The sequence below is a fragment of the Terriglobus roseus genome, from assembly GCF_900102185.1.
GTDB lineage: Bacteria > Acidobacteriota > Terriglobia > Terriglobales > Acidobacteriaceae > Terriglobus > Terriglobus roseus_A.
The window spans coordinates 574178-631092 of sequence record NZ_LT629690.1; the positions used below are offsets into that span (position 1 = coordinate 574178).

Annotated in this window: 56 protein-coding genes and 1 tRNA gene (2 of these 57 running past the window's edge); 36 read left to right on the plus strand and 21 right to left on the minus strand. The window is 54.0% G+C overall.

All coding sequences use genetic code 11. From position 1 onward, the window contains the following. A protein-coding gene (locus BLT38_RS02650; protein ID WP_083346884.1) for an anti-sigma factor crosses the window boundary here: on the plus strand, positions 1 to 724 show its 3' portion. It extends 62 nt beyond the left edge of the window; the window shows 724 of its 786 coding nt (coding positions 63-786); its start codon lies off the left edge, out of view; the stop codon is at positions 722 to 724. On the opposite strand, the gene BLT38_RS20645 is transcribed toward BLT38_RS02650, so the two are convergent. Further along, entirely contained in the window at positions 721 to 930 is a 210-nt protein-coding gene (locus BLT38_RS20645) for a phage integrase central domain-containing protein (protein WP_419865767.1), read from the minus strand. The genes BLT38_RS02650 and BLT38_RS20645 overlap by 4 nt on opposite strands. 602 nt (positions 931 to 1532) lie before the next feature. Here BLT38_RS20645 and BLT38_RS02660 point away from each other — a divergent pair. The 9 genes from BLT38_RS02660 to BLT38_RS02715 all read left to right on the plus strand — a co-directional run bounded on the left by BLT38_RS02660 (position 1533) and on the right by BLT38_RS02715 (position 12703). Then, positions 1533 to 2564 carry a hypothetical protein gene (locus BLT38_RS02660; RefSeq protein ID WP_083343785.1) on the plus strand — a complete coding sequence of 344 codons (1032 nt, stop codon included), beginning with the start codon at positions 1533 to 1535 and terminating at the stop codon, positions 2562 to 2564. Further along, the gene (locus BLT38_RS02665) at positions 2554 to 3270 is read left to right on the plus strand and encodes a TetR/AcrR family transcriptional regulator (RefSeq protein WP_083343786.1); all 717 of its coding nucleotides are present in this window, start codon (positions 2554 to 2556) and stop codon (positions 3268 to 3270) included. Before BLT38_RS02660 ends, BLT38_RS02665 begins: the two co-directional genes overlap by 11 nt. Before the next feature lie 146 nt (positions 3271 to 3416). Continuing rightward, positions 3417 to 4682, plus strand: a complete 1266-nt coding sequence (locus BLT38_RS02670; RefSeq protein WP_156784986.1) for a DUF3500 domain-containing protein — start codon at positions 3417 to 3419, stop codon at positions 4680 to 4682. After that, the gene (locus BLT38_RS02675; RefSeq protein WP_083343788.1) at positions 4679 to 5809 is read left to right on the plus strand and encodes a DUF3500 domain-containing protein; all 1131 of its coding nucleotides are present in this window, start codon (positions 4679 to 4681) and stop codon (positions 5807 to 5809) included. The genes BLT38_RS02670 and BLT38_RS02675 overlap by 4 nt, the downstream gene beginning before the upstream one ends. Further along, positions 5806 to 7131 (plus strand): HupE/UreJ family protein, encoded by a 1326-nt coding sequence (locus BLT38_RS02680; RefSeq protein WP_083343789.1) that lies wholly within the window; start codon positions 5806 to 5808, stop codon positions 7129 to 7131. Before BLT38_RS02675 ends, BLT38_RS02680 begins: the two co-directional genes overlap by 4 nt. A 678-nt stretch (positions 7132 to 7809) precedes the next feature. Then, positions 7810 to 8916, plus strand: coding sequence for a tyrosine-type recombinase/integrase (locus BLT38_RS02685; protein WP_172838118.1), 1107 nt, complete (start codon positions 7810 to 7812; stop codon positions 8914 to 8916). 10 nt (positions 8917 to 8926) lie between these two features. Continuing rightward, positions 8927 to 9163, plus strand: a complete 237-nt coding sequence (locus BLT38_RS02690; protein WP_083343791.1) for a hypothetical protein — start codon at positions 8927 to 8929, stop codon at positions 9161 to 9163. A 956-nt stretch (positions 9164 to 10119) separates the two neighbouring features. Next, complete coding sequence (locus tag BLT38_RS02700) at positions 10120 to 11559, plus strand: DUF1254 domain-containing protein (RefSeq protein WP_231966701.1); 1440 nt, start codon at positions 10120 to 10122, stop codon at positions 11557 to 11559. 799 nt (positions 11560 to 12358) lie between these two features. Then, a complete protein-coding gene (locus tag BLT38_RS02715; RefSeq protein WP_083343796.1) occupies positions 12359 to 12703 on the plus strand; it encodes a hypothetical protein in 345 nt (114 codons plus the stop codon). A gap of 127 nt (positions 12704 to 12830) precedes the next feature. Here BLT38_RS02715 and BLT38_RS02720 read toward each other — a convergent pair whose 3' ends face one another. Then, positions 12831 to 13355 (minus strand): HNH endonuclease, encoded by a 525-nt coding sequence (locus tag BLT38_RS02720; protein WP_083343797.1) that lies wholly within the window; start codon positions 13353 to 13355, stop codon positions 12831 to 12833. 91 nt (positions 13356 to 13446) lie between these two features. Between BLT38_RS02720 and BLT38_RS02725 the strand changes: the two genes are divergently transcribed. From BLT38_RS02725 to BLT38_RS02745, 4 genes are all read left to right on the plus strand, one after another. Then, complete coding sequence (locus tag BLT38_RS02725) at positions 13447 to 13899, plus strand: hypothetical protein (protein ID WP_083343798.1); 453 nt, start codon at positions 13447 to 13449, stop codon at positions 13897 to 13899. Positions 13900 to 14188: 289 nt separating this feature from the next. After that, positions 14189 to 14431 carry a hypothetical protein gene (locus tag BLT38_RS02735; protein WP_083343800.1) on the plus strand — a complete coding sequence of 81 codons (243 nt, stop codon included), beginning with the start codon at positions 14189 to 14191 and terminating at the stop codon, positions 14429 to 14431. Then, complete coding sequence (locus BLT38_RS02740) at positions 14424 to 14867, plus strand: RNA polymerase sigma factor (protein ID WP_083343801.1); 444 nt, start codon at positions 14424 to 14426, stop codon at positions 14865 to 14867. The genes BLT38_RS02735 and BLT38_RS02740 overlap by 8 nt, the downstream gene beginning before the upstream one ends. A gap of 179 nt (positions 14868 to 15046) precedes the next feature. Beyond that, positions 15047 to 15349, plus strand: a complete 303-nt coding sequence (locus BLT38_RS02745; protein ID WP_083343802.1) for a phage holin, LLH family — start codon at positions 15047 to 15049, stop codon at positions 15347 to 15349. 9 nt (positions 15350 to 15358) lie between these two features. On the opposite strand, the gene BLT38_RS02750 is transcribed toward BLT38_RS02745, so the two are convergent. Further along, positions 15359 to 15688, minus strand: coding sequence for a hypothetical protein (locus tag BLT38_RS02750; RefSeq protein ID WP_172838119.1), 330 nt, complete (start codon positions 15686 to 15688; stop codon positions 15359 to 15361). 340 nt (positions 15689 to 16028) lie between these two features. On the opposite strand from BLT38_RS02750, the gene BLT38_RS21075 reads away from it, so the two are divergent. Then, the gene (locus BLT38_RS21075) at positions 16029 to 16205 is read left to right on the plus strand and encodes an HNH endonuclease signature motif containing protein (protein ID WP_172838120.1); all 177 of its coding nucleotides are present in this window, start codon (positions 16029 to 16031) and stop codon (positions 16203 to 16205) included. Here the strand turns inward: BLT38_RS21075 and BLT38_RS02760 are convergent. Then, a complete protein-coding gene (locus tag BLT38_RS02760) occupies positions 16165 to 17079 on the minus strand; it encodes a DUF2971 domain-containing protein (protein WP_083343805.1) in 915 nt (304 codons plus the stop codon). The genes BLT38_RS21075 and BLT38_RS02760 overlap by 41 nt on opposite strands. 128 nt (positions 17080 to 17207) lie before the next feature. Here BLT38_RS02760 and BLT38_RS02765 point away from each other — a divergent pair, with 128 nt between their 5' ends. The 6 genes from BLT38_RS02765 to BLT38_RS02790 are packed head-to-tail and all read left to right on the plus strand — an operon-like array spanning position 17208 to position 22404. Next, complete coding sequence (locus BLT38_RS02765; RefSeq protein ID WP_083343806.1) at positions 17208 to 17711, plus strand: phage terminase small subunit P27 family; 504 nt, start codon at positions 17208 to 17210, stop codon at positions 17709 to 17711. Then, positions 17686 to 19356: a terminase large subunit gene (locus BLT38_RS02770; RefSeq protein ID WP_083343807.1), complete on the plus strand. Its 1671-nt coding sequence runs from the start codon at positions 17686 to 17688 to the stop codon at positions 19354 to 19356. Before BLT38_RS02765 ends, BLT38_RS02770 begins: the two co-directional genes overlap by 26 nt. Before the next feature lie 19 nt (positions 19357 to 19375). Then, positions 19376 to 20698, plus strand: coding sequence for a phage portal protein (locus BLT38_RS02775; protein WP_083343808.1), 1323 nt, complete (start codon positions 19376 to 19378; stop codon positions 20696 to 20698). Next, complete coding sequence (locus tag BLT38_RS02780; protein ID WP_083343809.1) at positions 20682 to 21128, plus strand: HK97 family phage prohead protease; 447 nt, start codon at positions 20682 to 20684, stop codon at positions 21126 to 21128. Before BLT38_RS02775 ends, BLT38_RS02780 begins: the two co-directional genes overlap by 17 nt. Before the next feature lie 28 nt (positions 21129 to 21156). Continuing rightward, positions 21157 to 21567, plus strand: coding sequence for a hypothetical protein (locus BLT38_RS02785; protein ID WP_083343810.1), 411 nt, complete (start codon positions 21157 to 21159; stop codon positions 21565 to 21567). A gap of 27 nt (positions 21568 to 21594) precedes the next feature. Continuing rightward, positions 21595 to 22404, plus strand: a complete 810-nt coding sequence (locus tag BLT38_RS02790) for a hypothetical protein (RefSeq protein WP_083343811.1) — start codon at positions 21595 to 21597, stop codon at positions 22402 to 22404. A 30-nt stretch (positions 22405 to 22434) separates the two neighbouring features. On the opposite strand, the gene BLT38_RS02795 is transcribed toward BLT38_RS02790, so the two are convergent. Beyond that, a complete protein-coding gene (locus tag BLT38_RS02795; protein ID WP_083343812.1) occupies positions 22435 to 23046 on the minus strand; it encodes a hypothetical protein in 612 nt (203 codons plus the stop codon). 325 nt (positions 23047 to 23371) lie between these two features. Between BLT38_RS02795 and BLT38_RS02800 the strand changes: the two genes are divergently transcribed. Further along, positions 23372 to 24271, plus strand: a complete 900-nt coding sequence (locus BLT38_RS02800) for a DUF2971 domain-containing protein (protein WP_083343813.1) — start codon at positions 23372 to 23374, stop codon at positions 24269 to 24271. Positions 24272 to 24439: 168 nt separating this feature from the next. On the opposite strand, the gene BLT38_RS20410 is transcribed toward BLT38_RS02800, so the two are convergent. Both BLT38_RS20410 and BLT38_RS02805 read right to left on the minus strand, forming a co-directional pair. Further along, positions 24440 to 24817, minus strand: a complete 378-nt coding sequence (locus BLT38_RS20410) for a hypothetical protein (protein ID WP_156784988.1) — start codon at positions 24815 to 24817, stop codon at positions 24440 to 24442. A 1-nt stretch (position 24818) separates the two neighbouring features. Beyond that, on the minus strand, positions 24819 to 25418 hold the full coding sequence (locus BLT38_RS02805) for a hypothetical protein (protein WP_083343814.1): 600 nt from the start codon (positions 25416 to 25418) through the stop codon (positions 24819 to 24821). Between the two features lie 844 nt (positions 25419 to 26262). On the opposite strand from BLT38_RS02805, the gene BLT38_RS02810 reads away from it, so the two are divergent. Then, positions 26263 to 26496 carry a helix-turn-helix domain-containing protein gene (locus BLT38_RS02810; protein WP_083343815.1) on the plus strand — a complete coding sequence of 78 codons (234 nt, stop codon included), beginning with the start codon at positions 26263 to 26265 and terminating at the stop codon, positions 26494 to 26496. Between the two features lie 172 nt (positions 26497 to 26668). On the opposite strand, the gene BLT38_RS02815 is transcribed toward BLT38_RS02810, so the two are convergent. From BLT38_RS02815 to BLT38_RS02835, 4 genes are all read right to left on the minus strand, one after another. Next, on the minus strand, positions 26669 to 26944 hold the full coding sequence (locus BLT38_RS02815) for a hypothetical protein (protein WP_172838121.1): 276 nt from the start codon (positions 26942 to 26944) through the stop codon (positions 26669 to 26671). A 592-nt stretch (positions 26945 to 27536) separates the two neighbouring features. Next, entirely contained in the window at positions 27537 to 28304 is a 768-nt protein-coding gene (locus tag BLT38_RS02825) for a hypothetical protein (protein ID WP_083343818.1), read from the minus strand. 119 nt (positions 28305 to 28423) lie between these two features. Beyond that, the gene (locus BLT38_RS02830; RefSeq protein WP_083343819.1) at positions 28424 to 28927 is read right to left on the minus strand and encodes a hypothetical protein; all 504 of its coding nucleotides are present in this window, start codon (positions 28925 to 28927) and stop codon (positions 28424 to 28426) included. Between the two features lie 277 nt (positions 28928 to 29204). Beyond that, positions 29205 to 29294 (minus strand) — tRNA-Ser (locus BLT38_RS02835). Between the two features lie 97 nt (positions 29295 to 29391). Here BLT38_RS02835 and BLT38_RS02840 point away from each other — a divergent pair. Continuing rightward, a complete protein-coding gene (locus BLT38_RS02840) occupies positions 29392 to 30660 on the plus strand; it encodes an ABC transporter permease (RefSeq protein WP_083343820.1) in 1269 nt (422 codons plus the stop codon). A 28-nt stretch (positions 30661 to 30688) separates the two neighbouring features. Here BLT38_RS02840 and BLT38_RS02845 read toward each other — a convergent pair whose 3' ends face one another. After that, positions 30689 to 30931 (minus strand): hypothetical protein, encoded by a 243-nt coding sequence (locus BLT38_RS02845; protein WP_083343821.1) that lies wholly within the window; start codon positions 30929 to 30931, stop codon positions 30689 to 30691. A gap of 160 nt (positions 30932 to 31091) precedes the next feature. On the opposite strand from BLT38_RS02845, the gene folD reads away from it, so the two are divergent. From folD to BLT38_RS02860, 3 genes are read left to right on the plus strand one after another with little or no spacing between them, the layout of a single operon-like run. Then, positions 31092 to 32003 carry a bifunctional methylenetetrahydrofolate dehydrogenase/methenyltetrahydrofolate cyclohydrolase FolD gene (gene folD / locus BLT38_RS02850; RefSeq protein ID WP_083343822.1) on the plus strand — a complete coding sequence of 304 codons (912 nt, stop codon included), beginning with the start codon at positions 31092 to 31094 and terminating at the stop codon, positions 32001 to 32003. 5 nt (positions 32004 to 32008) lie between these two features. Next, positions 32009 to 32677, plus strand: coding sequence for a dephospho-CoA kinase (gene coaE, locus BLT38_RS02855; protein ID WP_083343823.1), 669 nt, complete (start codon positions 32009 to 32011; stop codon positions 32675 to 32677). A gap of 54 nt (positions 32678 to 32731) precedes the next feature. Next, complete coding sequence (locus BLT38_RS02860) at positions 32732 to 33931, plus strand: S1C family serine protease (RefSeq protein ID WP_083343824.1); 1200 nt, start codon at positions 32732 to 32734, stop codon at positions 33929 to 33931. A gap of 51 nt (positions 33932 to 33982) precedes the next feature. Here BLT38_RS02860 and BLT38_RS02865 read toward each other — a convergent pair whose 3' ends face one another. From BLT38_RS02865 to purM, 3 genes are all read right to left on the minus strand, one after another. Beyond that, entirely contained in the window at positions 33983 to 35467 is a 1485-nt protein-coding gene (locus BLT38_RS02865; RefSeq protein WP_231966702.1) for a PAS domain-containing sensor histidine kinase, read from the minus strand. A 111-nt stretch (positions 35468 to 35578) separates the two neighbouring features. Further along, entirely contained in the window at positions 35579 to 36196 is a 618-nt protein-coding gene (gene purN / locus BLT38_RS02870) for a phosphoribosylglycinamide formyltransferase (protein WP_083343825.1), read from the minus strand. Next, the gene (gene purM, locus BLT38_RS02875; RefSeq protein WP_083343826.1) at positions 36193 to 37275 is read right to left on the minus strand and encodes a phosphoribosylformylglycinamidine cyclo-ligase; all 1083 of its coding nucleotides are present in this window, start codon (positions 37273 to 37275) and stop codon (positions 36193 to 36195) included. The genes purN and purM overlap by 4 nt, the downstream gene beginning before the upstream one ends. Positions 37276 to 37425: 150 nt before the next feature. Between purM and hemL the strand changes: the two genes are divergently transcribed. After that, entirely contained in the window at positions 37426 to 38721 is a 1296-nt protein-coding gene (gene hemL / locus BLT38_RS02880; RefSeq protein ID WP_083343827.1) for a glutamate-1-semialdehyde 2,1-aminomutase, read from the plus strand. Here the strand turns inward: hemL and BLT38_RS02885 are convergent. Then, entirely contained in the window at positions 38718 to 39410 is a 693-nt protein-coding gene (locus tag BLT38_RS02885; protein WP_083343828.1) for a GNAT family N-acetyltransferase, read from the minus strand. The two genes, hemL and BLT38_RS02885, sit on opposite strands and share 4 nt — an antisense overlap. Positions 39411 to 39491: 81 nt before the next feature. After that, positions 39492 to 40106 carry a superoxide dismutase gene (locus BLT38_RS02890; protein ID WP_197674919.1) on the minus strand — a complete coding sequence of 205 codons (615 nt, stop codon included), beginning with the start codon at positions 40104 to 40106 and terminating at the stop codon, positions 39492 to 39494. Positions 40107 to 40344: 238 nt separating this feature from the next. Here BLT38_RS02890 and BLT38_RS02895 point away from each other — a divergent pair, with 238 nt between their 5' ends. The 7 genes from BLT38_RS02895 (at position 40345) to BLT38_RS02925 (ending at position 53305) form a co-directional block, all read left to right on the plus strand. Next, entirely contained in the window at positions 40345 to 42774 is a 2430-nt protein-coding gene (locus BLT38_RS02895) for a glycoside hydrolase family 15 protein (RefSeq protein ID WP_083343830.1), read from the plus strand. A 160-nt stretch (positions 42775 to 42934) separates the two neighbouring features. Beyond that, complete coding sequence (tkt, locus tag BLT38_RS02900) at positions 42935 to 44920, plus strand: transketolase (RefSeq protein WP_083343831.1); 1986 nt, start codon at positions 42935 to 42937, stop codon at positions 44918 to 44920. A 96-nt stretch (positions 44921 to 45016) separates the two neighbouring features. Beyond that, the gene (gene gnd, locus BLT38_RS02905) at positions 45017 to 45922 is read left to right on the plus strand and encodes a phosphogluconate dehydrogenase (NAD(+)-dependent, decarboxylating) (protein ID WP_083343832.1); all 906 of its coding nucleotides are present in this window, start codon (positions 45017 to 45019) and stop codon (positions 45920 to 45922) included. Positions 45923 to 46044: 122 nt separating this feature from the next. Further along, positions 46045 to 47577, plus strand: a complete 1533-nt coding sequence (gene zwf, locus BLT38_RS02910; protein WP_083343833.1) for a glucose-6-phosphate dehydrogenase — start codon at positions 46045 to 46047, stop codon at positions 47575 to 47577. A 158-nt stretch (positions 47578 to 47735) separates the two neighbouring features. Next, on the plus strand, positions 47736 to 48536 hold the full coding sequence (gene pgl / locus BLT38_RS02915; RefSeq protein ID WP_083343834.1) for a 6-phosphogluconolactonase: 801 nt from the start codon (positions 47736 to 47738) through the stop codon (positions 48534 to 48536). Then, entirely contained in the window at positions 48533 to 49579 is a 1047-nt protein-coding gene (gene glk, locus BLT38_RS02920; RefSeq protein WP_083343835.1) for a glucokinase, read from the plus strand. The genes pgl and glk overlap by 4 nt, the downstream gene beginning before the upstream one ends. A gap of 177 nt (positions 49580 to 49756) precedes the next feature. Then, on the plus strand, positions 49757 to 53305 hold the full coding sequence (locus BLT38_RS02925) for a TonB-dependent receptor (RefSeq protein ID WP_083343836.1): 3549 nt from the start codon (positions 49757 to 49759) through the stop codon (positions 53303 to 53305). A 134-nt stretch (positions 53306 to 53439) separates the two neighbouring features. On the opposite strand, the gene BLT38_RS02930 is transcribed toward BLT38_RS02925, so the two are convergent. The 4 genes from BLT38_RS02930 to BLT38_RS02945 form a co-directional block, all read right to left on the minus strand. After that, positions 53440 to 53757 (minus strand): hypothetical protein, encoded by a 318-nt coding sequence (locus tag BLT38_RS02930; protein WP_083343837.1) that lies wholly within the window; start codon positions 53755 to 53757, stop codon positions 53440 to 53442. A 144-nt stretch (positions 53758 to 53901) separates the two neighbouring features. Further along, positions 53902 to 55347 carry an Asp-tRNA(Asn)/Glu-tRNA(Gln) amidotransferase subunit GatA gene (gene gatA / locus BLT38_RS02935; protein WP_083343838.1) on the minus strand — a complete coding sequence of 482 codons (1446 nt, stop codon included), beginning with the start codon at positions 55345 to 55347 and terminating at the stop codon, positions 53902 to 53904. Between the two features lie 103 nt (positions 55348 to 55450). After that, positions 55451 to 55822: an Asp-tRNA(Asn)/Glu-tRNA(Gln) amidotransferase subunit GatC gene (gatC, locus tag BLT38_RS02940; RefSeq protein ID WP_083343839.1), complete on the minus strand. Its 372-nt coding sequence runs from the start codon at positions 55820 to 55822 to the stop codon at positions 55451 to 55453. Then, positions 55819 to 56151: a DciA family protein gene (locus tag BLT38_RS02945; RefSeq protein ID WP_083343840.1), complete on the minus strand. Its 333-nt coding sequence runs from the start codon at positions 56149 to 56151 to the stop codon at positions 55819 to 55821. The genes gatC and BLT38_RS02945 overlap by 4 nt, the downstream gene beginning before the upstream one ends. 14 nt (positions 56152 to 56165) lie before the next feature. On the opposite strand from BLT38_RS02945, the gene tilS reads away from it, so the two are divergent. Continuing rightward, positions 56166 to 56915, plus strand: partial view of a tRNA lysidine(34) synthetase TilS gene (gene tilS, locus BLT38_RS02950; RefSeq protein WP_231966703.1) — the 5' portion only. Its footprint extends 360 nt past the window's final position; the window shows 750 of its 1110 coding nt (coding positions 1-750); the start codon lies at positions 56166 to 56168; its stop codon lies beyond the right edge, outside the window.

Consider the following 56915-nt stretch of genomic DNA (forward strand, 5'->3'; position numbering starts at 1 on the left):
AGACGAGCGAGACGCGTTTGAAACGCATCTCGCCACGTGCTCGATCTGCAAGGAGCGGCTTGCACAGGCGCAGCAACGGGTAGGCTTTTGGGGAACCAACGTTGAGCAGATGCAGCCCTCGGCGCACGTAAAGCAATCGCTCATGGAACGTGTTCGCCTGGAATCGTCCCACCGAGTGGTGTCTCAGCACTCATCCGAGCGGCGGTCTTTTTGGTCATTCTTCTCGCAGCCCATGCTTGCATGGGGCTGTGCGGCAGTTGTTGCGGTCGTTGCGGTTATTCTGGCTAGCCAGACACAAACATTAAAGAATCGTTTGAACTCATTGCAGGCGGAGATGCAGACCCAAGAGGACGCTGCAGCGAAAGACCGCAGAGTTGCCGAGCTTCTAACCTCGCCCCAAACACAGCGCGTGGCCCTGAAACAGCCGACCGATGCGGCGCGTCCTGAAGGCAGAGTGTATTACCAGCCGCAGCAGGGCTTGCTGTTCTACGCAGCCAATCTACCTGCAGCGCCAGCTGACCACGTGTACCAGTTGTGGCTTGTCCCCGCGGAAGGCGCACCCATCTCTGCTGGCATCTTTCAGGCAAATGAAAAAGGAGAAGCATCCGTGCTTCTACCCACACTTCCCGCAGGTGCTGTGGCAAAGGCGTTCGCTGTAACGGTGGAACCGGCAGGTGGCGTACCGCAGCCCACCGGGCCTAAAGTTTTAGTTGGCTTGGTTTAGGGCATTGAGAGAGCGTAGTTCTTCTCCCGAGCGGGCTTCAGAGTGTCGGCATGCTTGAAATCGGCAGACGGGTTGCGAGTGACGTAACCATGCGCAATGGCATATCGGAAGACCCGCCCCGTCGTTTCTAAAGCACGCTTGGCGATATCGTGTGCACCACGCTCTTCAATAGCTTTGACCATCGCAACAATCGTCGGTGCCTCGATCTACGCAATTGCCTTGGTCCCGATAGCAGGGAAGACATCAGCCTGCAGCCGACGCAGTACGGTATCTGCCTGACGCTCGCTTTTCCGAGCTTCCAATGCTTGTGCCACTGCTCTGCGATCTTCTGGAAGGCGTGCTTCTCGGCGGCGATCTCGGCCATGCGGTGTTTGTGTTTCATGCGGTTTCAGCGCTGGCTGCGCGGTTTGCCTAGTCACTCGGCTTCTGAAGATCCATTTCTTGGCGAACTGGATCAGGATGTGCAGACGCTGGGCTTGAGTAGCTGACTTCCCCGGTCGGTGGGTACCCCTCCCCCCTGTTTTTGCAAAATCGTCTTTCTATTGGAGTTACGGCGCGAGTGTCTGTAAAATCGTCTGCCCATTGGAGTTAGGGTCAAAATCGTCTTTCTAAAGGGGTTAGGTTTCACAATTCAGCCAGTCATTGGTTACGAATCCGCCCCTGTTTCTATTGTAGAGAGGCTGCCAGGAAAACATGCCAACTGTATTTCTATTGGAATGAGTGGGTTAAGTGGTTTGGGGGCTTGACAAGATCGTCGGTTGAGAAAATTCATATTGAATACGTACCAGTTGGTATGTGAATTGAATCTATGAATTCTCATATTTCTCCCTCCTCGCCGGGTCTTGCTGCAATCCTTTCGCGCTTTCTTTTTGCGTTTCTTCTTACCGGTACCGGGGGAATGTTGCCCGCGCAACGGGTGGAGAAGATCCCCGCTGTGGCTCCTGCTGCGGCTACGGTCCAGTGGCAGTCGCTGAGTGCGCAGCATGCCTATGGCTTTCCTGAGGTGAAGCCGAATAAGAAGGGCACGCTGACGCTGGATGAGGCGGGACTGACCTTTACCGGCAAGACGTTCAACACGACGCTGCCGCGTGAATCCATTACGGCGGTGAATGCAGGGAACGATCGTGTGGAGTTGTGGGGAACGGGGGGACGCCTCCTGAGGATGGCCATTCCGCAGGGTGGTGGGTTGGCTGCGGCGGCTGTGATGCACCACCGGGTGGATATGTTGACGGTGGAGTTCCGTGACACGCATGGAGGGGCGCACTCCGCAGTGTTTTATCTGCCTGCGACTGAGGCAGACAAGGCGTTGACGCACTTCACAGTGACACCTGTTACTGACACGACAACGGCAGTGCGAGGATGCGACCAGAACCCGGTCGATCCGCATAGCGTGCTGGTGAAGATGCCGGAGTGGAAGAGTTCGGAAGTGCCTGCTGCGTATCGCGCGCTGGTGTATGAGCACATCATTGACCGGATGAAGGCAGTGAAGGATGTCGGCTCTGTGTATCGCGAGGGTGAGCTGGTACATGGCATGGCCTGCCCGCATTACACCGTTGCGGTGGCGATTGAGGGATACAAGAAGGGCAACCAGGTGGTGCGTGCGGCAACCGGACCCCTTGGCATGTTTATGAGTCCCACCCAGATGCGTTTCGCTGTGAGTTATAGCGATGCGATGAGTGGTTCCGTGAAGACGGAAGAGGTCAAGGCGACGGTTCGTTCGGAGTCAGAGAGTACGACGGTTGCAGATATGGCGGCGAAGAAGCTGGCGAAGCAGTATGACCATCTGCTGAAGGAGCAGGCGAAGGTGGCGACAGCCTCAGCGAGTCCGCATGTCCAGTAGTGTGATGGAGCTTCCTGCGAGTGTGTGGGAGCTGGAACGGGACAGGTCGCTGACGTCATCCACTAGGATGGAATGCGACCTGATGATAGCCAAGAAGCCGAATCGCCACGAACAGAAGACCCGCGAAACGCGCGAGCAGTTGCTGCTGGCCGCTGAAACGGTGTTTGTGCGCGATGGCTATGAGAAGGCCGACCTGCTGGAGATTGCCAAGCTGGCAGGTCGGACGAAGGGCGCGATCTATGCGCAGTTCAAGAGCAAGGAAGAGGTATTCCTTGCTCTGGTAGAGAAGCATGCACTGCAGCGTCGGGCATTGATGCGGGAGCGCCTGGCTGAGTCCTCCACGGTGGAGGGCAATCTGGCTGCGCTGCGTGCGTACTATGTTGGCCTGGCGGAAGATGATGTGTTCGGCATGCTGATGCTGGAGTTTCGGCTGTATACGATTCGTCATCCGGATGTGCGGGAACGGTTGGCTGAACTGTACAAGTCCCTTGTTCCGGCGAACGAGGAAGAGGTGTATACCGCGCTGCTGGGACCTGCTGTTAAAGGCAGCGATGGGATTTCGCGTGCGACCGCAATCCATACCGCGTTCATGATGCAGTATGCGCTACAGGTACAGATGAAATTTGAGCCTGAGGTGTTTCAGTCGACGTCGCCGAAGGTGATTGCGGGACGGATCTTCGATTCGCTGTTTGCGCTGCCTAAGTAAGGCATCCAATCAAGAGGCGATGTCTAAGTAAGGCTTATCAAAACTAGATGTCGATACCTATAGTGAAACTCTTCCACTAAGAGGTCGTCATTATGTTTACAGGTTTGTCGTTGATTCACGTGCGCACCCTGTGTAGCAGGAGAATGATGAGACGACTGATTGTGCTGGGCTCCGCAGTTGCACTTACGTTTGCACCGCTGTACCTGGGAACCATTCGGGTGCAGGGGAAGACGATCGAGAAACCATCTGCTGACGGCCAGACGGTTGCCGTGGTGAAGGCTACATCTGACTTTCTGGTTTCGCTAAGCGCGGATCAGCGGCAGAAGGTGCAGTTTGCTTTCACTCCGCAGCCGCTGGGCAGCAAGGCTCCGTTTCACAGAACTGCCGATGGTGGCGTGGCACCGGGTGCACCCGCAGGTGGACAACAAGGAACTGCAGGTGGGCCTGGTCGCGGTCCGGGCGGCGGCCCAGGGGGACCCGGGCGTGGGCCGGGTGGGCCCGGTGGTGGACCAGGTGGCGGAGTTGGTATGGGACCTCCGGGTGGATTCATCGGCGAACAATATGGGCAGGCCGTTTGGTCGAACTATCCGGTGAGTGATGTGTTGCGACCGGGGCTTCGACTTGGAACGTTGACGGCACCTCAGCGCGCCGCTGCTATGCATCTGTTGCAGACGGTGCTTAGTCCCATGGGTTATCAGAAAGTGCTGGATGTCATGGGCTCCGATCAAGCTTTGACGGATGCTGGTACAAACTTTGCTTCGGGAGAGGCGGTTTACACCATCGGCATCTTTGGCGAGCCAAGCGTGACTAAGCCATGGATGCTGGAGTTTGGTGGGCACCATCTGGGATTGAATATTGTGATCGCGGGTGCAGGCGGAACCATGACACCAACGCTGACCGGCGCGCAGCCATCGGTGTACAAGCGCGGCGATAAGGTTGTGCGTGTGCTGGCGCAGGAGAACGACACGGCGTTTGTGTTGCTGGATACCTTGACTGCGACACAGAAGAAGCAGGCCATTCTGAACTATGAGGTGAATGACCTGGTGCTTGGGCCGGGGATGGCGGGCAAGCAGATTCAGCCTGAGGGGTTGAAGGCTTCCGAGTTGAATGCGCAGCAGCGCGTGTTGCTGCTGCATGTGATTGCGCAGTGGGCTGGCATTGTGAATGACGCGTATGCGAAGGTTCGCATGGCGGAGATTGAAGCGGACTTAAACGAAACATACTTTGCATGGAGCGGGCCCACCACGCACGAGGTGGGTAAGAATGGCAGCTCGTATTACCGCATACAAGGCCCGCGGTTGGTGATTGAGTTTTCGCCGCAAGGCGTGGGTGGTGATCCCACGATGCACGTTCACACGATTTATCGCGATCCCACCAACGACTATGGTGTGAAGCTTACGGGGGCGAAATGAAGCGACTCTTTGTTCTTGCGACTGCAGCAGCGCTATCGCTTAGTTCATTTGTTTATGCGCAGGCGAATCGTTCCACCGAAGCCGTGGTGCAAGCTGCTGATAGTTTTCTCGCCACGCTGACTGCGGATCAAAAGCAGAAGGTGGTGTATGCGTTTGACGATGCAGCGCAGCGGGCGCGGTGGTCGAACTTTCCAACGGGTGTGGTTGCGCGCGGTGGCATAAATCTGAAGTCGATGAGTGCTGCGCAACAGCAGGCTGCGATGAAGCTGATGAGCACCGTGCTAAGTCCCATGGGCATGGAGAAGGTGAACGAGATCCGCCAGGCGGATGATGATTTCAAGGCCAATGGATCGAAGCGTGGGCCGGGTGGTGGCGGGCGTCCGCAGGGGCCTCCTCCGGGTGGGCAGGGGGGGCCTCCGCCACAGTTTGGTGGTGGCCGTGGTCCCGGTGGGCCGGGTGGTCGTCCTCCGAGTGGCGATCTGTTTGGTAGTGATCTCTATTTCATCTCGTTCCTGGGGAAGCCTTCTCTTACGCAGCCGTGGATGTTGCAGTTCGGTGGTCATCACCTGGCGTTGAACATCACGATTGCCGGCAGCAGAGGTGTGTTGACGCCAACGCTGACGGGCGCGCAACCGGCGATGTTTACGCTGAACGGAAAGACGATTCGTCCTGTGGGGCGTGAAAGCGATAAGGCGCTGGCGTTGTTGCAGGCGTTGGATGATTCGCAGCGCAAGCAGGCGGTGTTGAGTTATCAGGTGGCGGATCTTGTGCTGGGGCCGGGGCAGGATGGGAAGAAGATTGCGCCGGAGGGGCTGAAGGCGTCGAGCATGAATGCGCAGCAGCAGGCGATGTTGCTGGATGTGGTTGCGGAGTGGTCCGGCATTCTGACAGAGCCGTATGCCGCCGCGCGCATGGCGCAGATGAAGGCGGACCTGAAGGACACGTACTTTGCGTGGAGTGGAGCTACGGATGGGAAGGCTGGGACGAACATTACGGCGTACTACCGCATCCAGGGGCCGCACCTTGTGATTGAGTATGCTCCGCAGAGTGACGAGCCCGGCAATCATGTCCACACTATGTATCGCGATCCAACCAATGACTATGGAAGTGCGCTGCTGAAGCCATGAAGTGGAAGCTGGCGGCAGTAATCGTTATGTGCATGCTGCTGTGTGGGAATACAGCGTGGGCACATCGGATCGATGAGTATCTGCAGGCGACGATCCTGTCGGTGGAAGCGAACCGTGTGCATGCATCGATGCGGTTGATTCCTGGTGTGCTAGTTGCGCCTGCTGTGATTGCCGCTATCGACAGCGATCACGATGGCGCGTTCTCTGAGGCTGAGAAGCGCGCTTATGCAGAGCGTGTTGTGCGGGACCTTTCCATCACGGTGAATGGCAAGGCCGCGCATCCGGAACTGGATGCTTGGACGTTGCCGGAAGCGACGCAACTGCGTGATGGTCTGGGTGAAATCCATATCGAATATCACGTCGATGTTCCGTCGAGCACAGGTGCGAATCGCAGCCTGGTGATTGCTAATCATCACTTGAATGATGCTTCGGTTTACCTGGTGAATGTGGAAGTGCCGCAGGATCGTGCGCTTCGCGTTGTGGATCAGAAACGAAATGCGAAGCAGTCAGTTTATGAGCTTGATTATGAGCAGGTGGGTGGTGGGGATACGCCTGCGGGGGCTCGGCGTGGGATGCGCGCATGGTGGGATGGCGTGCAGGTGGCGAGTCTGTTCCGGCTTGGGATGCGGCACATTGCGGAGGGTACGGATCACCTGCTGTTTCTGCTGGTGTTGCTATTGCCTTCGCCGCTGCTGGCTGTGGATGGACGATGGGCGGCGACGGGTGGAGTTCGGCATAGTCTGCTTCACATCGTTGGCATTGTTACCGCGTTTACTGTGGGACATTCGCTTACGTTGACGCTGGCGGCGATGAACGTTGTCCATGTGGCGAGTCGTCCGGTGGAGGTATTGATCGCAGTGTCCATCCTGCTGTCTGCGATCCATGCTCTGCGGCCCATCTTTCCCGGACGTGAGGCATGGATTGCCGCCTTCTTCGGGCTGATTCATGGTCTGGCGTTCGCGTCGACGCTGGATCGGTTGGGTCTCTCACGCTGGGATCGCGTTGCAGGGATACTGTCATTCAACCTGGGCATTGAAACAATGCAAATGCTTGTTGTGGCTCTCGTTTTACCTTCATTGCTGCTTCTCAGTCGAACGCGCGCTTACTTCGTCTTTCGGATAGTGGGCGCAGGGTTTGCCTGCGCAGCATCCTGCATGTGGATTGCGGAACGCCTGTGGCGAGTGCAAACGCCCGTTGATTCGGTTGTAAATGTCATCGCAAGGCACGGCCAATTCTGCGCAGTTGCTCTGTTTGCCGTGAGCCTGATCTGCTTTGCACTCGCGAATCGTGACTCATCAGGAACGATTCGTCAGTCCGGATAAGTCGGCTTATCGGAATCGATCTGACACTAGTCTGCTCCATGAGCGACATCGATGGATTCATTGATGCAATTGATTTCATGCGCTTAAAAGAAGGAAGGCATCTGTTGCTTTGGCATCTGGGATTGCGGTCGAAGTGGACGAGGACCAGGACCAGATGTCGTTTCTCGGCCCCGCTGCAGTAGCGCTTGTAATGGCGCTAAAGGCCGAGGGTATACCCGCAGATTCGCATAGGACGCCTAAGGGTATTTGGAGCAACAGAATCCACATAATCATTGGCACGAGATAGGGAGGCAGCGTTCTGTTGCGGTGATTCATTCCTCGCATCGTTCTGGACGTGGAATGCTTACCACCGGCAGGAGTCAAGAGGAGATAAAGACGGCCGCCGTCGGCAAGACGGGTGTTCTTCGACGGAAGCATTTTGTTGGGTATTGTGCTGTGTCCGGCGACTGTATTGGATTTGCATGGAACAACCGTGAACGGGTTGATGGCGGAGAGGGAGGGATTCTCACGCTAGAGGCACTAAAAGCTTGATTTACATGAGAATATGATTTCGCTTTACCGCGTTGTACGGCGATTGTACGATTATTGAAGAGGAGAAAATCGTACATGGCCAATAGGACAGTGAAGCTTTACAGGAATTGCAAGACCCCGGAGGGATGGAAACGATATCCCGCCGTGATGTCTGCCAATGGCAAAGTGAAGCCCGATACAGTCCTAGTTAAGGGTGTCGAAGTGGTCTACCCTACTGGACGGTATGAGTTGCGATCCTATGCAGGGACTCGAACCGTCTGGACTCCAGTAGATGGCAATGCAACTGTGGCACTGGCAGAACAGAAGACGGCGCAAAAGAAAGCCGCTGCAAAAGCTGTGGCAAAGAATGCCGGTGTCGCAGTCGTCGAAGATTCATCCCGCAAGGTGCTTAAAACGTGGGCCGATAAATGGGTGAATGCTGCACTGGATCGTGGATCGCTGGAAGCTGCTGAACTGTACCGTAGAACCGCCGATGCATTCCTGCTTGTGTGCAGCAAAACCTATGCCGACGACCTGACCCATGATGATGTATTGGCATTCCAACGTTCCATGCGTTCACAGGGCTATGCGGACAGAACGATTGCGAATCGTCACAGTCACATTCGAACATTCTTCATCTACATGGACTTGGACAAGCGTATTGCTGGCGCAAATCCACGATATGAGAACAAATTGCCGGAAGTTTATGAACCCGGTGAACTGAAGAAGTTCTTCAAATCTCTGACCGTTCCCAAGGATGAGTTGCTGTTCGACATTCTGCTGACAACTGGCCTGAGAGAACAAGAAGCATCACACCTTGAATGGACGGATATCCATTGGTCTAGAGGAACCCTGAAAGTCCAATCCAAGCCCAAATGGGGATATCGAATCAAGGATGCAGAAGAACGAGAGATGCCACTTTCCGATGATCTTCTGAAGAGACTGAAGTCAATGAAAGATGGAAACAACCTGATATTTGGTTTAAAGGGTGACGTTCCTGATGGTCATTTATTGCGGAAATTGAAGAAGCTCGTTCGGGATGCGCGTCTCAACTGTGGCAAGTGCGACTCATGCGAGAAGCACAATGAATGTGAGAACTGGTTCCTGCACAAGTTCCGTGCGACCTACATCACAACACTGTTGAGGAATGGTCTGGACTTGCGCACTGTGATGACACTATCGGGCCATTCTGACCTCGAAAGCGTTATGCGCTACCTCCGTCCTGCTGAAGGTGTGGCCGTCAAGAATGCCGTGAACTCGATTAAATGGCGATAGAATTCGAATTATGAACACCAATGAGATTCTTTCAGCCATTGACGGAGAGATTGCCAAGCTTCAAGAGGTTCGTTCCCTTCTTACCGGCTATTCCGATCCCACAGGAACTCCCAAGCGTGGGAGAGGCAGACCAAAGAAGACTGTATCGGCCCATCCCGTTAAGCGTGTATTGAGTGAAGATGCGAAGGCACGCATCGCGGCTGCACAGAAGAAGCGGTGGGCAGCACAGAAGAAGGCCACGAAGTAAACATGTTTCCTCAGGAGCTAGAAACTTCGCAACAAGTCCACATCAGAATGTCGATGGTATGCCTTTCGCGCCAAAGAACACATTAGCGCACCCATTGAGGGTCAGGATTGCAGCAGTCGTTTGACCGGGATTTATTCCCAAGGCGTTATGGTCATAGGGCTTTCCGTCATCAATTCCTGCCGAGGCACCATAGTGGATATCAACCTTGACGCCATGGCGGTTAGTCATCTCGAATCGCCAATCGCACGTGCCGTCACTGAATCGAGTCTCAAGCCTGTATCTGTATTGGACGAATACGTCTCCTGCGCTGTTTCGCCAATCTGTCCATGGCCCGGGATCAGCAACGAGTGGAGTTGTAAAGCCAGCAATCAGAACAAGAGCTACAGCCAGTCTCCCCATCACACCCTCACAAAGAACTAATAAATTAGGGGAGGACTGAAATTATCAACTCAACCTATCTTCACGTCCAGAGAAATTATCTGATTGCGCCGAGAGCCTGCGTTTCGCAACTTTCGTATGAAATGCATCTGGCAATCTTTGAGAAACGTGAAATCCCTCCTCGCTGAAACCGCCTCAGCATACTGATCCTCATAATGCGTTGACAGTTCACGCGATTCAGAACTCTACTGACGCCTCACGTGAGTGGTCACTTCGCCACAATGCGAGACGCTGTAAGAACTAACAGCATTATTGCGACGCATGTCCTCATAGGATGTCGGCTAAGTTCCTCTGCGGAGAGATGCGTGCGCGGAAATTGTCGAAAGCCAACCGAAAAGACAACTTCTTCCTTTACATCCGGATCGATCCTCCCGCAAAGAGGGCTCGGAAATGTAAAGAGGACTTCGGCTTCGTCAGGACTGCATTCTGAACGCACGTCCTAGCCTCTTCCACACAAATAGGAGCCACGCTACTTCGAACATAGACACAGCCCCCCGGAAGGGTCTCAGGAGTATGCAATGACGAAGAGAATTTTCTCAGCAGCAGCCGCCCTTATGCTTTTGCTTACAGGATGTGATCAGAAGAAGCAGCAAACAGTGGTGGACACATCACGCCAGAGCCCGCAGAACAGCGTCAACGACTCTCTGCTCCATGCCCGCGCTGTACAGGCTGTTATTTGGGGCATGCCTGCTGTGAACTATGACCTGATGCTTCAGGAGATGCTGAGTAAGACCTCCTCAAAGCAAAACGAGATCGTCTACTGGTCCCGTCCGGTGGACTGGAAGAATCAGACCCTAACGCCCAATCCCGACGCGCTGTATTTCATGGTGTTCTTCAACACCAAAGATGTCGGCCCCATCGTGATTGAGGTTCCACCCGCCGACAACGGCGTCTTCGCAGCAAACATCGACACGGTCTGGCAGATGCCGCTCGAGGATGCGGGCCTGATCGGCGCGGATAAAGGCAAAGGCGGAAAATACCTGATCCTCCCGCCGGGCTTTAAAGGCAAAACACCCACTGGATACTTCGCCGTTCAATCAGACACTTCGGGCGGCTACGCTCTCCTCCGCTCGAACTTGGCCAGTCACAGCGATGCCGACATCGCGAAGGCTCTAGCCTACGGGAAGCGCCTCAAAGTCTATCCGCTTTCGCAGGCCGCCCAACCGCCTGAGACCAAGTACACCGATGCTAACGGTGTTTCCTACGACTCCACTATCCCTTATGACCTTCGCTTCTTCCAGTCTCTCGATCGCATCATCCAAGCGGAGCCCTGGCTAACACGCGATAAGGCCATGATCGATCAACTCAAATCGATCGGCATCGAAAAGGGCAAGCCCTTCAACCCCGATACAAAGAACACCGAGATCTTCAAGAGTGCTGCCATTGATGCCCGCGACTATATCGATGGCCTCTACCAGGCGGGGTTCCCGCCTTTCTTCCCCGGCTCCCGTTGGGCCGTGCCGGCGATGCCTGAACTTGTTAAGGAAGGCTCCTCAGGGTATGCCGATCCTGACACCTATCCTGTCGATGCCCGCGCCTTGACCTATTCAATAGGCTATGTCGGGATCAAACGCCTCGGCACAGCTCAGTTCTATCTCATCGAGAGTAAGGACAAGAATGGAAACGCCTTTGATGGCAACGCTACCTACCGCCTTCGCGTTCCCGCCAATGCTCCCACCTCGCAGTACTGGTCTGCAACCGTTTATGACCGCGTAACGCACGCTCTCGTCAAGAATCTCGATCGCGCCAGCCGCGCATCGAATGACGCCTCACTGCAAAAGAATTCTGACGGCGCAGTCGATATCTACTTCGGCCCTAAGGCTCCCGCTGGTAAAGACTCCAACTGGGTTCCGACTGACCCCAATCGACAATTTGAGGTTCTCTACCGCATCTACGGACCCACGAAGGCGCTTTTCGACAAAACTTGGACGCTGCCGGACATTGAAAGGCTCCAGTAGAGCTACGCATGCAAGGCGAACTATTCTTATGTTCGATACTGCACAGATCGCGATATCACGCGGTGCTAGGCTGTTGCGATGGAAGTCGTCTCAGCGATTTTCGACGTCATGAATGATCCTCGCGGAGGTCTGATACTTCGTATCAATCAGCAGACTGTCTGGCCGTTCGGCATGAGGCCGACTCGTCCAATGGTGATTACCAAAGGTAACGACGCAGAGCTAGCGAAGGCGTTTGCTAAGGCGGCCATCATTCTCCCCCGGTACAGGACTCGGCCAACATGGGGAGCACGATATAAGGTGACAGTTGAACAGCTCCGAACGCTCGGTTTCGACATCTGATCGACGATCTCAACATGAACGCGGAGACTTCAATCGAGAAGTTTGCGGTAGACGTTCGAGGCTTTCTATACCGCATTGCACAAGACCAAAGAGCATGTTTCTTCCGTCAAAACCGATGCGCAGATTATGCTTACGTCGGTTTGTAGCGGTGCTACGCTGGCTTGATGGCGCAGAGATACACCGTACTGATCCAACGAGAAGACAGTGATCGATACCACGCGACAGCGTCCACGACTGACGCCCGCGTTGTTCGATTTCGCTGGCGTGGGAATTTGAAGGCGCTACACACGCTCGTTGACGATCTGTACTACGTTCCCGGCGTGCCTTCCCTCACTCAGTACCAACGCGTGATGGCATCCCTGAGCAAACACAGCCAGTACAGTAGCCCGGCCACATTCGATGAAGATGCACTGAGGCAGGCCGAATTCTTAGAGATTGAGCATTAGCGCTGCACGAGAGCATGGAGAAGATCGCATCCGTAGAAGCCTCGGCGGAGATTGGCGCTGACCTTGAGCCGTCGGGATGTCAGTGGTACGCTGCCTCAATGATTCTCATGGTTAGGTTTGAATTGCGGCACGCCGACGGAAAAACGATCCTCATCTGCCGTGACAGCACCGAGGATGTCGTTAGTCCTCGCTTCACGATTGAAACCGAGTTCGAAGACGAGGCCGACCTCCGTGAGAGGCTTCACGCCGCTTGGCTTCCAGCAGACATTGCCATTGATCCGATCAAACTGAGCGAAATTCCGGTAACCGATCTTCAGTTGAAGACACTTGGGTTCGTGTTGCCTTGGCCGGAACAATAACGCGTCCTCAAGAAGCCACTCTGCGTTGCATCTGTGGAAGCCAATGCCGACATTGTTGCTTACCTTGGTCTGTAAGGATGTGATACACAAAAGCCCCCGATTATTGGGGGCTTTTTATTGCCTGTCATTAAGCCGTTGGAATGGCCAGCATCCACTTAATCATTTCCAGAATGATGGCATGCTGCTTCGCCTGATTGTATTTCTTACGAATCTGATGCATGTGAGACTCACTCTTCCCACACATTTTGCAAATCTGATAGTTGCTGAATCCCCTATCCATTAGGCGATGGAATACGGCAAGCTGTCTTCTAGTAAGGTTTGGCCCTCTAAACTTGCGATTCGGATTGCATCTTTTCTTCGCTTTTTTGTCTGCCATATTCAGGGCTTGGTTCGCAAGTAGAAGACAATCGCGGCTTACGCAAAGACGGTTATCGCATTTGTGCATGATGACGGAAGGCTTCTCTTCATATGTATCGGGAATTGGCCCATTGTGCATTTCATAGGCGAATCGATGCGCATAGACTGTCTTACCTGTTACTGGATCGCGGTATAGTCCATATCCATTACGTGATACATTGCCGTTCCAAATATGTGTACATGCATTGGTTGCTGTTGTTTTTGACTGAAAGTTTTCAATTGATTTAGTGGCCATTTTCCTTTCTCCACATGTATTTAGGGAGAACTCGAAAAATGACCAGATAAGGCTTCAAAAGTGCCTGTTTTGGAATTGCCTAAATACCTGCATGGATACAGGTCACTGGCAGCACCCTTGGAAATCGTTCGATATTGACGATTGGACAGGGTTCGTCTACGTGATTACATGCACTGCCAACAATCGGAAATATATTGGCAAGAAGTTCTTTCACTCGACCACTCGCAAACAAGTAGCGGGGAAGACGCGACGAAAGAAAGTTGTGAAGGAATCGGACTGGAAGAAGTACACCGGAAGTTCCAAAGCACTGAATGATGACATCCAGCTATACGGCAAGAATGCTTTCAGATTTGAGATTGTCTCTTTGCACGAAACTAGATCGTCTCTTTCGTGGGAAGAAGCAAGACAGATTGTTCTGCATGATGCCTTGAGAGCTAAGAATGCCAATGGGGAAAAGCTCTTCTATAACGGCATTCTTGGGCCAGTGAAGTTCTCAATCACCGACGAGACGGAACTAGAGAGACAGTATCGGCATCATGTTTAAACGTTCCCGACAACGTTTCGGAATGATTGCTAAATACGTTCAATGATTACCCACATCCGCGTATTCCTGGCCCTTCTCGCACTCACACTAGCCATTGCCACCAATTCACTTGCACTATGTGGCGCATTCCTCTTCATAGCCACCGATATCTATCTGTCACTCGTTCAGAAGATTTCCCCGGATGAACCACAAGAACCCATTGTCACAAATGCCTATGGATTCCGACCCAGCAACGAAGACGTTGAGCAGTAAATAAATACGATTGTCCAGCAACATCAGGAGTCCAATTTTGACCAAGAAAGAAGCAATCAACACCGATGAAATAGAGATTGAGAAGATCCAATTCAAATCCCTTTGGAAAACTGCACCATCATTGAAACCAAGTGTTGGCATGATGGACGCTTGTGCACGTGGAGATAAACACGCAAAGGCAATACGTGATGCTTGGAGGTTCAAAGCACCAGTTGTCACACTATCCCACGAAGAATATGCGGAATTGATTGAACGATGCACGGTGACGTTCAATGGCTAATCTGGGTCAGCTTCATCAACAGTATTCAGCTTCGATGAATGACCTTCTAAAAGAAGTTCGTCATATTGCGACGAAGTCCCATCCCCAATATGGCGAAGACATAGCCCAACAGGTCATGTTGTTTGTCTGGGAGAATCTTCCGCAGTTCAACCCCGATGGCAAACCAAAAGCGTTTGAGAGATGGTGTTCAACCGTCATTCGTCGCAAACGGTTCGAAGCACTGGAAGCGAGGCTTCAACACACATCATCGGAGGGAATGATGGAAACAGCCATTGAAGACGATTCCGTCCACATTGATATTTCGGGATTGCCGGAAGACATTCGAGAGGTGGCCCAATCCTTTTTGGATGGATATTCCATTCGAGAGACTGCGGCCAGACTGAACCTCAAAGAAGGAACATTGAGAAAAAGGCTTCACGCTTTTCGAAATCGGTAACGAAATCGTCTTCCCAAACCATTTACATAAAGAGGGGAAATTTTCCCCAAGAGATTGTGGTTAGGCTTTCCCCTGTGTGGAACTGAACTATTGCTGCATTAAAAAAGCCCAAGTCTCTCCTGCACGTATCCTCAAGGGCCAGCATCAGTCTGGCCCTGTACGTGTCTCAAAGGAACCAAATGAACATCATCGTCAAATATCTCGCAACCATTGGTCTCGCCCTCATCGGCAAGCTTGTGCCATCCCTGAAATCTTTTCTCGTCAACTTTATTAAGAGTGATGTCGGCACATTGGCCAAAGATGCTGTTGCATATGCGGAAACTCTCACTGGCGCAACAGGTGTGGAGAAACGTGATGCTGCCGTTGCCAAGCTGAAGGAAGACCTAGCCTCTGCGGGACACGATGTCTCAGAGTTCTCTGCCAGTCTGTTGAACATGCTGATCGAATCAGCATTGCAGGCGGTTGTTCTCAAACTGTCGTGACAAGCACCGTCATTGCCTGATAGCCCTCAATGTGTCTTCCACTTCATGAAACCATCCGTGGACGAGATCAGCGACGTATTCGGGATCACTCGCTAGTAGAGGAACAATCTCCGGGCCAATTTCAGCAGCGTATGGACGGATGAGATCAGCATCATCAGGAAGAGGCTTAAGCCGGATGACTGCGCCGTCTTTGTCCGTAGATTTTGCATTTGGATGGAATCCCTGAAGCTCTCCGTCCTGCCACTGGAACTTGACCACACCAAGAGTGCGTGCGAATCCGAGAATATATTCGGTACGATCCGAGACTACGTAGGGGAATTTGACGCCATACACGTTCATCAGAATTGTCTCCATTGGACTGCTTGCTCAATAACAATCTAGCGAAGTGGCAGATCAACCCTGAAGCAAAATTGCAAAATATTTCCGTTCGTACACCCCTGCATGTAAATAGCCCTCCCAAGCGACAAGCCAAACTAACGTGCAGACATGTTTCGCCATGCCATCCATTCCTAACAAGCCGTGTAGTCACGTCGGATGCAGCAACCTGAACTGCACATTGCATATCAGGCATTCAGACAAGAGCTACAACAGATATAGAGGAACGAGTCATTCACGTGGATATGACAACGAATGGAAGAAGCTTCGTCTATCAGTCCTTAGACAAGAGCCACTATGCAAGATGTGTCTCGATGAACAACGAGTAACACCTGCTACGGAAGTTCACCACATCATCCCCATCCGCACTGATCCCACAAAGAGATTGGATCGTTCAAACCTGATGTCCCTTTGCAAGCCATGCCATAGCAGGATCACTGCTACCAGTCTCGATAAGGCACTTTCGAGCCTTCAACGTTGACACTCATCCCCAAGCCTGAGAAATAGGAACGAAGCGCACCTGTCGACAGAGACATATTAGGTGTCGGCCCCACGATCACCCGATGGATAAAATCTCTTGATCGAAGTTCAGATATTGATTCATATAAGGGAATCGATTCGATGGCTTTCTTTGGCAGGTTCAGCTTGATATACGGAACTAGAGTTGTACGTGAGGCGCGATAGCGCACAAGGTTTTCGCTGTTATCGAGCAATCCGTCGACTACTATGCGGTATTCCGCCTCGGGTTTGAACGCAGGATGCTTTTGGGCAGAAGCGCGAAAGCCGAGTATCGACTGGAAGATCACATCTAAACCGAGTTTGTTCTTAATCTGGTTGTCGAAGTCCGCTGCTGCGCTCAAGAACTCTCTGAGTTCTTCATCCAGCCGACGGTCGTCAGACACCCCGTAAACAACCTGCTTGAACCGAACGTCGTGGAACGGTCGATTCAATTCGCGAACAACCTCGTTGTCTGAGAAGCAGGCCCGAACAAGACAATTTGTTCTAAAGCCTATGCAGACACCGTTGCCGTTCGGACAGTAGGAACGCCATTGCGGGAGAAAATCCGGTTCGGCTGAAAACGAGGCGACAAATGGACGGCGTCGGATAATGCCCGAACCCATGCCAGTCCGTCCCTTGAGATAGCTTTCGAAAAATGCCGACTGTGAATCTCCGTTCTTCACGAATTCGCGAAGTCTTCTATCGACCTGCTCAAGATAGAAAGAGTATTCCGTCACATCGTTCAAGTAGTCGATGCATGTTGCCCAAATAGAACGGCTCTCGACAATCTTCAACAATGTCTCCATCGATGTGTAGTGGTACACCACCTCTGGCAGAGACGTCGCTTCTTCGTCCATGTTGCCTGTCACTCCTCAAGGGGTAGGGTATCCCAATCTCTAGCAACTACGAGAGCGAAAGACCGACGCTTGGTCAAATTTACGCATGGTCGAAATCAGAAGTTGGGGTTATTTGCAAAAGGAATTGAATGGTAGGACGTAAACCAAAGCCAGCGGCGATGCATGAACTAGAAGGAACCCGGAATCGCCACAAGAATAAAGGCAGAGAGCCACAGTTCTCCGGTGTTCCAACCTGTCCAGACCATCTCGACGATATTGCCAAAGAAGAGTGGGAACGTGTTGCACCAGAATTGTTAGCTGCGGGACTACTCACAGAGGCCGATGGTTCAGCTCTTGCGGCATATTGCGCGGCATACTCTCGCTGGATTAATGCAGAACTCCAGCTTCAACAGAATGGCATGGTGTTCCATTCCCCGAAGTCTGGATACCCCGTGCAAAGCCCATACATTGGCATTGCCAACACTTCCTTGACCCTCATGCGCCAATTCCTAACCGAATTCGGCATGACTCCTGCCAGCAGATCGCGGATAACCGTGATGGAAAGTGACACACAGGATAAAGACCCCTTTACGGCATTCATGAATGAAATCGGAGCAATAGAACCCGATGACGAACAAAAGAACCTACAGTGAAAAGGCTCATGACTATGCACGCGATGTAGTATCCGGCACGATCATTGCCTCAAAGTGGATCAAGATTGCTTGCCAGCGTCATTTAGACGATTTGGACAAGACCGATTCACGTTGGTTCTTCAATGCAAACAAATGCAATCAAGTTTGCACTTTCATCGAGAGTCTGACTCTCTCCGATGGCTCTCCATTCGCGCTCCAGCCGTTTCAAGTATGGCTAGTGGCTTCCCTGATGGGATGGATGGATAGAGATGGAACTCGCAAACACATTGAAGCACTCATCCTGATTCCAAAAGGCAACGGCAAGTCACCATTGGCCGCTGCACTCGGTTTGTGGTTCGCATTCTTCGATGGAAGACGTAAGGCAGAAGTCTATTGTGGTGCATTGTCCATTGCGCAAGCGATGGAAGTATTCTCACCCGCACGCGACTTCATTGAATCTCAGAAGGCGTTCACAAAAGCAGGAATTGCTGCGCAAAAGAAGTCCATCTTCTCTGCATCCGGCTCAAAATTTATGCCGGTCATTGGGCGTGGTCGTCACGGTGCAAGGCCATATCTGGCGATCCTTGATGAATTGCATCAAGCCAATGACTTCGACCTTTATGGCACCTTCAAGACAGGGTGCAACAAGACTCCAAATAGCCTGATGCTGACGATTTCAACAGCTGGTGTTGCATCGACTCAATCGCCTTGCTACCAGATTCAGGAGCGCGCACAGAAAGCTCTAGATGGATCGTTACCGGATGAACGATTTTTCGCAGCGATCTATTGTGCCGATGACACTGTCGAATGGTCGTCCAATGAAGCCCTGATAATGGCGAATCCCAATCTCGGCATCTCCAATGACGCTGAGAAATTGAAGTTGGCCATCCAATCGGCTTTACGTAATCCCGGCGAACAGAACAACACCAAGGCCATGCACCTGAACATCTGGTCTACAGCCACATCCGCATGGATGAATATGGTTGATTTCGCCAAATCCTCCGATCCATCCCTGAAGATTGAAGACTTCTCTCAAGATGAATGCATTCTTGCGCTCGATAGCGCATCGAAACTCGATCTTGCATCTATTGCGATCCTGTTCACACGATTGATTGACGGAAAGAAGCACTATTACGCATTCAGCCGGAACTACAACCCCGAAGGACAGGTTTCAAAAGCTGAAAATGTCCACTATCAGAAGTGGGTGAAACAAGGTCATCTCATCGCCACTGATGGCAATGCTATTGATTTTCTTCGTTTGGAAAATGACCTGATTCATTTGGTCAAGACGAACAACGTTCAATCACTGTGTTTCGATCCTGCACACGGCGGATATGGAACAGTGCAGAAGGTCGTTTCAGAAACGAATGTGACCTCTGTTGAAGTCATGCAGCGTCCGATCCACATTTCCCCTGCAATGAAAGAACTTGAAGCTGCTGTTGCAGATGGTCGATTCCACTACGATGGCGATCCCATCCTCGCATGGTGCTTCTCAAACATCGTCACACGCGAATCCTCCAACAGCCTTTACAAAATGCCGGAAAGAGAACGTGCCGAAAACAAGATTGACGCGGCTATGGCTCTGTTCTTCGCACTCTCACGCGGAATGGTCATTGAAGTCAAGCCATCGGCGTCCAAGTGGGCTTTTGAGCCATTCGTGCTGTAGCTCCCCAAAGGATTAAGAAATGAATTTTAGAAAAATGCTGGAAGCTTTTGGGGATAGTGAATCGAATATCACTTCACTGGAACTTCGAACAAGTTTGGAATCACCCTCTGTACCACTTTCAAGTGCTGCTGCTTTCAATTTTGTGTTCTCAGGCGATCCAACAGAAGCTGGAGAATTCATTGGTGAAAGCAATGCACTTCAGATTCCCACCGTATATGCATGTGTTCGTCTGATCGCCGAAAATATCGCCACATTCCCAGTCAAGGTTTATTCAAATGCCGGTATCGGCAAGAAAGAAGCATTGGATCATTCCCTTTCATACCTTCTTTCCTATGCACCAAACCACGAAATGACATCCAGTACATTTTTCGAGGCACTCGCGGGAAGTCTTGCTTTAACCGGCAATTGTTATGCCGAGATTGAGAGGGATAAGAAGGGCAATGCCATTGCATTATGGCCGCTTCATCCTCTTAAAACAGCTCCACAACGCGACGAAAAGGGTGTCCTGTCCTATAAAACGACCGATGGAACGGAACGTGTCATTACTGCGAAAGATATGATCCACGTTCCCCTAGTGTCTTTCGATGGATTACGCGGCCTTAGTCCCGTGGGCCAAGCTCGCCAAGCCCTTGGCCTTGCAATGGCAACTATTAAGAGTGGCGCGAGATTTTTCGGTAATGGAAGCCGTCCCGGTGGAATTCTAACGCCCAAAACAGCTTCCAATGTGTCACCTGAGCAAGGCCAGCAAATGAAAGCGGCTTTTGAAGGCATGACTGCTGGATTGAACGCCGGACGTATTGCAGTGATTCCAAGTGACTGGTCATATACACAAATTGGTCTAAGTCTTGAAGATTCCCAATACCTCGAATCCCGTGCATTCAGCCGCAACGAAATCGCTGGATTGTTCAGGATTGATCCCCATTACCTTGGTGATACCACCCGACAGAGCAATGCAAATTCCGAACATTCTGCTTTGTCATTGGTGCAGGATACCCTCCAGCCCTATATCACCAAAATCCAGCAAGAACTCAATCGCAAGCTTCTACCACCCACAGGCCGTGTGAGAAGCACGTTCCATATTGCCTTCGATTATTCCGAACGACTGAAGACAGATTTCAAGTCCACATTGGAAGCAATCGCTGTTGCGAGACAGTGGGGAATCTTCACTGCTAACGAGGGACGCGAGAAGCTAGGACTCGATCCAGTTGGTGACGAAGGAAACATTCTGATGAACCCCACAAACATGATGAATTCGGCATTGTTCCCTGATTGGTATCCGAACAAGGCACAAGAGACGAAGTCCACCCGGACAAGGAAAAAGAAGAATGAACCAGAACTTTGAGAAACGAACATCCCGCGATAGTTCTTTGGGATTGTCCGAAGAGAATGGAAACACACTGACTGGTTATATTGCCTTGTTCAACACGTCATCCGTGGATATGGGCTTCACTGAAATCCTGGCCCCCGGCTGTTTCACATCATCGCTTGAGAATCCCGATGAAGACGTGGTTTGCCTAGTGAATCACGATGACGATGCACCCATCGGCAGAGTATCCGCAGGAACACTGAAGCTCGCGCAGGATGAACAGGGTTTGGCATTCAGCGTCGATCTACCCGATAATCACTGTCGCCAGAGAGATGGTGGAAAGCATTCTCAATCGCGCGATCTATACCCAATCATGGCGAATGACAATGGATTCATTCCCATATCCAACATGTTTCGCAACGATCACACCAAGCGAAAGAAATCCATACTCTTACATTCTCGATAGATTTTCCATTTCAGTTCCTCTTGGTGGTGTGAAGGAAATCACAAGTGTCAATTACACGGATTCATCGGGATCTCATACCATCGATCCTTCCACGTATCGTGTGGATACAAATTCTCAACCTTCCTTTGTCTCAGGATCGAAGTATGGATTTGAGTTTACGGATGGTTCGGGAACGCCTCCAGCGATCACCGCAATCAACGTCATTGGCCCAACCACATTGGAGATGATTCTTTCGGCGGCTCCAGCAGTTGGAACACGCTATCTGAATTACGCCTATACGGGTGCTAGTGGTGCGCTTGCAGGCCCAACAACTGGCCCACGTGGAAACCTTCGTGACAGCGATACCTACAAGTCCCTTACAGGTGGCGGCATCACGATCAATGGAACTGCAAACTGTCTGCCGAACTGGTGTTTGCACCAGCACTTCCAAATCAGCTAACGACAGAAAATATTGGAGATTTGATTTATGACAACAGGCATTGGTATCAAGCTGGCAAATGCCAGCTTTCCATTAAACTTTCCCACAGTCCAATGGACTCCAACACAGCTTGGAAGCTCTGTCCTAGCGTGGTTCGATCCAGCAATTGGAATCACTCAGACAAGTGACCGCGTCACACAGTTGAATGACCGAAGCATAAATGGTCTGAATCTCACCCAGACAGGTTCAGGTGCACAACCTCTCTTGATTGAGTCAGCAGTCAACGGAAGGCCCGGTATTCAGTGCGACTCAATTTCCGATCCTAGCCGTGGAATTTGGGGGCCGACAACTGATGGGAAGACGAATTTCTCGACTACCACTCCATTTAGCTTCGGCATTGTGCTAAAGAAAGTTTCGAACACGACAAACAATGGAAAGTCATGTTTCGGCAATTTCGACGGCGCAGGTTCCGGTTGGTGCATTGAGACATCGCAGAACGGTGGCGGCAAGCTGAATTTCATGCTTATCAACTCCGCGTGGACACATGCGTTAGTCGTAACCTCAACAACAACCCCATTGGTCGTTGGAGGAACGTATGTAATTGTCGTTACCTATGATGGTTCAGCCACACCGGGTGGTATTACAGTCACCATCAATGGCGTCTCGCAGACTCTTTCTACATGGGTAACCAAGCTGGAGACCGAAGTCTATTCGATTTTGGGGAATGGAAAGCCCGGACGATTGGGAGAGGCTGAAAGCGCGATTGATTCTTTGAAACAATGGCGCTGGAGAATGGCAGGCATCACAACGGCCATCTCCTCCTTCGTTTCAATTCTGGCGTGGCTCTTCAAACATTGATCCCGATGCAGGCTTTCTACACAGTCCAAGCTAGTCGAGTGCGCTCTTAGCAGGGTTCGATTTCTTCTCGTCAATGTACTTCTTGTCAGTAATCGTGAAGCGAATGAACTGACTCGGAGTGGCTTTGGGGTCTACATCCTCGTACAGCAGAACAGTGTATTTGGAAGCAATCCAAACAGTGTTCCGTAGTTCCCACCTGGCTCCAAAGAGGTTCTGTTTGACCTCAACATGAGTCTCAGTAGGCTGGCCGAACTTCTTCACCGTGTCTTCGAGGGCAGACTCCCATGGAGTGTTGGTGATCTTCAAGTTCAGAACAACAAGTTCATTCTTCGAGAACCCAGCAACACCTTCGAAGTCCCTACACATATCCATGTTGTAGCGCGGGTTACTACACACGATGACTCCGTTCCCACCTGAGGATGCCACAGTCTGGAAGTTCCGACAGTCAATACTGACTTTCTCTTTGGTTCCGGCCTTGGCAGCGCATCCCTGAAATCTCGCTCTGCTTTCTGCCCCAAGCTTCTGCACGAACTCCGCGACTGACTCTCCAATCGTATGTCCCTTGACGGGCGGTGCGGTTGATTGGGCAGGGGTTCCGGCTGCTGACGAGAGCAGCAACCCCAAGACAGTAAGAGCAAGCATTTCAAATCTCCAAGAAAGCAACCGCAACAGATTATCAGAAACAGAATATGGCATAGTACGGCCACCGGATGCAGGTCGAGGACGCTTAGGTGGGGCGGAAGCGGCCATCGATACTTTTGAACAGTGGCTATGGAGAATCGCTGGAATAACAACGGCCATCTCCTCCGTTGTTTCAATTCTTTCTTGACTCATGAAGCACTCAGCTATGCGAACAATTTGGTGCTTAATCGCCTATGACAGAAAGAGCAGCCTGAGAAAGTATCTATTGCAACGTCGTCTCGCTGAGTTTTAGTGTTAACGGAAGCTTGGTGAGGATGGCACAGCAATGATTCTCTTTAAATATCGTCCTTGGAATGAGTTCACCAAGCAGATTTTGTGCGCTCGCTCTCTCTACTTTCCAACGAAGAATAGTCTCAACGACCCGGCGGAGCTTGTTCATCCAGTAAGATTCACCGAGGCGAATTGGGAAGATGTTCATCTTCAGTTGTTCGGTTCAATCAACGACAATACTTGGCACATCTTTCAGACGTTGGACATTCGTTTCAAGCAAATCTCTTTGATAGTTGAAGGTGACGCTCTGGAATGGGCGACTTTTGAGTTGCCGGAGGTGTGGCCTCCTGAAGAGTGGAGTCGCTACCGTCACATCCACAGTCCTCATTGGCGATGCGTGGAAGCCACGTGTGATCGCTTGGCGGATGTGGAGCAGATGATTCGCTTCTACTTCTTAAATCTTGCCGAGGACGTTCGAAATATGTACGGCAAAGCGGAGACGTTCAACCTGCAATTGAACGACAGGCTAGAGAAATTAGGAGTCCTCTCTCTATCATTGAATGCCAAGTCTTCCGTGATGTGGGCCCACTACGCTGCCAATCATCAGGGCGTGGTACTTATGTTTGACACTGATCGAGACCCTCTATTAAGAAAAGCGAAGAAGGTCGATTATGTAGAAGAGCGCCCCATCAACTCGGTTACGGCAATCGTAGACAACCTTTACAAAAAGGCCAAAGATTGGAGCTACGAACAGGAGTACAGGGTTCTCATCGGGCACGGCGGCGCGAACTATGGCTTCAAGGCGGAGGCACTGGCAGGCGTGATCTTAGGTAGCCATATGAGCGAAGCTTCGAGAGAGGAGGTTATAGAGTGCGCACAAGTTGGTGCGCCTGTAGCGGTTTACGAGGCGTTTCCAAATGAGAACACGTATGCAATTGAGCATCGGCTCCTTTGAGATGGCGTTAGCGTCCAATCACTGTGGGCGGGATAGGCCGATGTGCTGGATTGCTTTAATTCTCTGCAAAACAATATCTCGCAATGATGAAGCCCACCCGTAAAAGGGTGGGCTTCATCATTTGGAACGATCAAAGGCAATCGTGAATCGATGATCCTTGAAATGTTCTCATTGTTCCAGCATCCATTGAGTCGCTTCTTCATGTGTAAGCAACTCAAGATCGCGAATAAGGGCACTCACATCAATTTGAAAATGCCCTTGAATCGGAAGAATCAAATGTGATCCTTGTTTCTCAATCCGAGAAACGCAGTGTGTATGTCTGAATCGGACTAGATCACCATCTTTCACGTCATGCGTGGTCAGAACATCGTGATGATCGGGAACTTCAGAGAACAATTGGATATCTTTGGGATAGATAAGCATTGTGTGACCGATTTCCTTTTCATCATTACAACGAACACATCGTGCAACGGTATTTTCGTTGTAGCTGTCCACAACGCGATAAAAATAATCCGGGCATACTGTCGATTGGAGTAGTGGTGTCATCTCATTGAGCCTTATGAACAACAACCATTGGAACGACAGGTGCACCCAATGGGCTACCGGAAATCTTGTTCCAAGGTGAACCCGATCCCGCATCAACTGGAACGGATTTGGGAACGAATGGCTTAACACTTGTATTCCGCATACGTGAATAGGCGCGTCTTGCACGTGCATTCAGGCCATTTACATCCACGTCGCTTGAAAAGAGATGGATGTTGTCAGATAGTTCAATCTCTCCGTCTTTCATGACATATTCGATCCCTTTTGTTCCGCACGTCCTGTCATATGGAGAACAATCGGCATAGGTTTTGAACATTTGCTTGGGAACGTGAAGAACCGCGTGCCATGCGTCCGATAGAACATGATGACTGATTGGCTTATGGGAAACGAAGATTGCATGGATATGGCGATTTCCTTCACAGTCTGTTTCAAATCCGCGCAATGTGCCAATGGGATAATGCAATCTCTTTTCGGCTTCATTAAGGAATTGCTTCCAGATGCCTAGTCTCTTTTCATCGGAAACTTGCTTGGGGAATGTGAAGTGACCAATTGCGGCAACTGGCAAGGTATTCAATAGGTGTTCGGAAATAGCTGTCTGATTCATGAAATTATTTATAGGAATCGCGTCAAAAAACGCGGTTAACTACTTCAGAATATCGACACGCGAATAAGAATAAAATAACTAAATCATCCGAACGTTTATCGGGAACGTGTACATGATAGGGAATTGCTGGATCATATGCCGTCCATAAATGACTTCATTTCAATCAATTTGCGGGAATCGTTAAGGAAAGATTTCGCAGTCATTCTTTTACGTCGGAACTCATTGCATTTCGTTCCTCGTCACTTCCGATCACTCATTTCCGCTATCGCTTCATTCGCAATCGTTCAGTGTCTCTTCTCCATTGGCTCACTTCAGGTTCGCCAATGTATCGAGTAATGAATCATATTGGAAACAATGTGGGTATATCTTGAGAACCTTATCTTGAGGTTGTGAAGATCATTCACACGATTAAGAGCTCGTTGGGATGATGTTCCACTGTGTTTCATCATGTGCATGATTAAGGGGAATCATTGGGATGATGTTTCCATTATGCCGATCAGTTGGTTCGATTATTTCTATCGTTTCTTTATGGTTCACCTACGATTAGGCACACTATCGTCAGGAACCACAATTGAAGTCATTGATCGCCTTGGGTATTCATTCCAGTTCTCACATATTCCAGTGGTACTTCGAAACTCAGTTCATAGACTGATGATGTATCAACTAGTGTAAGTAATGCCTCGCACTATGAGAACAACTTTAAAATCGGGAAAATGATCCAGAGTTGTCTCTGGAGTTATTTAGTCGAGATGAATGCATTTGCGTGGATGAGAACACTTTTCTTATTTTATTGTTGGCGGTAGCGACCTATCTTAGTAATTAGGAGATAGAAAACAACAGCACCATGATTGGAGGAAAGAAAAGTCTTAAAATTGATCCACAACTGGGGGTGATCGCATCCATAGCCATCCATCCCCATATGCTCTCTGCGGAAGAACTTGCATCTGCACTGTCCATGAGTCCAAAGACGATCTACTCCCAAGCAAAGAACGGCACACTTCCGGCCATTCGCATTGGCCAGTGTGTGCGATTCGATCCAAAGCATGTTGCGGAATGGCTGTCTAAACGTGTGGCCTGAACATGGGTAGAGAGACGCGGACGGCCTACATCAAGGGCCGTTTTCCGTCTCAACAACTGCTTAGATTGACTTCAACTGATTGATAGAGTGTGTGGCTTTATATTGTTTTGACTTGTCAAAGGGATCACGAACAGCCGATCCGCATCAGGCTGCGCATCCAAGCAGCGATCATCTACCGATTCTGACGGGCAGCGATAAACTTGCCGACGATGCTGAGCACAGTCGCTCCCAGGACGGCACCTGCAGACTTCTGGTACCCCTGCACGACTAGGTAGACGAAGGCCAGAAGACATCCTAAAAAGCATGTAGCGCCAGAAATCAGTGCTGTCATGGCATAAATGTGTTCACGCCGGTTGGTGGTGTCCACCATACCCAATATCTTTTCGGCTATCGGCAGTGGAAGTTGATTCAGATCTGAGGGTTTGGGCAGGAGAGCTTTAGGTGGCACAGGGCGTATCCGTCCTCTAATTGAAGCATCAGAAAGTCTTCATAGTGGTGTTCTTTGCTACTGGCGACGGAGATTCTATTGGTGACTCTTCCAACGCCCGCCTCAGCTTACGTTCTCCAATTTCATGCACTTCTGCCCATCTGAACGCGTTCCTAGAATCCTCACAAGGAACTAGATCATCAGCGAACACTTGCGTCGGGGCTCCTGACCGAACAGGAGCATCAAGACTAGGCCCAAAACCATCAAAGAAATTACTTATCAGGGAAAGCACCCATGTCCGATGGCGACGTTTGTTGCTTTCGTCCATTTCGGCATACAGCTCTGCGAGGCGCGCGTCCTCTTCGGCACTTGTATAAGCGACGACGGACTGACGAAGGTTCTCGATACCATTCATTGTCTCGCTCCCCTTCTCTGTTCGATGACAGGATGACCGAACAGGGGTGCTTGGGCGTGGCCTTTCGAACCACCTATCCGGTGGACGACGCATGTCGAGATCATATAGGCAGATGGCTCATTCGCATCAACTCTCGTTGAGTCGCATTAACTTATGCAACCCACAATAGTCTCGGAAACATGGCGACACAGCCCATGATTAAGGTGTGGAAACCGAAGTCAACAGGCTGAATTCCGCCAACGGAAGTGGTTTAGGGGCATATTTACGCCTGTAGTGGAGATAACGATTGAATATCGTCCACGTCCTCAGCAGAACTTCACCAGTCTCATCTCTACTCAGGAATTCGTGGTTCCCATGCCGTGACTTTTTCGAAGCTGCGCTGATGTATTGCAAATACTGCTCCTCGACGTTGAGGGCAACATGCATATTCTTCCAACCAAGGGTGTCCTTGGCTCCCGGAGTGATTAGGTGCCTAATGGCATCGAGAACTCTGGCGCAATTCACGGCTGTTGTTCTAGCTGTTGAAATCGCAGCATTCAGATCGGAAATAGCCATAAAGAGATTTACGTCGCATGCAATGTCTTCGAACATGGCTCCGATCTCATTGATCTCGTAAGCATCGAGAACATTGAAAAGAAAATCAGTTTGATTGACCAGTGCCTGTTCATTTCCGTTTGGCTCAATAAATGTGTCGATGTGGACGGTAAGGCCCCATCCCATCTTCAGTCCAATTAGGAATACGACTGTGCGAACTAGTTCGAATGCTCGCGTATACATATGCGAAGAGAAAGTGTGGTCAGCTAATTCTGTTTCGCATTGGACGCTGACCACACTTTCGAGAATAGCCACGGTAAAGGTTATGTGCCGACCAGTCAGCACATCCAATTCCGTTATGGGTGCGAGATTCTCGACGTTTATGCAAGTTCCACGTGGCTCAACATATCCCATGAAATAGACTGTCGGCATTGGGAAAATCTACGCGATGGCGCACAATCTGTCACCTGAAAGGCGATTCGAAAGCGGCCCGTGCAGAGTCTCACGAAATTCCCATCAGGAACGGTTCGAAATTGAGATATAGAAGTCTTTCAGCTTTCGTTCACTTGCTGCGAAGATCGAAGACCTTCTACATAGTAGGCAAGCTCTCTGATCGCCTCTCTACAGCGAGATATCTCGGTTAGAAGATCGAGTAATTCCTGTTTGGTAACGGGAACCCTCTCCATCTCCAGTACCTTCCTAGGTCTCAGCCTTCGTCTGACCACGATACCGTCTTCGACGGTCCAAACCGAATGAGCGATGGCATTTCTTCGTGCGGCAACATCCATGAGGGATGCGTGAAATTCCTTCTTATACCAATCATGCGGTGAACCTGCGACCGGCTCGCCCATCGCATTGATGAGGAGATCAAGCAGACCTTTTCGAACATTGAAATTCAGTCGTGCATATGGGATGTGGGCGTTTAGCTGAGAGGCATCTTGGCCTGTCAATCCAATGATTGCGGTCATCAGAGAGTTATCAAGCGTATTGAACTTGAGAATGATTGCTCCGATGATTGTCAGGTAGTCTTCCGGCATGTCTGAGATGACTGGCATGCGGCGAATTTAACCGGAATCTGCACACTCTGTCACATGAAGCAGAAGCACCTTGGCACCATCAAAGGGAAGCGGCTAACTGTTTTTGTGAGGGAACTCAAACTCCTCCGAAATAGAGGGAAATCTCGTTGTACGGTTTTTCGACCGTTGTACGAAATTGGAAGAGGAGAAGAGGGAAAATCGGGGTTGTGGAGAGACTGTATAGACTGACGAGAATCGCGCAAAGTCGCTGATTCTAGGTCAAATACATTTGTTTTCAAGGATTTAGCTGAAGCGATGGCGGAGAGGGAGGGATTCGAACCCCCGTTCGGCTTTCACCGAAAGCTGTTTTCAAGACAGCCTGTTTCAACCACTCACACACCTCTCCGCGGATGGGGTTGTTCCTGCTTCAATCGTAGCAGGAACGTCGGGTTGCATCGTGTTTTGTGGCTCATGCGTCCAATGTTCGGGAGTAGCATGAAAGTATGCCGGTAGCTGTCCGCCAGAAGTCGTTCGAGAGCACTCTTCGTTCCGCGAAGACTTCGCTGGTGTTCCGCGAGACCATGCACCTTGCCCTGGACAGCTTCCGCGCCAGCAAAGTGCGTTTCCTGCTGACCATGCTGGGCATGATTATCGGGTCGGCCTCGATTGTTCTGGTTGTGACCGTTGGCATGACGGGGCGTCAGTATGCGCTGGATACGTTGTCGAGCATTGGCCCCAACATGGTGGAAATGCAGTACAACGGTGGCGCCACGGTGGGTGCGGATGGCGCCTCGACCCCGGACTACATGACCAAGGAAGATGAGGCGGCGGTGCTGGCTCAGGTGCCTGGCATTGCGCAAAGTTCGCCCATGCTGGAAGTGCATGCGCCGATCTCGATTGGCGAGGGCAAAACGCGCGATGTGATGTTGTTGGGCGTCTCACCTCGTTATAAGGACGTACGCAATTTGGGCGTGCTGAGCGGACGGTTTTTTGACGATCAGGACACCATTGCGCACGAAAAGGTGGGGATGATCGTGGAGCCGCTGGCGAAGACCCTCTTCGGCTCGGACGATGCGGCTGTAGGCAGGGTCCTGAACCTGAGCGGCATTCCCATCACGATTGTTGGTGTTTTTAAGCAGCGCGTGGACACCTTCGGCCAGTCTGAAATCAGCGACGACACTGTATTGCTGCCATATCCCGTGGCTCGCTACATGACCGGAACAGACACGGTGAAGGAAATCTTCTTCACCATGAAGGACCCCGCGGATGTGCCTCGTGGAGCGGCCAGAATTCTGGACCTGATTCAGTCGCGGCATCGCAAGGGCAGCAAATATACCGCGTTTACGATGGTGGCCATTCTGGACACCATGAAGAAGGTCGCGGATTCGCTGACTTACGTGTTGACGGCAGCGGCGTTCATTACGCTGGTGGTTTCAGGCGTGGGCATTATGAACAGCATGCTGGCAAACGTGACGGCCCGTTATCGCGAGATTGGTATTCGCAAGGCTCTGGGTGCGACGCGGCACGAGATCCGGCTGCAGTTCCTGACTGAGGCGGTTTTCCTGTCGTTGAGCGGTGGTGTGGTGGGTACGCTGTTGGGATTGGCGCTTCCGGTGACTGTGAACCTGCTGACGCCGGTACACATTCCTATGTCAGGGCTTTCTGCCGTGGTCGCGCTTTTGACCAGCGTATTGGTTGGCGTGATTTTCGGAACGCTTCCGGCAAATCGGGCGGCGGCGCTGGATCCGGTGGAAATGCTCAAGTACGAGTAGAGGTTGGATCCCTCAAAAAACTCGAAAACTACATAGGCAGTGCGATTATTTCCAGCTCGCGCTGCATGTTTTCCAGGGAAAGATGCGTGGAGTCCAGGTGGCAGGCGACGTGGCGTGCGCCTTCAGTGGATACGCCATAGCCGCGTGCGGCGAGAAAACTGGCGATCAGTTCTGCTGCCTGCCAATTGTCCAGGCCGGAACTGAGTAGTTCATTGCGCAGTTCGGCGACGTCGTCCTGCGAGAACTTGCCATCGTTGGGGGATATCTCCATCCAGATGCTCCTTCGCGCCGGTTCTCCCGGTAAATTGAAAGTTTAGACGTGATCCGTGCTGTGGGGTTGCGCCTACTACAAATTCTTTGAGTTCTGATGTCATTTTGCCGAATTTGTGCGAACGCATCACAATGCATGTTCACGATATCCTCAAAGAGACATGAGCACACGCATTCTGGACGGAACCGCCATTGCCGCGGAGATCAAAGCTGAGTTGAAGTCGCAGGTGGAAGCGTTGGGATACACGCCGGGATTGACGGTGATCCTGATTGGCGAAGATCCTGCCTCTGCCATTTATGTTCGCAATAAGGTAAAAGCCTGCGAAGAACTGGGTATTCGCAGTGTGGAAATACGTCCGGAAACGACCATCACCACGGAAGAATTGCTGGCGATGATCGACGAACTGAACGAGGATGACAGCGTTGACGGCATCCTGGTGCAGTTGCCGCTGCCGAAGCACGTGGATACTAAGAAGGTGCTGGACGCGGTCGCTCCTGAAAAGGATGTGGACGGCTTTCACCCCGTCAATGTTGGCCGCCTGAGCACGGGACAGGATTCCCTGACGCCCTGCACGCCGACGGGTGTAATTGAGATTTTGAAGCGTAGCGGCATTGCTACGGAAGGCGCGGAGGCCGTTGTCATTGGCCGTAGCGACATTGTGGGCAAGCCGGTGGCGATGATGCTGACGGCGGCGAATGCTACCGTGACCATCTGCCACGGGCGCACCAAGAACCTGGCGGAACATACGCGTCGCGCGGACATCCTGGTAGTAGCGATTGGCAAGGCCGGATTTGTGACCGCCGACATGGTGAAGCCGGGCGCGGTGTTGATCGATGTGGGTATCAACCGCGTGAGCGATGCGGCTGAAGTAAACCGCTTCTTTGGCGACGATGCGAAGCGTATGGAGACTTATGCGAAGCGCGGCTCGGTGGTGATGGGCGATATTGCACCGCAGGCGTTTGCTGTTTCGTCGGCTTATACGCCGGTTCCTGGCGGTGTGGGCGCGCTGACGATTGCCATGCTGATGCACAACACGGTGAAGGCTGCGAAGCTGCGGCGGGCTGCCAAGTAAACGCAATGCTGCGCGTCGCACTTACGGGTGGTGTGGGCAGCGGTAAGAGTACCGCTGCGGCCATGCTCCAAGAGTGCGGCGTGTATCTTTTTCAGTCGGATGAGGCTGGCCGTGCGTTGATGCAGCAAGGCGGTGCCGCATTTGCGGCGATTGTCCAGCAGTTCGGTGCAGGCGTGGTGAAGGCGGATGGATCGCTGGACCGTCCGGCGTTGGCGCGGATTGCCTTTGACGAAGGCCGCGTCGAGGAGCTGAACGCGATCGTGCATCCGCTGGTGATTGCAGAGCAGACACGATGGGCGGCTGAGATTGCGGCTAAAGATCCAGTGGCAGTGGCGGTGGTGGAGTCGGCCCTGGTGTTTGAAACGAAACATGCCGCTAGTGCAGATGATCCTGCTCCATGGCGCACGCGCTTCGATCGCATTGTGGTGGTGACTGCGCCAGAAGAACTGCGGCGGTGGCGCTACATCCAACGTGTTTCCGGGTTGGATGAAGCAGCGGCTTCGGCGGATTTCGACCGTCGCAATGCCGCGCAGTGGAGCGATGAACGCAAGGCCGCGATGGCAGATTTTGTGATTGCGAACGACGATTCGCTTCAGGAGCTTCGTGACGAAGTACAAACCCTGTGGGAAGAGTTGAAGACGGAATCGGCAGAGCGGGCCAGACAAGCGATGTAGCGTCGCGGATACACTAAAAGTGCCTGTCTTTGGTGCGCCGTGGAGGGCGCCTGGATGAAGTTGCGTAGAGTTTTACTGGTTGTTTTGTTGTTGGTGAGTTTCTATCTTCTGACGCAGCACCTGTGGCCCACTGGCACGGTCGCTGCGTTGATGCAGCGTTATGTGCCGTCGATGAACGGTAGCCGGATCGAGCATCTGACCGGGCCAATCGGCGCGTTTGATCTGAATGTGGCCAATGCGCAGCCCGCGTATGACTCGGAAGAACAGAACAACATTGCCGTGTACAAGCGCGTGACGCCGAGCGTTGTGAACATCACCAGCACCACCATTGCAATTGACTTCTTCTACGGTGCGGTGCCTCAGCAGGGGCAGGGGTCAGGCTTCATCCTGGACAAGCAGGGTCACATCCTGACGAACAACCATGTGATTGGCGAGAACTATCAGCGAGTGGAAGTACAGCTTGCGGACAAGCACAAGTACAAGGCGCAAGTGGTGACCGTGGACAAGGCGCATGACCTTGCGCTGCTACAGATCAACGCACCGAACCTGCAACCGGTGGAGCTTGCGGATTCGCGCAATTTGCAGGTGGGGCAGAAGGTGTTCGCCATTGGCAATCCGTTTGGTTTGTCCGGCACCATGACTCGCGGCATCATCTCTGCCATTCGTAGCGTGCGCGGACCGAACGGCAATGCGATTGATAACGCCATCCAGACGGATGCGGCCATCAACCCCGGCAACAGCGGTGGTCCGTTGATGAATTCACACGGGCAGGTTATCGGTATCAATACGATGATTGCCAGCAACAATGGCGCGGATCAGAGCGCCGGTATTGGCTTTGCCATTCCAATCAACACCGCGCGTGCGGTTTTGGATGACTTCTCAAAGTATGGGCATGTACGCCGTCCGTCGCTGGCAATTACTCCGCTGGAGATTGGTCCGGATCTTGCCGACCAGATTGGTTTGCCTGCGGATTACGGTGTGTTGATTCAGCGTGTGCTGCCGGGTGGTGCTGCGGAACGAGCGGGACTGAAGGGCGGAACACAACGTGCCGCGCTGGGTAATACGCCGGTGATGCTGGGTGGGGATTTCATCGTGGCCATCGATGGAGAAGAGATCACCAACGTACAGGACATTTCCAGCGTGATGAATTCGCATAAGACTGGCGATGTGGTCACGGTGACAGCCTTCCGCGGACGTCGCAGGATGGATGTGAAGGTGACGCTGGGCGAAGCAGGGAATGATCGCCAGATCTAAGTGATCATCATCTACAAGAGAACCGTAAAGAGCACGCCTTAGGCGTGCTCTTTACGGTTTGAGGGTGTCTATACGATTGGCTTCTGAGGATGTGGCTTGTGCCTCGCGGCTGACGGCGTCATACGGTAGCGCGATGGTGAAGACTGTGCCCTTGCCTTCGCGGCTGCGGACGCTCAGCTTGCCGCGGTGACGGTCCACAATCTCCTGGCTGATCCAGAGCCCCAGACCGGTGCCCACAATGCCTTTGGTGGTGTAGAAGGGGCGGAAGATTTTCTCCTGCACTTCTTTAGGAATGCCGCTGCCATTGTCTGCAACGGTCAAAACCAGCATGGCGGCTCCCGTTCGCGGATCGTGGGCCTTGCGGCTGCGCAATAGGAGGTTGCCTCCACCGTGCGGCATGGCATCCAGTGCGTTGCCCACCAGGTTGCTGATGACCTGACGTATCTCACCTTCGAAACAACGTACCGGCGGGGCATCTCGATGACGTTCCTTCACCGTAGCGGATGCGTTGACCAGCTTGCCGTGAAAGACGGAGCGAACACTTTCCATGAGCGCTTCGCCCGAAACTTCCTGCGGACTGCTGGCCTGCTTATGAAAACGCAGGGTCTGGCTGGTGATGTGCGCGACTCTTTGTAGCTCGGTCTCCGCCTGCAGGATGAATTCCTGCGCATCTTCGATGCGGGTGCTGTGGCGTGCGAGATACAACAGGTTCGTGACCGATTCCAGTGGATTGTTGATCTCGTGTGCAATGGATGCGGCGAGGCGTCCAACGGCGGCCAGCTTCTCGCTCTCCATGAGAGCCTGTTCGGCTTTTTTCTGCTGCGTGATTTCCAGTGAAGCCGCGGTAATGCCCTGGATGGTGCCGTCTGGACCCGTGACAGGGAAATAGCTCACGGTCCAGTAACGGTAATTATCTGGGTCGGTGACGACACTGCCTTCCAATGGAAAGTTGATGACAGGAACACCGGTTGCGACCTGGTCGAAGAGTTCGCGCAAACCTTCAATGGGCGCCATCTCTGTCAGCGTGCGACCCACGATCTCTTCCGGTTTCAGACCGAAGAACGCTGCCTGCCTGTCATTCAGGCGGACGTAGTGATAGTCATCGAGATCGAAGAGTGCGAGGCCGATGGGGGCGGTGCGATAGAGCGATTCAATCTCTGCAAGTTGCTGTTCCACCTCGCGCGTCTTGACTTCCAGAGCCTCGCGGTTGGCACGGCCACGTGTGATGTCACGGAAAAAGAGAATGATGCCGTCATCCGACGGCATGGCGTGGATATCGAACCAAAGATTGAGCGGCTCGCCGTAAAACGCCTCGAAGCGTGTGGCGATGCCTTCGTCCATGGTGCGGTGATAGTTGATCCAATAGGGCGAGCTGGGAACAGCTGCTTCCGGAAAAGCCTCCCACAGGTTTATGCCCAGGATCTGCCCGCGCGGCGCCAAAATCTGCTCGGCACGGAGGTTCAGAAAAGTAACGACGAAGTCATGGTTGAGAAAGAGGATCGCATCGGAAGTGGCGTCGAAGAATTGCGACATCATCCGGCGTATCGAATCCTGATCACTCGGTAACACGTTAGCCGGAAGCTTCAAAGCAAATGGATCCGTCGAGGCAAAATTGAACAGCAAAGATTGTGATGCAGCGAACCGGCCTTACGACAACCGGTAACGTCTATCTTCCGTGCGATATCGGCCGCTAAGCACACGGGCAATCGCTTCTGGATAAGCCTGATGTTCCTGTTCGAGGATGCGTGCCGAGAGTGATGTCTCATCATCCGCGTCCTCAACCGGTACAACGCGTTGCAGGATGATCACACCATGGTCAACGGCTTCGTCCACAAAGTGCACGGTGCATCCTGCCACCTTGGCACCGTAGTCCAACGCCTGCTTCTGCGCGTCCAATCCGGGGAAGGACGGCAGCAGCGACGGGTGGATATTCAAGATGCGGTCCGGGAACGCGCGGATGAAGTCTGGCGATAGCACTCGCATATAGCCGGCGAGGATGACCAGATCAATCTCGTGAGCATTCAGGGCAGCGATCATCCTGGCATCGTGCTCAGCGCGCGGCACGCCTTTGGAGACGTACGCCTCGGTGGCGAGGCCCCGTTCCTGGGCGGCTGCAAGGCCGGGTGCATCTGCAATGTTTGAGAGCACCACAGCAATCTCGCAGCCTGTCAGAGAGCCTTTAGCGATGGCGTCGGCGATGGCAATGAAGTTTGATCCGCGACCGCTGAGCAGAACTCCAAGCCGCGCCTTGCGAGCCTCGCTCATACGTAGTTCACGCGGCGTTCGCCACGTGCAATGCGGCCGATTACGTGGAAGCGTTCGTTGGCGCGGTTCAGGATGGCCTTGGCCTTCTTCGCAGCTTCTGCAGGAACAACGACGATCATGCCGATGCCCATGTTGAAGGTGCGCATCATCTCGTCCTGATCCACCTGTCCGAGCGTTTGCAGGTGCTGGAAGAGTGGTGGAACTTCCCACGAACTAAGCTCCACCTGCGCCGCAAGGCCCTTGGGCAGAATGCGCGGCAGGTTTTCCGTGATGCCGCCGCCGGTGATGTGTGCCATGCCGGTCACAACGCCCGCGGAGGTGAGCTTTTTCAGGATGCTGAGGTAGCTGCGGTGCTGGCGCATCAGGGCCGCGCCGGTCTTGTCCTTCAGCTCATTGATGTACTGGTCTGCGCCGTACTTTGCTACTTCAAATAGCAGCTTGCGGGCGAGGGAATAGCCGTTGGTGTGCAGGCCGTTGGAGGGCAAGCCGAAGAGCACATCGCCTGCTTGGATCTTGTCGCCAGTGATGATGTGGTCGCGATTGACTACGCCCACGATAAAGCCAGCGAGATCGTATTCGCCTTCCGAGTAGAAGCCGGGCATCTGCGCAGTTTCGCCACCGATTAGCGCACAACCGTTGGCACGGCAGGCTTCGCTGAGGCCTTCCACAACCTTCTCCAGAACGCCGCCTTCGAGCTTGCCGGTAGCGAGATAGTCCAGGAAGAAGAGAGGCGTGGCGCCCTGCACAGCGATGTCGTTGACGCAGTGGTTTACCAGGTCGCAGCCCACGGTGTGGTGGATGCCGAGTTCAAAGGCGACCTTCAGCTTGGTGCCCACGCCGTCGGCGCTGGAGACCAGAACAGGGTCAGGATACTTGGCCAGATCAAGGCCAAATAGGCCGCCGAAGCCGCCGATTTCACTGAGGACGCCCTTGTTGAACGTCTTGCGCGCGAGCATCTTGATGCGCTGCTTAGTGCGGTCGCCTTCAGAGATGTCTACACCGGCGTCAGCATAGGTGACGGGCTTTGTCTTTACGGCGGTTTTGGTTGCGGCCTTGGTTGCTTTGGTGCCTGCGTTCACGTTCGATCCCTTGCGTCTTTGTCGCGGAGTAGTTGGCTGCGGTGTAAGGCGGTCGGCGGCGCTTTGCTGCGTGAGCTTTGAGGATATCAGGCGTGGGGTGTGGTACAGGGGCTCTGAGGCCGTTCTGAGAGGAACTTTATACTTTTCCTGATGTCTCTTTCTCTGAATCGCTCCCGTGAACTCCAGCAGCGCGCTGAGGCGCTCATCCCCGGAGGCGTTGACTCGCCCGTGCGGGCCTTTCGCTCCGTCGGCGGCGATCCGCCGTTTGTGGAACGCGCGGAGGGCGCGTATCTGTTCGATGCGGACGGCAATCGCTACATCGACTACTTCGGCTCGTGGGGGCCGATGATCCTGGGCCATGCTGAACCCAAGGTGACGGCTGCGGTGCAGGCGGCTGCGACGAAGGGCACGAGCTTTGGTGCGTCCACCGCGGCCGAGGCGGAACTTGCTGCGATGGTGATGCAGTGTGTGCCGTCCATTGAAAAACTGCGCTTTGTTTCCAGTGGCACAGAAGCGGTGATGAGTGCCATTCGCGTGGCTCGCGCATTTACGCATCGCAATCGCATTCTGAAGTTTGAGGGCTGCTATCACGGCCACTCCGACGCTCTGCTGGTGAAGGCCGGCAGCGGTGTGGCGACGTTGGGTATCCCTGGTTCTGCCGGCATCCCCATGGAGACAACGCAGTTCACCACGGCCATTCGCTACAACGATCTGGCTGAGGTGGAGGCGGTGTTCGCGAAGCATCCCGGCGAGATTGCCTGCGTGATCCTGGAGCCGGTGGTGGGTAACGCAGGAACGATTCTGCCGCAGCCGGATTTCCTGGAAGGTCTGCGTGAGATCTGCACACGTGAAGGCACGCTGCTGATTTTTGACGAGGTGATGACAGGTTTCCGTGTGTCGCTGGGCGGCGTGCAGTCGCTCTACGGCATCACCCCGGATCTGACGACCCTGGGCAAGATTATCGGTGGTGGATTGCCAGTGGGTGCGTTCGGTGGTCGTGCGGAGATTATGAATCTGTTGGCGCCGTTGGGTCCTGTTTATCAAGCGGGAACGCTTAGCGGCAATCCGCTGGCCATGGCTGCGGGCATTGCGACATTGCGGCAGTTAATCGACGGTGGCGATGCGCTGTATGACCAGCTAGCAGAGATCACCAGCCTTGTTGCGCATGGTGTAGCGCGGGAGGCAAAGAAGGCAGGCGTGGATCTTTGGGTTGCGGGAACGGGCTCAATGTTTACGTGGTTCTTCCAGCAAGGCCCGGTGCGTAACTTTGAGGATGCTTCCAAGAGCGACACAGGTCGTTTCGGGAAGTTTCATCGCGGCATGCTGGAACGTGGTGTGTGGCTACCGCCTTCGCAGTTTGAGGCTGCATTTGTGTCGTTGCAGCATGGCGAAGTAGAGGTGGAAGCCACCATTGCTGCTGCGCGTGACGTGTTTGCTTCGCTCTAAGGTTGCTGCGACAGTTTGAGGAAGTCAACCTCGCCCGTTGTGACGAAGCAGAGTGCTTTGTAGATGGCAATGGCGCGTGCGTTGGTGCTGACGCTGTGCAGGTAAGGGAGATCTCCTGATCCGTCGGCTAGCAAACGCTGGATGAGGTGTTGTGCGTAGCCCTTGCCGGTGTGGCCTGGGCGCGTGCACACGCCGCTGATCTCTCGCAGGCCAGGCATGCGCGTGCGATGGCCTGCCATGGCGACTAGCTGTCCGTTCTCACGAATGCCGATGTAACGGCCCAAGCGGTAGGTCTCTGCGCGGAAGTATCCGGGGAACGCAGCCTGGGTCAGTTCGACCATCTCATGCGATTCTGCCGCGCCAAGTTCACATTCGTTTAGTAGCGGAGCAGGCGTGGTGAAGTGTTTGCGTGGCTGCCATGCCATCTGCACGCAGACTGCGTGGATTGCATCCGGCATTTCTGCGGCCATGCGCGGGATGACACCGATGAAATTGGTGTCCGTATCGCGGCGCAGTTGTACTGGATCGATTTTTGTTTCGGGTGTTGCGACTGTCGTGAAAGGAAGTATCTCCGGGCGATAACGCAATGCTCCGCCAACGTGCTCTCCGAAGGCGCTTTGGGCTGTGGTGAGCGCGCTGTAGAACGGGTTCGAGAGATATGCCTGTTGTGCTTCGCTGAGAAGAGGCATGGGATTATTGTGCGCCTTTCATCGGTGCATAACGAAGGGCCACGATCGCTCGTGGCCCAGGGTTATGGTTAATCAAGTGAACTAGTACTTCTTCGCCTTTTCGAAACGCTTGTTGACCTCTTCCCAGTTCACGGTGTTCCACCATGCAGCCAGGTAGTCGGGGCGACGGTTCTGGTAGTTCAGGTAGTACGCGTGCTCCCAAACGTCGTTGCCCAGGATGGGATAGCTGCCGGTGGAGATGGGGCTGTCCTGGTTCGGCGTGGTCACAATGGTGAGCTTGCCGCCCTTGAAGATGAGCCATCCCCAGCCGCTGCCGAACTGCTTCGCGGTGGTTTCGTTGAAGGTCTTCTTGAAGGTCTCAAAGTCGCCGAAGTCGGCCTTGATCTGGTCAGCGATTGCGCCCGTCGGAGCGCCACCGCCATTGGGCTTCATGATCTCCCAGAACATGGTGTGGTTGGAGTGACCGCCACCGTTGTTGCGCACTACGCCGCGCACATCTTCCGGAATGGCATTCAGATCCTTCAGCAGGTCGTCCACAGACTTGGTTCCAAGTTCGGGGTGCTTCTCCACCGCGCCGTTCAGATTGTTCACGTAGGTGGCGTGGTGCTTATCGTGGTGAAGCTTCATGGTCGCTTCATCAATGTGCGGCTCCAGGCCGTTGTACGCGTAAGGAAGTGGCGGAAGTTCGAAAGGCACGGTGTTCTTCTCCTTGGGGTGCTGCTCTGTCTTGGGGGAACTTGTTGGTGCGTCCATTATGAAACAGCCAGGTTTCATTGTGACAACGCACATTTTGCCGTAGCACGAAGGTTGGATGCCAGTGTGCTCACAGTGGATGCGCCGTTGTGTTGTGGATTGCAGAAAGCGGCGCAACTATCGATATTTCCGGTGCCAGAGCGTGTACATGCCCCGCCGGGTAGGGTGTAATGGAAGCAGCATGAATGCATTGACCGCTGCTTACCGGTGGCTGAACGATCAGGGCCCAGCTTTTGGCGCACCCGGGCTGGAGGCACGCTGGACTTCCAGTAAGAAAGACGCCGTGTGTACCGCGTATGCCGCGTCTAGTCGCGTTTGGTACACCATCTCTCACGGCATTCTGAACGAGATTTATTACCCCACCATTGATCGCCCGCAGACGCGCGATATGGAACTGATCTTCACGGACGGCGAGACGTTCGTGCATGAAGAAAAACGCGATTTCGAGTTTGATTTTCACTACATTGACCCGGATGCACTGGCAGTGCGCGTTGTGGCCAGCGATCTGGGCGGACGTTACACGGTAACGAAGGAATTCGTCTGCGATCCGCATCATCCCGTGGTGTTGATGCACGTGAAGGTGGAAGGCGAAGAGAGTGTTCTCTCGCGCCTGAAGTGCTATGCACTGCTCGCCCCTCATTTGAATGGCGGCGGTGCAGGGAACAGCGCGCGATCCATTGAAGTTGCAGGACGGCGTTCGATCCTGGCGTGGAAAGACAGCACATCCTTGGCCATGGGCGTGGATTGCGGATTTACGCGGACTTCCTGCGGATATGTGGGATCGAGCGACGGCTATCAGGACTTGTCCGGCAACATGCGGATGGACTGGGAGTTTGGACAGGCGCTGGATGGCAACATTGCTGTAACAGGCGAAATTGACGTTGCGCGTAACCGAGAATTCACACTGGCGATTGCATTTGGTGATGGCTACCACGCGGCACTGGCGGGCATGATGCAGTCGCTGTCCGTGCCGTATGAATTGCATGTGAAGCGGTTTGTGGAGCAGTGGCATCGCGCAGCTTCACCGGAGCGGTTGGCAGCGGCATCGCATGATAGCGGCCGCCTGATGCGGATTAGCCACAACACCATTCTGGCGCACGAGGATAAGACGTATTCAGGTGCGTTCATTGCATCGGCCTCCATACCGTGGGGCAATGCGAAGGGCGATGACGATCTGGGCGGATACCACCTTGTGTGGACGCGCGACATGATCCAATCCGCAACCGCCTTGCTGGCGTGCGGACGCATTGATACAGCGCGTCGCGCGCTGGTGTATCTGGCGTGTACGCAGCGTCCGGATGGATCGTTTGCACAGAATTTCTGGATTGACGGAACGCCCTACTGGACCGGCATTCAGCTGGATGAAGTGGCGTTTCCCATCATGCTGGCTTGGCGTTTGTGGAAACTGGATGGACTAGGAAACTTTGATGTGTTCCCGTTCATCGAGCACGCTGCAGCGTTCCTTGTGCGTTATGCGCCAATTACTCAGCAGGAGCGTTGGGAAGAGGCTTCAGGTTATTCGCCTTCGACGCTTGCAACCGTGATTTCAGCGCTGGTGTGCGCGGCAGATGTGGCGCGTGCCCATCATTCGCCGGAATTGGCGAACTTCCTGGAAAGCTACGCCGACTGGCTTGAAGACCATCTGGATGAATGGACCGTTACGAATGACGGCGTGCTTCATCCTGACATCAAGCGGCATTACGTACGCATTCAGCCGCCGAAGCCGGGTGAGAGTTTCTACAATCCTGACTTTGGGGAAGGCCGCTACAACATTGCCAATCGTGCGCCGGGTGAGCGTTACAACTTCGCGGCGAACGAGATCGTGGATGCGGGCTTCCTGGAGTTGGTGCGCTATGGTGTGCGGCGAGCGGATGACCCGTTGATCGTCGATTCGTTGAAGGTCATCGACAAAGTGTTGAAGATCGACACGCCCTATGGCGCGTGCTGGCGACGGTACAACCACGATGGCTACGGGCAGCAGAAGGATGGCGAGCCGTTTATCCATTACGGACAGGGGCGCGCATGGCCCATTCTGACTGGTGAACGAGCACACTACGAGCTGGCCGGTGGCGGCGATTATGCGCAGTATGTAAAGGCGATTGAGCGTTTCAGCTCGTTCGGCGGTATGTTGCCGGAGCAGGTGTGGGACTACGCGGATATGCCGGAGCAGGGACTGTACTTCGGCCGCAGCGCGGGTTCGGCACAACCGCTGGTGTGGGCCCATGCAGAGTACATCAAGCTATTGCGTTCGGTTGTAGACGGTCGCGTGTTTGACCGTATCTCCGTGGTTGAGGAACGCTACGGTGTGCGGCGCGAGGAGCGTACGTTCCGGAGCGAAGTGGAATTTTTCCAGATCACACGGCCAATTACGGAATTGCCTGCAGGGAAGCGTCTGCAGGTGCTGGACCCGTCGCGTTTCCGCGTGGTCTGGACGGTGGACGGGTGGGCAAACACCCACAATACCGACGCAAGACTGGTAGGGTATCCAGGATTTGCGGCGGAACTGCCTCTTCCTCTGGAAGCAACCGGAACGCTGCAAATGACGCTGTTCTGGCCGCTGGAAAATCGGTGGCTGGGGCATAACTTCTCAGTGAATCTGTCAGGTGCGTGAGACGGTTTTCGCACGCCGCCTGTACACTGATGGCTAAGCCCTGTTGACGTAAATGCACGGTTATGCGGGGCAGAAGCGTTTTGATAACTGAAGATGCGGCATGCTGCCGCAAACGTTGATCCGGCGCCCATGAGAGGCGACCACCAACCCAGAGGAACGAATGACCGATCTCGAGAAGCTGTCAATTGACACACTCCGCCTGCTCGCCGTAGATGCGATTGAAAAGGCGGCCAATGGGCACCCCGGAGCGCCGATTGCGCTGTCGCCGCTGACATACCTGCTGTTCACGCGCAACATGAAGCACAATCCGACGGACCCTTTGTGGATTGATCGCGATCGCTTTGTGCTGTCGAATGGCCACGCTTCCATGCTGCAGTACGGTGCTCTTCATCTGTCCGGCTACGACCTGTCGCTCGATGACTTGAAGCAGTTCCGTCAGTGGCATTCGAAGGCTCCTGGACACCCGGAATATGGCTTCACGCCCGGCGTTGAAGTGACCACTGGACCGCTCGGTCAGGGACTTGCTATGGCCGTTGGTCTGGCGATTGCTGAAAAGCACCAGGCTGCCGTTTACAACCAGCCGGACATGACGATTGTCGATCACCACACCTACTGCATCGTGGGTGATGGCTGCTTGATGGAAGGCATCTCGCACGAAGCGTGCTCGCTGGCTGGAACGCTGAAGCTGGGCAAGCTGATCGTGTTCTATGACGACAACCTGATCTCGCTGGATGGTCCCACCGAACTGAGCTACACGGAGAATGTGGACGAGCGCTTCGATGCGTACCACTGGCACGTGCAGGTTGTTGACGATGGCAATGATCTCGCGAAGATTCAGCAGGCGATCAACATCGCAAAGCTTGAGACCGAGAAGCCCTCGCTCATCCGTATCCGCACCATCATTGGCTACGGTTCGCCGAAGGCTGGCACCAAGCATGTGCACGGTGAGGCTTTGGGTAAGGAAGCTACGCGCAAGACGAAGGAATTCTTCGGATTCGATCCGGATGTCGACTTCGCTGAGCCGCAGGCTGCTCTCGACGACTGGCGCTCCGCTGTTCCCAAGGGACAGAAGGAACAGGCTGGCTGGAACGAACTGTTTGCCAAGTACAAGGCTGCTCACCCCGAGCTGGCTACGCAGTTTACGCGCACCATCAAGCCGGAACTGCCTGCTGACTACAACAAGAACATCAAGCCTTTCCCCGCAGAGAAGGCCATTGCGACGCGTTCCGCCGGACAGGTTGTTCTGCAGGCGCTGGGCGATGCTTTGCCGGAAATGATTGGTGGCGCGGCCGACCTTACGTCGTCGACGAAAACCATCTTCAACAACTCGCCTTCGTTCCACGATGACCCGAAGGGCCGCAACATCTTCTTCGGTGTGCGCGAGTTCGGCATGTGCGCAGCAGTGAACGGCATGGCGGCGCACGGTGGCCTGATTCCGTTCGGCTCCACGTTCTTCGTATTCAGCGACTATGCGCGTAACGCAATGCGTCTGGCTGCGCTGATGAGCGTTCACTCGCTGTTCGTCTTCACGCACGACTCGATCGCGCTGGGTGCTGATGGTCCGACGCACCAGCCGGTGGAGCACCTGATGAGCCTCCGCGCAATTCCGCAGCTTACGGACTTCCGTCCTGCGGATGCGAACGAGACCGCGGTCTGCTACCAGTTGATGGTGGAGCGCAAGTCGGCCTCGTTCATGGCGCTGTCGCGTCAGGACCTGCCGGTGCTCGACGTGGCGAAGTACCCGACTCTCTGGGACGGCGTTCGCAAGGGCGCTTATGTTCTCGTTGACGTTGAGAACCCGGACGTCATCATTGTTGCCACCGGTTCGGAAGTTTCGCTGGTGCTGAAGACCCTGCCGGAACTGGAGAAGGCTGGCATCAAGGCTCGCGTGATCTCCATGCCCAGCTTCCACCTCTTCGAAGAGCAGACGGAAGAGTACAAGAACAGCATCTTCCCGCACGGTGTGGCGAAGGTGTCTGTGGAAGCCGGCGCAACGCAGGGCTGGTGGAAGTATGTGGGCCGCGACGGTTCCGTTGTCGGACTGGACCACTTCGGTGGTTCGGCGCCTGGACCGGAAGTGCTGGCGCACTTCGGATTCACGCCGGAAAACATCGTCAAGGCTGCGCAGGCGGCCATCGCGAAGTAACTCTTCGCGGAGAACTACAGGAAGGGCCGGAGCAATCCGGCTCTTTCCCCTATTTCGAGAGATTCAGCTTCAACCGATTTTGAGAGGAAGTACAACATGGAAATTGGTCTGATTGGCCTTGGCAAAATGGGCGGCAACATGGCGGAGCGTCTCCGCCAGGGTGGCCACAAGGTTGTGGGTTTTGACTTCAATAAGGAAGCTACGGCAAAGCTGACTGCCGCTGGTTCCGTCGGTGTGGATTCGGTCGAAGACCTGGTAAAGAACCTGCAGGCACCCCGCGCGGTGTGGATCATGGTTCCGGACGGCAAGCCCGTGGACGACACCATTGCCAAGCTGAAGCCCCTGATGCAGAAGGGCGACATCTTCATTGATGGCGGTAACTCGAACTACAAGGAATCGATCCGTCGTCACGGCGAACTGAAGGCAGAAGGCTTTGAGTTTGTTGACGTAGGTACTTCGGGCGGCGTTTGGGGCCTGAAGGAAGGCTACTCGATGATGATTGGTGGTGACGAAGACGTAGTTGAGAAGCTTCGCCCCATCTTCGAGACGCTGGCACCCGCTCCTGATAAGGGCTGGGGCCGCACCGGACCGAGCGGCGCAGGCCACTTCGTGAAGATGGTGCACAACGGCATTGAGTACGGCATGATGCAGGCATTCGCAGAGGGCTTTGCCATCTTCGAAGCGAAGAAGGAACTGCAGCTGGACAACGCTCAGATCGCAGAGATCTGGCAGTACGGTTCGGTGGTTCGTTCATGGCTGCTGGACCTGACCGCAGAAGCTCTGAAGGCGAACCCCGAACTGAAGGGCATTGCTCCGTTTGTTCCGGATTCCGGCGAAGGCCGCTGGACCGTCTTCGAGGCGATCGACCTGAACGTTTCTGCTCCGGTCATCACAGAGTCGCTGATCCGTCGCATCCGTTCGCGTGAAACGGACAACCTGACGGACAAGATGTTGTCTGTAATGCGTAATGCCTTCGGCGGTCACGCCATGAAGAAGGAGTAGTTCGTCTACTGGAGCAGTATTTGAGCGCATTCCCATGAATCCGGCGAGGCCGCCATGCGCTCTAAACAACAAACAAGACTGCGGCGGCCTTTCGCAGCAAGAATTGAAGAAGGATTGAACCCATGGCAACAACCGGTATCAATGTTTCCCCAGAGCAGGTGGAAGCGAACAAGTGCAAGGAAAGCATTCCGGAGCCTTGCATCGTTGTGATTTTTGGCGCTTCGGGCGACCTGACGAAGCGTAAGCTGCTGCCTGCGCTCTATCACCTAGAGCAGGCAAATCTTCTGCCTGAAAATTTTGCGGTTGTCGGCGTGGCTCGTCGCGACCTCTCTGCTACCTTTGCGCCGGACATGAAGGACGGCATCCTGAAGGGCGGCGGCGTTGACGAGAAGGAAGAGAAACTCGGCAAGTTCATTGACCGCGTGAAGTACTTCGCCACCGAGTTCGACAACGACGAAGGTTTCGAGAAGCTGAAGGCTTATCTCGCCGACCTGGACAAGCAGTTTGGCACCAAGGGCAACCGCCTGTTCTACCTTGCTGTTGCCCCTGAGTTCTTCGCAGACATCACGCACCGTCTGGGCAACCACGGCATGACCGGCGAAGACGGCGACCACTGGGTTCGCGTCATCATCGAGAAGCCCTTCGGTACGGACCTTGAGAGCGCGAAGAAGCTCAACTCTGAGATCAACCAGGTACTCAAGGAAGATCAGATCTTCCGCATCGACCACTACCTGGGTAAGGAGACGGTTCAGAACATCCTCGTCTTCCGCTTCGGCAATGGAATCTTTGAGCCCATCTGGAACCGTAACTACATCGACCACATCCAGATCACCGCTGCGGAATCCATCGGCATTGAAGGCCGCGGACCGTTCTACGAGGCAGCCGGTGCTCTGCGTGACGTTCTTCAGAACCACGTGATGGAAGTGCTTAGCTTCGTTGCCATGGAACCGCCAGACGTCTTTGAGTCGGCTCCTGTGCGCATCGAGAAGCTGAAGGTTTGGAAGGCGATCAGCCCCATCCCAGTCGAGAACACAGCACGTGGCCAGTATGGTCCGGGCAATGTCGATGGCGAGGACGTAAAGGGCTATCGCCAGGAAGATCGCGTCAGCCCCGAATCGCAGACGGAGACGTTTGCTGCGATGAAGCTGGAGATCGACAACTGGCGTTGGGCTGGTGTGCCGTTCTACATTCGCGCAGGCAAGCGCCTGAAGACGCGTGTGACGGAAGTGGTCATCACCTTCAAGCGTCCTCCGCTGCACATCTTCCAGGGTTCTGGCGCTGGTGCAGAGCAGCTTGAGCCGAACGTTCTCACGCTGCGCATTCAGCCGGATGACGGCATCAAGCTGAAGTTCGGTGCGAAGATTCCTGGACCGACGACGAACATTGCACAGGTGAACATGAACTTCTCCTATGCTGAGGCATTCGGTAAGTCGTCCGCCAATGGCTATGAGCGTCTGCTGTTGGACGCCATGCTGGGCGATGGAACGCTGTTCGCAGAGCGTGAAGGCGTAGAGACCACATGGGCTCTGATGACGCCGATCCTCGAAGCGTGGAAGGCTCAGAAGAAGGACTTCCCGAACTACGATGCTGGTTCGTGGGGCCCGAAGGAAGCAGATGAACTGCTGGAGCGCGATGGACGCGCATGGCAGGCCTAACTAACGGAACAGGAGCGGGCGCTGATGAAATCTCATCAGCGCCCGTTTTCTTTGTGCGGAGCTTGAAGCTGTGGTGTCGTCATTCTGTTTTGCTCAGGATGAAGTCCTAGACTATCTCGCAGCGTGGCGACGCATCCGAAGAATAGAAGGAACAAGAAATGCCAAGAAAAACGATTGCCGATTATCTTGTCTACGACACGCCGCAACGGCTGGCACACGCAGCAGCAGAAGTCTTTGCGAAGTATGCCGCAGATGGTGTCGCAGCGCGTGGCGTGGCGCGTATCGCTATCAGTGGAGGCAGCACCCCGAAACGCATGCTCGCTCTGCTGGCGGAGGAGCCATTCCGTTCACAGATCGACTGGGAAAGGCTGCGTCTTTACTGGGTGGATGAGCGCTGCGTTCCGGCGGATCACGCAGACTCCAACTATCGCATGACGCGAGAGCAGTTGCTGAGCAAGGTGCCGTTCGCCGAAGAGAACGTGTTTCGCATGGAAGGCGAACTGAATCCTGAGGATGCCGCTTCGCGTTACGAAGCGACGCTGCGCAACAGCTTCCGATTGGAAGGCGCAGAGGCTCCTGCGTTCGACCTTGTATTACTCGGCATGGGCGACGATGGTCACACCGCGTCGATCTTCCCGAACACGTCGGCGATTGATGCGATGGGAACGTTGGTTGCCGCGAACCACGTGCCGCAGAAGGATTCCTGGCGCATTACGCTGACATGGCCGGTGATCAATCATGGCCGTCGCGTGGTGTTTCTGGTTGAGGGCCAGGCCAAGGCGGAGGTGCTGCGCGAGGTTCTTTTGGGCGGATATGATCCAGATCGACTTCCCGCGCAACTCATTCGGCCTGAAAATGGACAGATTGGACTCTTGCTGGATGCCGAGGCCGCAAGGCGGCTGCCGAAGTCAGGCAAACACGGTGATGCGGAGACAGGAACTCTGGAGCTGACACGATGATTCTTGCAGGCGATGTAGGTGGCACTAAGGTTGATCTTGCTTTATATAGCTTCACAGGCGGTGAGGTGCAGATGGTCTGCAACAAGAAGTATCCCGCCGCGGGCTATGCCGGTCTGCAGGATGTAGTACAGGAATTTCTCGATGATCCCGGAATTGCTCCGGGCGTTGAGAAAGAGGTAGTGGCTGCGTGCTTTGGCTGTCCTGGGCCGGTGAAGGATGGTCATCTGAAGCTGACCAATCTGCCGTGGGAGCTCGATGCTCGTGAGTTGTCGAAGGGACTGGGCATTGAACACATCTTCCTGATCAACGATCTGGAAGCGAACGGCTACGGCGTTGCAGAGCTTGGCCCGGACCAGATTTGTGAATTGGAAGCAGGCGATAAATCCGCTCTGGGACATCGCGCGCTCGTTTCTCCGGGCACCGGTCTTGGAGAAGCTCTGCTTGTCTGGAACCCATTGGCTCGTCGGCACTTCCCACTGCCTTCTGAAGGTGGCCATGTGGATTGGGCTCCGCGCAATCCGCTTGAGATTGAATTGCTCGAGTATCTGTTGAAGACGTTGAATGGTCGTGTATCCACAGAGCGCGTTGTTAGCGGTCTGGGCTTAAAGAACATCTACGAATTTCTGCGCGACGCGAAGAAGATGGAAGAGCCCAAGTGGCTGCGTGATCGGATGGCGACTGAAGATCCGAACTTTGTTATCGGCACCACGGGCGAGGATGGTTCGTGTGAGCTGACAGCGAAGGTGCTGGAGATGTTCAGCGCATCTCTTGGTGCAGAGTGCGGCAACATGGGATTGAAGCTGCTGGCTGCTGGCGGTATCTATCTTGGTGGTGGCATTCCGCCGAAGATTCTTAAGACGCTGAAGTCTGGACCGTTCCGTGAAGCATTGTTGGATAAGGGACGGCTATCTCCACTGCTGCATACGATGCCGGTGCGCGTCATTCTTGAAGACAAGTGCGCGCTCATTGGTGCTGCGGCATTTGCAGAAGCTCGTGCTGCAGAGATCAGCGGGCACAGCGAGCGCGCTGCTTCGCAGGCATAAAACAACAACCCAAGTTATCAACAACACAAAGCGTGAGCGGCGTAAATCGTCGCTCACGCTTTGTGCTTTTTAACGGCGATGTGAATCGTTTGTTGTGCAGGGTGTCGGATTATTGATAATTATCCACCCCCAACAGGAACCCCCTTTTCACACTGAACGATGTTTGGAGAGCCGTTAATGTTTCAACGCAAAGTTCCACTTGCGATTGCCTGCGTATTTGCAGGCGTTTTCGCTGCGCACGCTCAGGAGTATCGCGGTACGCTGAGCGGCACTATTACTGACGCTGCAGGCTACAAGATCCCCAATGCTCAAGTAGAAGCAAAGAGCCCACAGCAGACCTACACCATCAAGAGCGATGCAGGTGGCCACTTCCTCATTCCGTTCGTGCAACCCAGCACGTACGTCGTGACGATCAAGGCAGATGGCTTTACCAGCAGGATTTACAACAACGTTGTTGTTTCGGTCTCTGGAAGCGTTGACCTTCCCACCAAGCTCGATGCTGGCGCCTCTGACACCGTCTCTGTTTCTACACAAGACTTTCAGTTAGAAACGCAGGATGCTTCGTCCGGCACTGTAATGGATCCGGAGAAGGTGCAGAACCTTCCTTTGAATGGTCGTCAGGTGTACCAGTTGATGGCACTGACGCCAGGTGTTCGTTTCACTACTACTACGTTCGGAGCCAGCGGAAACTCCGGTACTCGCGGATGGGACGTAACTAACGCTTACACCATTAACGGCGCACCGGGCACCACGAATCAGTTCCTGTTGAACGGCGCACCAGTATCTATTCAGAATGGTGGTAGTTCTGGTTCCTGGACCATCTCACCCACCATTGATGCTGTGCAGGAGTTCAAGGTGATGACGGTCACCTTCGATGCGCAGTACGGCCGTGTGGGCGGCGGCGCGATGAATACCATCTTGAAGTCTGGTACCAATGGCTTCCATGGCACGGCCTATGACTTCTGGCGCAACTCCGTTCTGGATGCCAACACATTCACTGTGAACCAGTCCGGCGGAGCTAAGCCATATCACAATCAACATCAATACGGTTTCACTGTCGGTGGCCCCATCCTGAAGAACAAGGCATTCTTCTTCTTCAGCTTTGAAGGCTGGCGTGAAGTACTGCCTGCTCCTGTTCTCACCACTGTGCCCAGGGCAGATATGTTGCCCGGAGCGGATGGCAGCGTCAATCTGACGAACTACCTGAATGCCGCTGGAAAAACCAACGGCATCTATGATCCAGAGACTGCTGTCTGTGCGAACAACAGCAATCCTTGCAATACCTACACACGTTCCAAGTTCGCTAACAACACCATTCCAGCGGCGCGTATCAGTCCCGTTGGTGTCGCTGTTCTTAAGTTGTACCCGGCTCCCAATCTGCCTGGATATCAGAACAACTATCTCTTCACCGGTAGGGATGCGTACAAATACACCATGCCCATCACCCGTCTGGATTACAACCTGACGGATCGAACACGTCTCTACGCCATCTTCACTCAGTGGTCTGGATATGAGAATCGCAATAACAGCGGTCTTCCGGGGCCAGCGGCTACCGGCAATTTCGGTAATCATCGCGAAGACTGGACTTCAGTACTCGATCTGACGCACACCATCTCCAACAACATGGTTGCCGATGCTCGCGTGTCCTGGAACCGCTATTGGAACCCGTCTCCATCCGGTGCGGTGGCTGCTGGAAGCGCCACGCTTACACCGGGTGATCTGGGCTTGACGATGCCTTCCATCCCCACCACCAGCCGCAATCTGGCACCCACATTCAGCTTCAGTGAAACGCTGCCCACTGCGGTTGGCAACGTGGTGAGTCAGACGATCTTTGAAACGTATGACATCGGCCCATCCATCACGCATACCATCGGCCGTCATTCGTTGCATTACGGTGGCGAGTTCTCCTGGTATCACGATGTTGCTTCAGGCATCGGTCAGCCGAATGGAACCTTCGCGTTCAACACTGGATTTACGCAGCAGAACTATCAAAAGGCCAACAATGATGGCTCGTCTGTCGCAGCTGCGCTTCTTGGTATTCCGTCCAGCGGCAGCGTGCAGTGGAACCAGCAACTGTATGAGAGCTACAAGTATTACGGCGCGTACTTCCAGGACAACTGGAAGGCGACGGAACATCTTTCTCTCAACCTGGGTATTCGTTGGGACAATGAAACCAGCCCGCGCGATCGTCACGATCGTCTTCTAGCTGGCGTTTGCTTCACCTGCGCAAATCCGATCAATAGCTCCGTAAGTCTGCCATCTGTGTTGCCCAATGGGGCATCACCCGTATCAGTGATGTATGGCACGGCGCAGTTCTCCAGCAGCTCGCTGTCGTCGTATGTAAACAACACGCAGTTCTGGCAGCCGAAGTTTGGCTTCTCTTATAGCCCGAATCGCAGAATGGTTATTCACGGCGGCTATGCGCTCTCGAAGGCATTCGGCATCGAACTGGGCGCGTCGTCTCCGTTTAACCAGACCACGTCGTACAACGCGTCTGCGGATAACAATCTGCATCCGCTGTATACGTTCAAGAACGGAAATCCCTATCCGAGTGGTGCGCAGGCTCCGGCAGGTACCAGCCTTGGTGGTCTGGCTCTTGTTGGTAACACCATCAGCATTGATCAGCGCGAACACAAGGTTCCCATTGTGCAGCAGTGGACCCTTGGTATCGAGCAGGTGATTGCGGGTGGCTTGAAGATCAACCTGGCTTACGTAGGTACGCACGCATATCACTTGCGTGTGGGTGGAAGAAATCTGAATGGACTCAATCCTTCGGACTACTCCAAGGGCTTTGCCGACAATTCCTACCTCAATCAGCTCGTTCCCAATCCGTTCTATGGTGTGTTGCCTACCACTACGTCGCTGGGTGCAAACTCGACGATTGCAGCGAAGTATCTGATGGTGCCGTATCCGCAGTTTTATGGAAGCGTCAACGTCAATACGGATGCAGGCGGTTTCAGCAACTATCACTCATTGCAGGCAAAGGCTGAGAAGCGATTCAGTTCTTCGCGTTCTGCGTTTGGTGGCATCAGCATGCTGAGTTCGTTTACGTGGTCCAAGCTGATGGATGCCATAAGCCGTCTTAACAACACCGGCGCTGGTCTGGTCGATCCAAGACCGTATTACGGTATCGATTCTGGCGATCGTGCCTGGACCTTCGCACTCAGTGGACTGTATAACCTGCCATTCGGCCATGGTGCAGCGTACTTCAGCAGCGCCAATCGTTATGTGGATGGCGTGATTGGTGGATGGCAGCTGGACTGGACGATGCAGCACCAGGGCGGTACGCCCATCGCCTACCCCAATGGATACAACTACACCTGCGGAAACTTCAACATTGTTCCCACACAGCGCAGCTATAAGAGCTATCTGAACAACAGCAATCCGAGTTGCTTTAGCAACTTCCCGGCGTTCAGCACGGTCACACTACCGCCGTACACCACGGCAGTTCGTGCGCCGTACGCTCCACAGGTTGCGTTGGGTCTTGAGAAGAAGTGGACCATCCATGAGAGTGTGAAGTTCCAGTTGAAGGCAGAAGCATTCAATGCAATGAACACACCTATCTTCCCTGGACCAAGCACCAGCAGTCCCACGGCCGCACCTACGCGTAATCCAGCAGTAGCTGATCCGAATGCTCCCGGTGCATGGAGTGGCTACGGAACGATTGGCAACACGCAGCAGAATTTCCCGCGGCAATATCAGTTGTCAGGTAAGGTCTTCTTTTAAATTGTTGTCTTCGCGAACAGGAAAGGGAGGCATCCGTGAGGGTGTCTCCCTTTTCTGTTCGCACATAAACAAGGCCGGTGCGTTTCCGCACCGGCCTGAACATTGTTCTCAATCGAAATCGTTAGCGATTGTAATTACCGGCGATAACCGCCGCGGTAGTATCCGCCACCGTAGGGGCGTGCATAAGGACGACCGTAGTAGGGGCGTGGGCCGTAATAAGGACGCGGGCCATAGTATGCCGGGCCGTAGTAAGGGTAGCCATAGTACGGATAGGGCCGTACATAGCGGGGGCCGTAGTAGCCGCTGTAATAACCGCCATACACCGGGCCGGTGCCAATGCTTACGCCGAAACCGACGCGCTGCGCCTCTGCCTTATGCGGTGCTGCGAATAACAGCGCACCAGCAAGGGCTGCGCCCGTAACCAATTTTGCAATCGTCGTCTTCAAGCTCATCACGTCACCTCTTCTTCGCGTCATCGTCACGCTTTGGTTCGCGTGTTCTCTGCGCACGTTGGTAGGAACACAGTTGCTGCAAAAGTGTTGCGCTCGCGATGTGGAAATCGCGAGCGCATGATGTTGATGGGGTTGTAAGTGGTTTTATGCGTGACTCTTCTGCGTATCTTCCACGGCCTGGGCAACTCGTAGTAGCTTGCCTTCCTGAAAGTGTCCTGCAAGTAATTGCACGCCGATGGGCAACCCATCCTTTGTTTCACCGCAGGGAACACTGATACCACAGATGCCCGCAAGCGAGGCAGCCACTGTATAGATGTCTGCGAGATACATGCTGATGGGATCGTCTGTCTTTTCGCCGAGCTTCCATGCTGGTGTGGGCGTCATGGGAGCGACGATGGCATCCACATCGGCGAAGGCCTTTACAAAGTCCTGCGCGATGAGTGTGCGCACCTGCTGCGCCTTGCGGTAGTACGCATCGTAGTAACCCGCCGAAAGCGAATACGTGCCGAGCAGAATACGGCGCTTCACCTCTGCACCGAAGCCCTCTTCGCGGCTCTCGCGGTACAGCGTGGAGAGGTTCTTTACGTTGTCTGCGCGATGACCATAACGTACGCCGTCAAAACGCGAGAGGTTGCTGCTGGCTTCTGCTGTTGCCAACACGTAGTACGTGGGCACAGCGTATTCGGTATGTGGCAAGCTGATCTGCTTGATGGTGCAGCCCTGCGCCTTTAGGCCTTCGATGACCTTCTCTACCGCCGCACGAATCTCTGCGTCGAGGCCTTCCGCGAAGTATTCCTTCGGAACACCAATCGTCATGCCTGCAATGGGCTTCTTCGATTCCGCAACGTAGTCGCTCAGCGGTTCCTGTGAGCTGGTGGCGTCCATGGTGTCAGGACCCGCGAGGACACCGAGTACGGTGGCAACGTCTTCTACGGAATGCGCCATGGGGCCAACGCGATCCAGTGAGCTGGCGAAGGCGATCAGACCGTAGCGCGAGATGCGTCCGTAGGTTGGCAAGAGACCAACGACTCCGCAGAAGGCTGCTGGCTGACGAACCGAGCCACCCGTGTCTGTACCGAGAGAGATGGAGCAGAAGTCCGCAGCGACTGCCGCCGCAGAACCACCCGATGATCCACCGGGAACGCGGTCCAGAGCACGCGGGTTGCGCACAATGCCGTAGGCGCTGTTTTCATTGCTGCCGCCCATCGCAAACTCGTCGCAATTCAGTTTGCCCAACAGCAGTGCGCCGGCTGCGTCGAGTTTGGCAACGGCAGTGGCGTCGTACGGTGGGTGGTAGTTCTTCAGGATGGCCGAACCAGCAGTGGCTGGTGCGCCGACCATGGTGAGCACGTCCTTAATGCCAATGGGAATGCCTGCAAGCGGAGGAAGTTTCGTACCGGTCTTCACCAGTTCGTCGATGTGTTCGGCCTGACGCAACGCACGCTCTTCCGCCAGCGAGAGAAAGCTGTTGATCTCCTGTCCGGCAATCTGGTCGCCGGTGCGAATGCGCGAGAGGTAATCCGCTGCAATGGCGGAAGCCGTGGTCTTGCCGCTGAGAATAGCGGCTCGAATTTCTGGAATGGTCTTCATGTTCAGCTTTCAGCCTCTAGCTCTTAGCTTGTTGGCTGCGGCGCTCCAATTTGTAGGGCGGCAACCTGACTTGATCTTGATTCAGCGCGAACGAACGACTGCTTTATCGTTCAATGACCTTGGGCACCTTGAAGAAGCGACCATCGGTATCCGGAGCCTCTTCCATCACCGCGGTGCGATCCAGGGAGGGCTTCACGGCATCCGGGCGCAGCGAACTACCTCCCAATGCGGGAGCCTTCTGCAGCAGTTGCCCCACCTGCGCCATGGGTTCCACGCCGTCAGTGTTCAACTTTTGCAACTCGGCAACATGCCCAAGGATGGCGTTCAGGTCGCGCTGCATGCGTGGCTCTTCTTCCGCGGTCAGTTGCAGATTGGCCAGCGCTGCCACATGGCGCACGTCGGCCAGCGTTACAGTTGCGGTTTCAGGATGCGGAGTGGCTGCGGGCGCTTCGTTTGGATCGAATGTCTCAGTCATCGTTTCTTTCTGGCGGGCCTTGGTACTGCCGGTCGCGGTGGTGCGGCGGCGTTTTCAGGCAACACAAAAAGTATATCGGTCACGGGGAGGCGGCTGATGCTGGCCAGGTCGCCACGCAGTTGCCCGTGGATCATTTCAAGCTGACGTTGCCACGCTGTGTCTGGAACAGTGACGGTTGCAACGCCGTCGTGGAACGCGGAGACGCTGGTCCGGCTGGCCGTGCCGTGCCCTGCGGCAACGGCCCATGCGGCTCCGAGACGATCCAACGGCGTCAGGGTATCCAGCGACCTTGCCAGGGAAGTCCGCAGAATGTCGCGCATGGCCTGCATGGTGTATCTCCTCTTTGCAGCTTACCCGTAGGATGAAGAGGATGGCTGCTCCCTCTCGCGTCACACTCCCACTGAACCGTTCTCTGATGAAGATGGGCGAACGCATCGCTGTTGCCGTTAGCGGCGGAGCTGATTCCACAGCGCTCCTACTGGCGTTAAAGGAAGAGGCGGCTGTGTTGGGGATCGGGCTTTCCGCCGCGCATCTGCATCATGGCATTCGTGACGCTGAAGCAGATGCGGACCTGAAATTTCTCCGGGACCTCTGCACTCGGCTGGATATTCCGCTTCATGTGGACCATATAGACGTACCCGCCCAGGCCACGGCAAATGGAGAAACGATTGAGGAAGCTGCCCGCCACGCGCGCCTAGCGTTTTTCGATCGGTTGGTGGAGCAGGGAATCGTCCACTCCGTTGCTACGGCGCATACGCAGGACGATCAGGCCGAGACGGTCATCATGAAACTGATCCGGGGAGCCTGGACGGAAGGGCTGGGTGGGATCTCGCCGGTGATGGAACGCGCCTTCGGCAAACTCATCCGGCCTCTGCTGCCTGCTTCTCGGCAGGATGTGCTGGCGTTCTTGAAAAGCCGCAACCAAACCTGGTGCGAGGATTCCACCAATGCCTCCACGGCTTATACGCGGAATCGTGTTCGGGGGACGCTTATGCCCTTGCTGAAGGAGTTCAACCCGTCCATCGGTGCGACACTTTCGGCCACGGCCGAATTGGCTCGTGAGGAGCATGCCCGATGGCAGCCAGAGATTGCC

Coding starts and splice junctions, on each gene's coding strand:
- BLT38_RS02660 (WP_083343785.1), top strand. CDS start 1,533: ATGAATTCTCATATTTCTCCCTCCTCGCCGGGTCTTGCTGCAATCCTT.
- BLT38_RS02665 (WP_083343786.1), top strand. CDS start 2,554: ATGTCCAGTAGTGTGATGGAGCTTCCTGCGAGTGTGTGGGAGCTGGAA.
- BLT38_RS02670 (WP_156784986.1), top strand. CDS start 3,417: ATGAGACGACTGATTGTGCTGGGCTCCGCAGTTGCACTTACGTTTGCA.
- BLT38_RS02675 (WP_083343788.1), top strand. CDS start 4,679: ATGAAGCGACTCTTTGTTCTTGCGACTGCAGCAGCGCTATCGCTTAGT.
- BLT38_RS02680 (WP_083343789.1), top strand. CDS start 5,806: ATGAAGTGGAAGCTGGCGGCAGTAATCGTTATGTGCATGCTGCTGTGT.
- BLT38_RS02685 (WP_172838118.1), top strand. CDS start 7,810: ATGTCTGCCAATGGCAAAGTGAAGCCCGATACAGTCCTAGTTAAGGGT.
- BLT38_RS02690 (WP_083343791.1), top strand. CDS start 8,927: ATGAACACCAATGAGATTCTTTCAGCCATTGACGGAGAGATTGCCAAG.
- BLT38_RS02700 (WP_231966701.1), top strand. CDS start 10,120: ATGACGAAGAGAATTTTCTCAGCAGCAGCCGCCCTTATGCTTTTGCTT.
- BLT38_RS02715 (WP_083343796.1), top strand. CDS start 12,359: ATGGAGAAGATCGCATCCGTAGAAGCCTCGGCGGAGATTGGCGCTGAC.
- BLT38_RS02720 (WP_083343797.1), bottom strand. CDS start 13,355: ATGGCCACTAAATCAATTGAAAACTTTCAGTCAAAAACAACAGCAACC.
- BLT38_RS02725 (WP_083343798.1), top strand. CDS start 13,447: ATGGATACAGGTCACTGGCAGCACCCTTGGAAATCGTTCGATATTGAC.
- BLT38_RS02740 (WP_083343801.1), top strand. CDS start 14,424: ATGGCTAATCTGGGTCAGCTTCATCAACAGTATTCAGCTTCGATGAAT.
- BLT38_RS02745 (WP_083343802.1), top strand. CDS start 15,047: ATGAACATCATCGTCAAATATCTCGCAACCATTGGTCTCGCCCTCATC.
- BLT38_RS02750 (WP_172838119.1), bottom strand. CDS start 15,688: ATGAACGTGTATGGCGTCAAATTCCCCTACGTAGTCTCGGATCGTACC.
- BLT38_RS21075 (WP_172838120.1), top strand. CDS start 16,029: ATGTGTCTCGATGAACAACGAGTAACACCTGCTACGGAAGTTCACCAC.
- BLT38_RS02760 (WP_083343805.1), bottom strand. CDS start 17,079: ATGGACGAAGAAGCGACGTCTCTGCCAGAGGTGGTGTACCACTACACA.
- BLT38_RS02765 (WP_083343806.1), top strand. CDS start 17,208: ATGGTAGGACGTAAACCAAAGCCAGCGGCGATGCATGAACTAGAAGGA.
- BLT38_RS02770 (WP_083343807.1), top strand. CDS start 17,686: ATGACGAACAAAAGAACCTACAGTGAAAAGGCTCATGACTATGCACGC.
- BLT38_RS02775 (WP_083343808.1), top strand. CDS start 19,376: ATGAATTTTAGAAAAATGCTGGAAGCTTTTGGGGATAGTGAATCGAAT.
- BLT38_RS02780 (WP_083343809.1), top strand. CDS start 20,682: ATGAACCAGAACTTTGAGAAACGAACATCCCGCGATAGTTCTTTGGGA.
- BLT38_RS02790 (WP_083343811.1), top strand. CDS start 21,595: ATGACAACAGGCATTGGTATCAAGCTGGCAAATGCCAGCTTTCCATTA.
- BLT38_RS02795 (WP_083343812.1), bottom strand. CDS start 23,046: ATGCTTGCTCTTACTGTCTTGGGGTTGCTGCTCTCGTCAGCAGCCGGA.
- BLT38_RS02800 (WP_083343813.1), top strand. CDS start 23,372: ATGATTCTCTTTAAATATCGTCCTTGGAATGAGTTCACCAAGCAGATT.
- BLT38_RS20410 (WP_156784988.1), bottom strand. CDS start 24,817: ATGACACCACTACTCCAATCGACAGTATGCCCGGATTATTTTTATCGC.
- BLT38_RS02805 (WP_083343814.1), bottom strand. CDS start 25,418: ATGAATCAGACAGCTATTTCCGAACACCTATTGAATACCTTGCCAGTT.
- BLT38_RS02810 (WP_083343815.1), top strand. CDS start 26,263: ATGATTGGAGGAAAGAAAAGTCTTAAAATTGATCCACAACTGGGGGTG.
- BLT38_RS02825 (WP_083343818.1), bottom strand. CDS start 28,304: ATGCCGACAGTCTATTTCATGGGATATGTTGAGCCACGTGGAACTTGC.
- BLT38_RS02830 (WP_083343819.1), bottom strand. CDS start 28,927: ATGCCAGTCATCTCAGACATGCCGGAAGACTACCTGACAATCATCGGA.
- BLT38_RS02840 (WP_083343820.1), top strand. CDS start 29,392: ATGCCGGTAGCTGTCCGCCAGAAGTCGTTCGAGAGCACTCTTCGTTCC.
- BLT38_RS02845 (WP_083343821.1), bottom strand. CDS start 30,931: ATGGAGATATCCCCCAACGATGGCAAGTTCTCGCAGGACGACGTCGCC.
- folD (WP_083343822.1), top strand. CDS start 31,092: ATGAGCACACGCATTCTGGACGGAACCGCCATTGCCGCGGAGATCAAA.
- coaE (WP_083343823.1), top strand. CDS start 32,009: ATGCTGCGCGTCGCACTTACGGGTGGTGTGGGCAGCGGTAAGAGTACC.
- BLT38_RS02860 (WP_083343824.1), top strand. CDS start 32,732: ATGAAGTTGCGTAGAGTTTTACTGGTTGTTTTGTTGTTGGTGAGTTTC.
- BLT38_RS02865 (WP_231966702.1), bottom strand. CDS start 35,467: ATGATGTCGCAATTCTTCGACGCCACTTCCGATGCGATCCTCTTTCTC.
- purN (WP_083343825.1), bottom strand. CDS start 36,196: ATGAGCGAGGCTCGCAAGGCGCGGCTTGGAGTTCTGCTCAGCGGTCGC.
- hemL (WP_083343827.1), top strand. CDS start 37,426: ATGTCTCTTTCTCTGAATCGCTCCCGTGAACTCCAGCAGCGCGCTGAG.
- BLT38_RS02885 (WP_083343828.1), bottom strand. CDS start 39,410: ATGCCTCTTCTCAGCGAAGCACAACAGGCATATCTCTCGAACCCGTTC.
- BLT38_RS02895 (WP_083343830.1), top strand. CDS start 40,345: ATGAATGCATTGACCGCTGCTTACCGGTGGCTGAACGATCAGGGCCCA.
- tkt (WP_083343831.1), top strand. CDS start 42,935: ATGACCGATCTCGAGAAGCTGTCAATTGACACACTCCGCCTGCTCGCC.
- gnd (WP_083343832.1), top strand. CDS start 45,017: ATGGAAATTGGTCTGATTGGCCTTGGCAAAATGGGCGGCAACATGGCG.
- zwf (WP_083343833.1), top strand. CDS start 46,045: ATGGCAACAACCGGTATCAATGTTTCCCCAGAGCAGGTGGAAGCGAAC.
- pgl (WP_083343834.1), top strand. CDS start 47,736: ATGCCAAGAAAAACGATTGCCGATTATCTTGTCTACGACACGCCGCAA.
- glk (WP_083343835.1), top strand. CDS start 48,533: ATGATTCTTGCAGGCGATGTAGGTGGCACTAAGGTTGATCTTGCTTTA.
- BLT38_RS02925 (WP_083343836.1), top strand. CDS start 49,757: ATGTTTCAACGCAAAGTTCCACTTGCGATTGCCTGCGTATTTGCAGGC.
- BLT38_RS02930 (WP_083343837.1), bottom strand. CDS start 53,757: ATGAGCTTGAAGACGACGATTGCAAAATTGGTTACGGGCGCAGCCCTT.
- gatA (WP_083343838.1), bottom strand. CDS start 55,347: ATGAAGACCATTCCAGAAATTCGAGCCGCTATTCTCAGCGGCAAGACC.
- gatC (WP_083343839.1), bottom strand. CDS start 55,822: ATGACTGAGACATTCGATCCAAACGAAGCGCCCGCAGCCACTCCGCAT.
- BLT38_RS02945 (WP_083343840.1), bottom strand. CDS start 56,151: ATGCAGGCCATGCGCGACATTCTGCGGACTTCCCTGGCAAGGTCGCTG.